We start from the raw sequence: 56461 nt of genomic DNA on the forward strand, positions 1-56461 counted from the left end.
CGCGTGCAGCAGCGTGTGTCCGGCTAAATCGTTCGGTGTGTCGAGCGTTTCAGCCAAGGCTTGTGAGCAAACAGGCAACAGATGCTCTTCGCCTAGGGGCTGCATTTCAACGCCGGTCCACTCCCCTTTGCCATAACGAATTTCGATATCCGCCCCTTCTGGGCCAAAATCATCGGGCCAGATAGCGCTTACCAAGCGAATGGCCACCTGAGGATGTGCACGGTGGAACGTAATTAACCGTGGCGCCAGCCACGACTGTTGAATCGCGGGTGTGGCTCGCAGTGTCACTGGTTGTTCAGTGGTACTGCCAAACACCTCCAAAGTGCCTTCACTAATACGCGTAAAAGCATCATGGATGCTCGGCAACCACGCTTGCCCAGCAGGCGTCAGCGTCAAGCTGCGGGCATGGCGCACAAACAGTTTCTGTCCAACACGGTCTTCCAGCAGTCTGACGCGCTGGCTGATAGCAGCTTGGGTGACGCCCAGCTCATTGCCAGCCGCGGTAAAGCTCAGGGTACGAGCAGCCGACTCAAAGGCCTGCAACCATAACAACGGCGGTAGTCGGCTCATGAAAAAGGTACCTATAAATTAAATGATGTCTCAGGGGCCAGATTAATCGTTTGTCATTGCCGCTGCCACTATTCACCATACTTAAGAGTAGTTACGTCTAAGAGCCATTATGTCGAAGAGTAGTTACGTCTCCCATCCAAGCACTGTAGCTCGGGGAGTGATTCGGAGTATCCATGAACAGCGCCATTCAACCGACCCTAACCGCCAGTCAGCCTGCCGTTCCAGACATGGGTGAGCTAACCCCTTACCACACAGGTCCACTCCTTACCCACGCAGCTTACACATCGCCAGGTGTCGCACTTGAGTGGCAAGATGGCCAGGAAACCGTGCTGCCCTTACGCTGGTTACGCGATCACTGCGCCTGCCAGGCCTGCCGACACCCCCAAACCCGTGAGCGGCTTTATATCCCCCTGGAGTCAATTACCGAGCCGCCCAGCGTTTCGCTACAGGATGGGCATCTGCACTTGCTCTGGCAGGATGGCCATGCCAGCGCCTTTCATAGCGGCTGGCTGTTCCAGCGTCGCCCTGACAGTCGTCCGGTTTCGCCCATTCCAACCATGGCGGCGTGGCGGGACAACTTCACTCCCGACGAAATTCGCCATGCTGATTTTTTGACCCCACCGGGAGAAAAAACCTGGCTCAGCGCCATGCTGCGCGATGGCTTGGCGCTGATGACCGACGGCCCCTTGGTAGAGGAAGAAGTAAGTCGTCTAGCGGAGCGTATCGGCCCTCAGCGAGCGACCAATTTTGGCGCCCGTTTTGATGTACGTTCCAAACCCAATCCCAATAATGCCGCCTACACCGCCGTTGGGTTACCACTACATATAGACTTACCCAACTGGCGCCAGCCGCCCGACATTCAACTGCTTTACTGCTTGCAAAACGATGCCAGCGGCGGCGAGTCCCTGTTTGCCGACGGCGCTCGTGTCGTCGAGGCCCTGCGCCAGCAAGATCCGACGGCGCTAGCCATTCTCAGCGAGACGCCTATCGACTTTCGCTTTCAGGATGAAACACACGATATTGCCACCCGTGCTCCGGTGATTTCGCTGGATAGCGACGGTAACCTGGTGGAAATGCGGTTGAACAACTGGATTCGCGATGCGCTTCACCTGCCCGTCGCGCAAATGGATGCCTGGTATAACGCTTACGCCTTACTGTGGACTCTATTCCACAGTGACGAGCACCAGTTAGAGTTTACCCTTCGCCCAGGCCAGATGATCGCCTTTGATAACCGTCGCGTACTGCACGGACGACGTGAGTTCGACCCTAATAGTGGCTCACGCCATTTGCAGGGCACCTATTTAGACCACGATATGCTGGCCTCTCGTTTGCGCGTGTTAGCCCGGAGCGATTAACGTGAGTCGGCTTTCGTTTACCTGACAACACCCCTGTCGGACAATAAAACCTAGCAAGGAGATCGTATGACTTACTTCAAACCGCTTGCCTCAGGCATTGCTCTCGCCACCACCGCGCTATTCGCCTCGATGGCCCATGCCGACGATCAAACCCTCGACTTCGGAGTGCCCGCCTGGCCCGGCATTACCGTCAAAACCGCGATTGCCGAACAACTTCTTAATCCGCTGGGCTATGAAACCAGTACTCACGATATCGGCCTGCAGGTGATTTACCAGGGTATTGAAAGTGGTGATATCGATGCGTTTCTGGGCGCTTGGCTGCCCGCCCAGCGCGAAATGTTCAACCCACGTAAAGAATCCGGCGTTTTGATCGATGTCGCCAATAATGTCGATGGCGCGCAAATGACCCTGGCGGTGCCGGAGTACCTGTATGAGAGCGGCATTCAAAGCTTTGCCGATCTGGATGAGCATCGCGACCAGTTTGAAGGTAAAATTTATGGCTTTGGCGCTGGCTCTGCCGCCAGCGAAATTCTTCACAATGCCATCGATGACGACACGTGGGGACTAGGCGACTGGCAGGTGGTCGATACCAGTGAAGTGGGCATGCTCTCCGCTGCCCGGGATGCCATTTCGCGCCAGGAGCCAATCGTTTGGGTAGGCTGGACGCCTCACTGGATGAACCTTGATCTGCCAATGCGCTATCTGGCCGATTCCGAAAATCTATTCGGTGAAAATAACGGCGAAAGCGACGTACTGACGCTGCTGCGCGGCGACTATGCCGATGCTAACCCCAATGTGGTCACGTTTTTTGAACAATTTACGTTCTCTGCAGAAGAGCAAAGCTGGATGATTCAAGCATTCGGTCAGGAAGAGCGTGACTTGGCTGGCGTGGCCGAACAGTGGATCAACGACCATCCTGAGCGCATTGAAGCGATGCTGGCAGACGTTACCACTACCGAGGGCGAGCCCGCCTGGCCGGTCATCGAAGCGCAGCTCAGCAATTAAAATCTAACCTGATAAGCGCCTTCATCCCATCGGACAGCTAGCGTATGCTAGCGCTTTTTAGCCGATGGGAGTGGGCATGTCGCGGACATTGATCAAGGGCGTAGGCCTGCTGGTAGCCCTCGTGCTACTGGGCGTCATGTGGCAGGTATTGCAGCACTATGACCTGTTGACCCAAGCACGCCTTAGCGAGTTGATCGATTATATTCGCCAATGGCGCACCGCGCCCTGGATGTTTGCTGCCGTCATGGTCACTTACGCCAGCACCTTGCTGGTGATGTTTCCGCTCAGTCTGCTGGTCGTCGTAACGGGCTTACTGTTTGGCCCGGTATGGGGACTGATGTATGCCACGCTTGGTACCCTGACATCATCGGTAGTGTCGTATTGGGTAGGCCACTGGCTAGGCCGTGACGCGCTGATGCGCTATGGCGGACGCCACCTGCGCGGCCTATCGGGCTACTTATCCCAACGCGGCATTCGTACCATGACGGTAATCAACCTACTGCCCCTCGCTCCATTCACGCTCACCAATATGCTGGCGGGCGCTTTTCATCTAACCTTTCGCGACTATATGATCGGCTCTACGCTGGGCATTGTTCCTGGGCTGGCGGCGGTGATTTTGCTGGGCAGCCAACTAGGCGCTCTTTTTACGGCGGCCTCAGCCAAGGAGCTGGTATTGGCAGGCGTTGGCCTTGCCGTCGGGGTGGGCCTGTTAATAGGCCTTAAACGGTATGCCAATCAGCGCCAGCTGGCGAAAAGGCCACCTCACCGCGAAGAAGAGTGATACTTGGCCAACACCTCGGCGTAAAAGGTCGCTACCGACGAGGCAAAATGGGCAATATCAAACTCTTTGGCAAAATGACTGGCCTGTTTGGCCAACTGTTGGCGCAGCTCAGGGTTATCTTTAAGCTCCACCACTTTTTGCCCCCATGCCTGGCGATTCTGCGGCGTCTTGAACCCATTGACCCCTTGGCGCACCACGTCATCAATGCCGCTGGAGCGCACCGCCACTACCGGCAACCCAGCCGACATCGCTTCAAGGATGACCATGCCCTGGGTTTCAGAAGTAGACGCAAACACAAATATATCGCCAAGATGATAATACAGCGCCATCTCGTCAGGCGGCACCGCCCCCACCAGGGTTACCTGAGCAGTTAAATCCAAGGCGTCAATTTGCGCCTGGATGGCCTCACGGTCAGGCCCATCCCCGATCAATAGCAGATGCAGGTCATCGTGCCCCTGGGCCTGAATCTCAGCCAGAGCTTCTAACATAAAACCGATGTTTTTCTCTTTGCTAATCCGCGAAACGCTGATCAATATTTTGCGTGAGGAATTGATATTCAACTGCTCGCGCAGCGCTTCCAATTGAGTTTCATCCGCGTGCGCAAAACGCGCCACATCAATACCTGTGGGCTGGACAAGGGTCGGCGTTTTGACACCGATCATGCGCAGATACTCTTCTGCCGAGTACGTCGGCACGATGACGCCTTGGCAGCGATTAGAAAAACGCTTGATCAGATAGTGCGAAATTAAGTTACGGAATAAAGCGCCAGGCAACGGCACAAAATGAGCGTAGTGTTCAAGGCGGGTATGGTAGGTGTAGATGACCGGCACTTTTAGCCGCCGCCCCATCAATAGCCCCATGGAACCAAGCCAAAAGGGGTGATGAACATGAATCAGGTCCGGCTTAAAGGCATGCAGACAGTGTCGAAAGCGGCTGCTAAACGGATTAGTAAGACGAAACTCACTTTTGTCGCCAAACGCCATTAAGGTGGGGATGCGTTTTATTGAACGGTCGTCCTGCCAAGTGTCCCGGTAGCGTGGCACCAACAGTTGGAGGCTATGGCCAAGATCGCATAAACCGTTGCGCAAACGATCCACCGATACCGAGACCCCTGACACAAATGGAAAGTAGTTATTGGATACCATCGCCACACGCAGTGGCTTACCCAGAAAAGGGGTTGGATCAAGATCAAAATCGGGATAATAATCGCGGTCTTCAAAAATCAGTCGATATAGCCGCAACGCCAGTAGCGTCAACACCCCCACGATCAGTAAAAACCGGGTATAGCTGACGTAAAAAAACGCGTACACCGTGGACGCCACGCTACTCAGCATTCGCCACCAACCGGGGCTATCCACGTTTAATCGGACAGGGGCGATAGCCACATTATCGCCCTCCACCTCAACAATGACGTAGTGATGAAAGCTGCTGTCAGCGTCGATTAAAATGCCGCCAGCACCACCGGTCGTGACGTAATCAACGCCATTGATAGTTTGTTGCGAGAAGAGCGTCAAATTGGCAGAAAACACTGTATCAACGCCGTACTCTTCCGCCAGCGCCATAATGCCATCAGCCAGGCGTGGATCATTAAGGTAATTATCCGCCTCAAACAGCGGTGCATCGTTGACTACATTGTGTAGCGGCAAACCAACAAACAGAAACCGGTGCTGCGCCTCTGAAGCAGCAAGCTCCCGTGACAGCCAATCAAGCTGCCAGGAAGTAGATGACTTGCCTGTGCCATCAAGAAAAATAAAGTGGCTATTACCCGCCACAAAAGAGTAAAAGTGGGGGCCAAAATATTCATAAAATAGATAGCTACCAAAATCGCTGTCTTCCTTTTCACCATAGGTGAGTAGGTAAGGTACCTTGAGTTGCTCAAGGCTATGGTAGATGGCCTGGTAACTCTCTTGCTGCCCCCCGTTGACGGCATTCCCCGCCGAGACCAAAAAGTCGATACTGCCCTGGTTAATCAGCGGTACGATTTCATCTTGAAACACGCTCACGGAATTATTGATATTACCCACCACCGCAAAGCGATAATCGCTTCGCCCCGCCAATGCGTCGCGAATATCGGCTACCTGAAGGGTGTGTACCGACTCAAACTCTGGCTCTGCCACGTACAGCCAAATTTGATGCGCAATGAGTCCCACCACCAGCGTCAGGTTGAGAAAGAAAAATAGCCGCAACCAGCGCTGGCGCGAGAGGTGGAGAAAGGAACATCGTGGCATTTTTTAGCGCTTTTTAAGTAATATAGAGTGACGCCAACCGGCGTCGATGATTCAAATATAAAAAAAACTGCCACTATACAGCAACGCTGCGCCGAGGTGCGCCGCGACGAGTATCCTGGGTTAGCGTGCCTCACATCCGTTCAGGGTCGCCAATAACCGCCGTGTACCGCCCTGTTGACGGTGTTCACCCAGCCAGATTCCCTGCCACGTTCCTAAGGCAATGCGGCCATCACGCACCGCCAAGCTAAGCTGTGTGCCTAGCAGGCTGGCGACCACGTGGGCAGGCATATCGTCAGGTCCTTCCAGGGTATGGCGGAAATAATCAAGTTCCTCAGGCACCAGCCGACGCAGAAAGGCGTCTAAATCATGGCGTACATCTGGGTCACTGTTCTCATTAAGCGTTAACGAAGCAGAGGTATGCATCAGTTGAAGATGCAGCATACCGATATGGCAGTCAGTTAAACATGGCAGCGCCATGGCAACGTCATCGGTAATAAGATGAAAGCCGCGCACCATCTCGGGCAAATGAATCTCTTGTTGGAACCACATAGCTGCTCCTTTATTTATTATGTAATGAAGGCACATCATTAACGTGCCGGTCGTCTCTGGCAACACCACACTTAACAGTATTCACCATAGTCGAACATCAATGAACGACTGCCAAGGCGCGCGTTATTGATGTGTTTCCTGTGGATACCCTCACGCACTGATGTTAGTCAACATGAGGCGTGTCCAGGGCGTTAGGGAACCTTCCTTGAGCAGTGCTGATTGGCAAGGCGGATACTCGCCCTGGCAGCTCGCGCTGAATAAACTCAATAAAAGCGCGCAACCGGGCCGACACATGCCGCCGCGGTTCAAACACCGCATAAAAATCTGCGCGGACTCCCTGCCACTCAGGCAGCAGGCCTACCAGTGCGCCGCTGGCAAGATGCTCATTGACGTCCCACCATGAACGAAGCATCACTCCGTGGCCGTCCAGAGCTAACCGGGTAATGACCTCACCATCGTTGCTGGCCAATCGCCCGCTGACTTTAATTGACGCCGTCTCTATTGGCGGCGCATGGGCACTTTGGGTGCTGCGCTCAAAGCGCCATACCGGAAAGTCACTATCGTTCTCACGAATGACTAAACAGGCATGATGCTGCAAGTCTGCTGGTGTTTGGATTGGCAATGCGTGGTCAATATAGGCAGGTGACGCGCAGAGCACCCGCCGATTCATCAAAATAGGCCTGGCGACTAGCCGCGATTCGGGAGGCTCCCCCACCCGAATACCAATATCAAACCCATGGTCGCTTAAATTGAGCGGAAAATTGGTTAGCTCCAACCACCCTTCTACCGCCGGGTGTTCCGCGCAAAAGCGCGACAACAAAGGGGCTATGTGGCGACGGCCAAAACCGAAGGTGGCATTAACGCGCAGCCGACCACTAAGTGCCTGGTTAGTGTGCTCACCCAATGAGGTTTCCAGCTCATCTAGCTCCTCCAGGATCAGCGCACCGCGGGCCAGATAGCGCTCTCCCTCTGCAGTCAGCGTCAAACGTCGCGTCGTTCGAGCGGCCAGCGCCACACCCAGGCGAGTCTCTAACTGCTTGAGTCGTTTGCTAACTGCGGACAGCGATAGCCCCAACTCGCGAGCGGTCGATGTCAAATTTCCAGCCCGCGCTAAATGCTGAAAAAAGGCTAAATCATCCAGCTGCGCCATCCCACCTCCCGCCATTCTTCACTTTTTCGCAACAATAGCTTGAATAGTAGCCTGATTATCTTCGCCACAATAGCCGCTACACTCAATTCAGTACTGGCAAGCATTCCGCTACTTGGACGTTTACTCGCTGAGTCGTTATCACTTATTCACAGGAGTCACCATGGCCCATCGTATTGCTATTATTGCTGGCGACGGTATCGGCACTGAAGTTATGCCCGAAGGTATCCGCGTTCTTGAGGCTGCCGCTAAATGCTTCGATATTGACCTTGAGTTCACCACCTTTGAGTTTGGTAGCTGCGACTACTATCTAGAGCACGGCCAAATGCTGCCGGACGACTGGTTTGAGCAGCTAAAGGGATTTGATGCGCTGTTCTACGGTGCCGTTGGCTGGCCCGACAAAGTGCCTGACCATATTTCGCTATGGGGCTCACTCCTGCAGTTCCGTCGACGCTTCGATCAGTACATCAATCTACGCCCTTGCAAGCTGATGCCCGGCATCAAAAGCCCGCTGGCCGGGCGCGAACCGGGCGATATCGACTTTTACGTCGTGCGTGAAAATACCGAGGGTGAGTACTCAAGTATTGGCGGCAAGATGTTTGAAGGCACCGAGCGCGAAGTGGTCATTCAGGAAACCGTGATGACGCGCACTGGCGTTGATCGCGTTCTAAAGTACGCGTTCGACCTTGCCCAGACCCGCCCACGTAAGAAGCTGACGTCGGCCACTAAGTCCAACGGCATCTCCATCACCATGCCCTACTGGGACGAGCGCGTGCAGGAAATGGCCAAACAGTACCCGGATATTAATGTCGACAAGTTCCATATCGATATTCTTACCGCCAACTTCGTGCTCCACCCTGACTGGTTCGATGTGGTGGTCGGCAGCAACCTCTTCGGCGATATCCTATCTGACCTGGGCCCCGCCTGTACCGGCACCATCGGCATTGCGCCGTCTGCCAATATCAACCCGGAAGGCACGTTCCCCAGCCTGTTCGAGCCGGTCCACGGCAGCGCTCCGGATATCGCGGGCAAGGGCATCGCCAACCCCATCGGCCAAGTTTGGTCTGGGGCCATGATGCTGGAACATTTGGGCTATAAAGAAGCTGGCGATGCTATTGTGAACGCCATTGAACAGGTACTGAGTGAAGGCGATAGCCAAGTACTCACCGCCGATGTCGGTGGACAAGGCACCACTGTCAGCCTGGGCAAAGCGATTACCGATAAGCTTGTCGGATAAGTCCATGACGTAGTTAACAAAAAAGCCCCGCTGATCCATTCGCCAGCGGGGCTTTTACGCTTTAAATACGTCGTATCAGCTAGCCAATTTAGCCGCCGTTTTAGCCACCAGCTCGCCCTGAAAACGAGCTATCTTCAATTCTCGCTCGTCAGGCTGGCGTGACCCATCGCCACCGGCCAGCGTGGCCGCACCGTAAGGCGTACCGCCACTCACTTTGGAAATATCAAACTGTTCTTCAAGACCGTAACCAATCGGCACGATGATCATGCCGTGGTGGGCAAGCGTGGTCCAGGTCGACGTAATGGTCATTTCATCGCCACCGCCGGTACCGGTAGACGTAAACACGCTGGTGACCTTGCCACGCAGTGAGCCGTTAGCCCACAGGCCGCCCGTTTGATCCAGGAAGGTGCGCATTTGACCCGCCATATTACCAAAGCGTGTGGGGGTGCCGAAAATGATTGCATCGTAGTCAGCAAGCTCCTGAGGAGTCGCTTCGGGCGTGTCATAGTCCTGCTTGCCACCCGCGTTTTTAAACGCATCTTCAGGCATGGTTTCAGGCACCCGCTTGACCGTGACTTCGACGCCATCCACTCCCTTAGCGCCTTCTGCCACGGCATGCGCCAGCGTGTCGATATGACCGTACATGGAATAATAAAGTACAAGTACCTTCGTCATTGCTAACTCCTTTGGAATGCCTAGGTTGCTGGAAAGCTGGTGTTTAAAAAAATAGAGCTATGAAGAATAGGGTTATGGTTATGAAAAATTGAGTTATGAAAAAACAGGGTTATGAAAAACAGGGCTAAGCCCCATGAGCACCTTCTCAACATAGCGCACTTAACGACAGAAAAAAGCGAAAGTTTTCGTCTGGGAGCGTCAATTTCATCAACGCACACTGCCTTGCACTTTATGTTATTCACCACTAGTTTTATGTTGCCTATTAACCGTATCCAAGGAGTCTGGAATGACGATTTTTGAAGCGTTGCGTAAGGATCATGATGTCCAGCGGGATTTGCTGGCACGGTTAGTTGAAACACATGGTGATAGCGAAGAGCGTGATAGCCTCTACAAGCAGGTACGCGCAGAGCTGCAGTATCACGCCAATGCCGAAGAGCGGGCGCTTTATACGCCGATGATGGCGATTGATTTAACGCAGGAAAAAGCTCGCCACAGTGTGGCTGAACACCATGAAATCGATGAGCTTTTAGAGCTACTTGATGAGACCGAGTACAGCGCCACTAACTGGCTAACCCATGCCAAGCAGCTTCAGGATTTAGTCACTCATCACCTGGATGAGGAAGAACAAGAGGTTTTCCAACTGGCTGGCCGCGGCCTTAAAGACAAGCAGAAAACAACCCTCGCGAGCGAGTATCAAGAAGAGATGCACCGCCAACGCTCGGCATAATGCATAACTGACCCCAACATACCTGCCACGAACCAACAAAGCGCTCATGTAATTAATGAGCGTTTTTTATTTCGCGCTCTGCCAGGCAGCGGCGCGTGCTTCACCCTATTAACCTATTAACCTATTAACTTGGTGCCGAGGTGAGCTTTCCCAGCTTACACTTTGCCCTAGTCGACTTTACATTATTAAACTCTGCTTTTTCACGCGTACGACCTGCGGGCTTGTGACTCATTCCCAGCATGGTAAACCTAGGCCATCCTAAACCGACAACAACATGCAAAGGAGCCAATAATGCTAGACCAATGGCTCGACTGGTCCCTTGAAGGACGACACCCCGATGTCAGCCATGGCGTCTTTGCTAGCGGCACTTACCAGTTACACGCACCTGGCATTGTGGAATTAATCCCTAACCACTATCACCCAGCCGCCCATGCGTGCATTTTTTCAGCCGCCATTCATGGCAATGAAACGGCGCCTGTTGAACTCTTGGGTCATTGGCTCAGCGCACTAGAAGCGGGCCTTGCCACGCTTGGTGCACCGGTTCTGGTGATACTGGGGAACCTGCCCGCGCTTAAAGCTCAACAGCGGTTTATGACCACCAACCTGAACCGACTTTTTAACCGTGAGCTGGCGGCTAGCGGTGATGAGCCTGATCGCGCCCGTGCCTTGATGGACGCCGTCGATTATTTTTATGCGCGCCATTCCTCGCTGCCCAAAGTGCACTACGACTTACATACCGCCATTCGGGGTAGCCGGTATACCCGTTTTGTTGTGGAACCCTTTGCCGACGCCGTCACTGACCCAACGCAATGGGGCTGGCTTGCGGCCGCCGATATGCAGGCCGTCTTGCACCAACATCAGCATAGCTGGACATTCTCCCATTACAGTAAGCACTACCATGGGGCTCAGTCATTTACCTTTGAGCTGGGGCGTGTAGCGCCATTTGGTGAAAACGACCTGGCCTCGCTAGAACCGATGCAGGCATTGCTCACGGCACTCGGTGAAGGCCGCTCTCCGGCCAGTCAGCCTGCCTCGCATATGCAGTTTTTCCAGGTTCAGCACGAGTTAATGCGCCAATCAATTGAATTTCAGCTCTGCTTTGCCGAGAACATCGCCAATTTTCATCGCTTTGAACCAGGCACCCTGCTCGCACAGGACAGCGAAGCGGGAGATTTTCGAGTGGAAGACACTCCTCTTTACGTAGTGTTTCCCAACGCGGCGGTAGAAGTAGGTGCGCGTGCGGCGTTACTGGTGGCGCCGATTGCACCTCCAACCACAGGACCCGTTTCATCACCACCCTACGAATAATGTCCTAATAATAGAGAATATCGACAAACCAACTCGGCAATCATCTAGATAACTATTTTGACAACAATAATGGTGAGGCGATAACAGGCTGTTCAGCACCGACTCGACGATCGTCGTGTACTGAATATAATAATGAGGGCGCGCATAATGCGTCCAGCCTGATAGAATCGCCCCTTTTTCGCGCCAGCCGCATCACAGCCTGTTCTTGATAACCCGTTGCTGCGGCAACTCTGTACTGGAGCCAATGTTATGGCGGCTACGCCTACTCCCCTTGAAGTGCGTAATATCAAAAAAAGCTTTGGCGATACGGAAGTTCTGAAAGGTCTGTCATTACAAGCCCACAAAGGCGATGTAATTACCCTGATCGGTGCCTCCGGCTCAGGTAAAAGTACCTTCTTGCGCTGTATGAACTTACTTGAACAGCCCGACGATGGTGACCTTATCGTCCACGGCGAACCGATTCGCTTTAAAAAGACCAAGCACGGACGTGAACCCGAAGACTGGAAGCAAGTCGTTCAAATGCGTGCCAAGCTCTCCATGGTGTTCCAAAGCTTTAACCTGTGGGCACACATGACGCTGTTGGAAAACATCATCGAAGCGCCCATCCATGTGCTTAAAAAACCCAAAAAAGAAGCGTTGGAGCATGCCCACGCCTTGCTCGACCGTGTGGGATTAACCGCTCGTGCGCATGCCTACCCGGCTCAGATGTCCGGTGGCCAGCAACAGCGCGGTGCAATCGCTCGTGCCCTCGCCATGGACCCCGAAGTGATGCTGTTCGATGAACCCACCTCAGCGCTTGACCCAGAGTTAGTGGGCGACGTACTGAAAGTCATGCATGGCCTGGCCGAGGAAGGCCGTACGATGGTGGTGGTGACCCACGAGATGGGGTTTGCGCGAGATGTCTCAAGTCAGGTGATCTATCTTCACCAGGGGGTGGTGGAAGAAGCCGGCCCGCCCGAGCAAGTGCTAGCCAATCCGCAATCATCACGCCTGAAGCAATTCCTGGCTCCTAAATACTGATCTGCGAGGCTCACCATGATTGATTTGCAAGGTTATGGTCCCCGGCTGATCGAAGGGGCTGGTGTCACCGTTCAACTAGCGGTGCTATCGCTAATATTAGCGATTATTCTAGGATTGCTCACCGCCAGTGCAAAAATGTCGCGTAATTGGATGTTAAGGCGTACCGCCACGGTTTACACCACGCTTATTCGCGGCGTACCGGACCTGGTGCTGATGATGCTGCTTTTTTTCGGCGGTCAGATCGGCGTCAACGCCATTAGCGATATGCTTTATTACAATTACGACATTGATATCTACATTAACTTCAATGCCTTTGCCGCCGGTGTTCTTACGATCGGCTTTATCTTTGGAGCCTACATGGGCGAGACGTTTCGTGGTGCCTTTATGGCAGTCGATAACGGTCAGATCGAAGCAGGTAAAGCCTACGGAATGAGTAGTAGCCTGGTGTTCCGCCGCATTCGCTTTCCGCAAATGATGCGCCATGCACTCCCCGGGCTATCCAACAACTGGATGGTACTACTGAAAACCACCGCCCTGGTGTCCGTTATCGGCCTAACCGACATGGTACGCGTCGCCGCCGAAGCCTCACGTGCCACCCACGAGCCCTTTGCCTTTTTGCTGCCTGTCGCTGCGGCTTACCTATTGATCGCTAGCGTCTCCGAATGGATTTTTGCGCGCCTGCAAAAACGCTACGACATCGGCTTTGGAGGTCAGTGATATGCTCGATATTTCCACGTGGTTCAACGAGCTGTTAGCCGGTAATCTCATTTTTACCGCCGATACGCTCGGCTATTACTGGCAAGGGCTTGTGACGACCACGCAACTGGTCTTTCTTTCGCTGATTGCAGGGTTAATCCTCGCCGTACCGTTAGCCATTATGCGCAGCTCCAAGCATAAGTGGATTAGTTTACCGGTGTATCTCTTCACGTATGTGTTTCGCGGTACGCCGCTGCTAATTCAGCTTTATATCATCTACTACGGGGTGGTGTTTATTGATGGCATTCAAGAGTCCTTCTTATGGCCAATCATGCGCGAAGCCTTCTATCCTGCCCTGATCGCCTTCACGCTTAATACCGCGGCGTACACCACAGAAATATTTCGTGGTGCCATTAAAGCTACCTCACAGGGCGAAATTGAAGCTGCCCGCGCCTATGGTATGTCCCAGAACTTGATGATGCGTCGAATAATACTGCCGAGTGCTTTTCGTCGTGCTTTGCCCGCCTACGGCAACGAAGTGATCTTTATGCTCCATGCCAGCGCTATCGCCAGCGTGGTTACCCTGATGGACCTGACCGGCGCTGCTCGCTTTGTCTATGCACGCTACTATGCGCCCTTCGATGCGTTTCTCTTTGTCGCCGCGATTTATCTATGCTTAACGTTCGCTATTCTCTTCTTCTTCCGCTATTTAGAGAAAAAGCTGCTCGCCCACCTTCGGCCACTGGACGCTTAGCCACACTATACATTCACCACAGACAACATTAGCGACGATAAGGATTAGCGGTAGTAAACAGGATCACCGTCAAACAAACGTTGGTTTCCAGATTGGCACCCCCTTTTCGTGGGGGCTAACCTGGAGTAGTTTAGTAAAGGTGTATTAATAAAATGGCTCACCCTCAGGTGAACCCACTTTCAACGGAGCTTATAAGATGAAAAAACTAGTATCCTTGTCACTGCTGGGTCTGGCAGTCGCGGTCGCATCTTCAGCACAGGCACGCGACTACGACAACGTACGTATTGGTGTCGATGTTCCGTACGAGCCGATGGAATTCCGCACGGCATCAGGCGAGCTGACCGGCTTTGATATCGATCTGGGTAACGAGCTGTGTGATCGCATGGGCGTGACTTGCGAGTGGGTTGAGCAAGAGTGGGACGGCATTATCCCCGGCCTTATGTCGCGTAACTACGATGCCATCATGTCATCGATGACGATCAACGACGAGCGACGCGAGCAAGTACTGTTCTCTGACGCTTACATCACGATGCCTTCAGCCTGGTTCGCAGCAAGCGATCTGGGTATCAGCGAAGCCACTGAAGAAACCCTGGAAGGCATGACGATCGGCGTTCAGCGCGGTACCCTCCAGGACAACTACGTGACTGATAACTTCAGCAGCGTTGCCGATATCAGCCGCTACTCTACGGCCGACGATATGGTGCTGGACATGGAAGCCGAGCGTCTGGATATCGTTTTCCTCGACTTTCCGATTGGCCAATCCACCCTGCTGGAAAGCGAAGACGGTGACTACGTAGTGGTCGGTGAGCGCATCAGCGAGCCTAAAGAGTACTTTGGTGACGGCTTTGGTATCGCCTTCCGTCAACGCGACGAAGCACTGGCCGAAAAATTCAACGAAGCGCTGGCTGAGGTTAAAGAAGACGGCACTTACGACGAAATCTATACTCGTTACTTCGGTGAAGACGACAAGTAAACTGCACGCTCTCAAATAAGCTTTCTGAGACGCTATCAGGCACTCTCCCCGACGTTCTCGTCGGGGAGATATCATCACTCTCCCCCTATCACTCTCCCCCTATCTAAGTAACCTGCCTGCCAATGGTGCGGTTAAACCTAACGCTGCATCATCGCCCTCTTTCGCCTTACCCTCGGCCACTCATTAAATGTTAATTACGCCCAGCATGGCCCAAAGCGGGTAAACTGCACCTTGATGCAGTGGACAACTATTCACGAACCCCTGCCTATAAAACGGGTCTTTACTCCACAACGGACTTTGACAAGGAAGTAGCATGGCGGAAAATTCACTCGCCCATTCAGTGGCAAAAGAGACAGCGGCGACATTACGGCCTTCTTCTCACTGGACTGGCTGGGGCCAATGGCTAGCATTGATCACCATGACCGTTGATCATCTCACCCGGTATGTGCTGCCAGGCGACTGGGATTTGAGTTGGGCAGGCTCTTCCATTGGCCGTATTGCCTTTCCGCTGTTTGCGGCCATGGTAGCGTGGCATGGGCTATTTAATACGCGCAATCCGCTACGTTACTCACGGCGGATACTCATCATTGGTTTAGTGGCCCAACTGCCCTACATGATGATGCCGCGATCGTCAGACGCCTTTATCTTGAACGTCTGTTTTACGCTTGCCAGCGGTTTAGCCTTGGGCACATTGGTGCGCCAGGGCTGGCAGCACTATCAGCAACAAACGTTAGGCTTGCCCTGGCTGCTAGCCGGTGCCGCGGTAGGCGTAACCGTATGGTATCTGCTGGGGTTCTGGGTAGAGTACGGGCATAACGGGCTGTTGCTGATTCCGCTGTTGATGTTCGCCATGTATGCGTTAAACCAGGCGGAACCCCATTTTCAATCACGCCTGTGGGCTGGATTGGCCGCTTTTCCGGTTCTCTGGATTGCTGGGCAAATGAATGCTTCCGACATGGCTAAATCGTTTACGGTAGGGACGTGCGTGGTTGTGCTGTTGCTGGCCGCTGGTGCCGCCCATCGGATACCCCCCGTATCATTGGCAATGCCACGCCGCCTATGGCTTGCCTGGTATCCGGGTCACTTTGCGTTAATCGCGTTATGGGTGCTGTTCAGCGCCCAGCTGTGAAGCCAGGCGCTTGTTGAGCAATACGTTTCTCTACCTCTTCACTCATCCAAGGCTGATAACGATGCAAGCGAGCCCTGCCCTCTATTTTCGCTTGATACATCGCTATATCAGCCTGTTTGAGCACCTCCGTATAATCACACGCCTTCGCATCGAAACAGGTATATCCCATGCTGGGCGTGACCTCGACACAGTGGCTGTCGAGATGATACTGACCAGACAGCGCCTTCTGTATCGTTTGCATATAGGTTTCGGCCATCGCGTCTAGCGAATCACGGTCAGGTACATTAACGTCCGCCAATAGGACAAATTCATCCCCGCTTAAACGTGCAGCCATATCGCCCTTCTGCAGGCAACGCTCTAATCGGCGCGATATCTGGACCAGCAAATCATCGCCCGCAGCGTGACCAAGAGTATCGTTAATTAACTTAAAACGGTCCAAGTCCATAAACATGACCAGACCGTGCTGCTCATTATCCTTCGCTTGGCAGGTCGCTTCCAGGCGTTCCATAAAGAGGCGACGGTTGGGCAAATCGGTCAACGCATCGTAATAAGCCTGCCTAAAAATAATTTCCTCGCTACGCTTGCGCTCAGTAAAGTCTTCAATGATCGCTACTCCGCCGACGATTTCATTATCGACGCTGCGCACGCCATTAAAAAATGCGCGCACCGGTACACCCTTCGTAGGCTGTGAGAGCCAAGGCGTGGCAAAATTTCCTTCGTAGTATCCTGATCCCTTTGCTAATGCCTCCCGCGCAGCAGTTGCCATGGCAATGTCAGCGCCTTGTGGCAAGCAGAGGTCGATTAACGTCGAGCGATCCAGTGCCAATATCTCCAACAACTTTTCATTGCAGTCAGTAATGCATCCTTGCTTGTCAAAGTGTATTACTCCCAACGGAGAGTGCTGAAAAATAGACAAATAGCGGTTTTCACTTTCTAGAAGTTGAGCTTCCCGGGCCGCCATTAAGATCCGTAACTCAAGGTTATCGTGAATGACGCGACCCAACCGATGGCTGGTAGCTATCAGCAGCAATACGAACAGACCGACTAGAACCCCGATCATCGTGTGCGCTGGAGTATCGGAAAAAATGAATAGTAGCTGTAAAGGAATCGCTATCGGCAGAATAAAGAACAGTACCATCCACCAAAGAGAGGAAAGCATCGTTACGCAACCCGCCGCAACACCGGCCAGCACAATTGCCAATGCCGCTGACTGAGCAGGGTTATCACTGTCAAACATGAGAAAACCGCCCATGCCCCACACGCATCCTGTTAGGAAGACAGCGAGAGTAAACAAGCGTAGCCAGCGGGGATGACGTTTCTCAAGCGCCGAGACACGTAAAAAATGTCGGGCCAATAGTAATCGAAGCGCGGATACAAGCAGCATGGCGATCAGCCAGCCAACCAGCACCACCGAATCGACCATGCCCCACATGATGATCGCTAATAAAAAAGCACCTAATATACCGGCGACCACCGGCTGCCAAACGTTGTAAAACAAAAAATGTAACTTTTCATCGCATAGGTGCTTAGCATGAGCTGGCTTATTCTGTGGCTCACCCGCTCGTGAGCTTTGCTGAGTCACGCAAAGCTCCGATAAAAATATTTATTTTTCATAGAGATAGGATGCCGGGTGATAAGTGGTTTCAAAAGCGCATTAAAAATAAATCATCAATAAGCTAAGAATAAATAAAAATAACTTTGTTTTCACTTAAACAATTGTTAAAAATCATGAACCAAGAAAAGCTAATTCATCATTCTACCGACACTAAAATGCACCTCAGTCCCTGAAAATTAATCCAGAGAAGGAGATGCATCTCAGCATTAGGCGAATTTAGCCACTACTGCTTGGTAGAAAAGCTCAAGGCAGGAGGTGGCGCGTCTGGCAATAACATACTGCAGGCGCCCACTTTTACTAATAGTTCGGCATGATTAGCGGCGAGGATATTAACGTGAGCCAGCTTACGGCCGGTGCGCTCGTCTTTGTCGTAGCGATGTAGATGGGTATTGGCCAGTGCCAGTATTGCGGCATTATCCCCTTCACGGCCAATCACGTTAATCATACAAGTCGGCGCTATTGCCTGGGTATCGCCCAGTGGCAGCCCCTGTATCGCCCGCAAATGGTTTTCAAACTGGCTGGTCACGGCGCCATCCATGGTCCAATGACCTGAGTTATGCACCCGGGGTGCCATTTCGTTGGCCAACAAGCTCCCATCGCGAGTTTGAAACAGCTCAAGTGCCAGCACACCTACATAATCCAACTCATCCAGCAGCGCTCGAATATAGCTATCCGCCGTATGCTGAACGCTTGCATCGAGGTCGGGCAGTGGCGCTACGGAGTAGCGTAGAATGCCGTCTACGTGCTGGTTCTCGGCCATGGGATAGAACACGACCTTGCCATCTCGACCACGCACAGCAATCATCGAGACTTCGCGCACAAAATCGACAAAGGCCTCAACCACCAGCTGTGAATGGCCGATGGCGCTCCACGCCTCTTGGGCCTGCTCAGGCTGTTTCAATACCGCCTGACCTTTGCCGTCGTATCCTTCAGTGACCGATTTGGCAACCACCGGGCAGCCCAGTTCGCGGGCGGCAGCTTCCAACTGTGCGGCACTCTCGACTACCCGATAAGCGGGAGTGGGAATGCCCAGGCGATCAAACAGGGTCTTCTCTTCGACTCGGTTCTGGCACACCTCTATGGCGCGGCTGCTGGGATAAACCGGCTTGTGCTGCTCAATTTCACGCACCAGCTCTACAGGCAAATGCTCAAATTCGTAGGTCACTACATCGACGTCAGCCAAAAACTCGGCCAAGTGCTGATTATCCGGATCGACAATGACCTTACCGATCCCCGCACTAGGGTTACCGGTGGTATCCAGAAAAGTGAAGCGATTGCCCAACGGGTAGCCCGCCAGCGCCAACATACGGCCTAACTGGCCTGCGCCTAAAACACCGATACGTGTGGTAATGGATGGGGTCATCACCCGCCCTCCTTATTCGGCGTCCGGCTCGGGGCGCGGATCTGGGTTATCGAGCACTTTCTGAGTCTGCTCAGCGCGAAATGCTTCTACGGCGCTGCGCACGGTGGCGTCCTGCAGGCCGACGATCTGCGCCGCCAGTAATCCGGCATTGGTCGCCCCGGCTTTACCAATGGCCAGCGTGCCGACGGCAATACCGCCTGGCATCTGTGCAATCGACAGCAGTGAGTCCAACCCTTTAAGCGCTTTGGACTCCACTGGCACGCCCAGCACCGGCAACGGCGTTTGTGAAGCTACCATGCCGGGCAAATGCGCTGCACCACCCGCACCTGCCACAATTACTTGCAGGCCACGCTCTGCAGCGCTCTTAGCATAGTCGAACAGCAGGTCGGGCGTGCGATGCGCCGACACCACACGGGTTTCATAGGCCACGCCCAAACGCTCCAGCATGGAAACGGCGTGTTCCATTACCGGCCAATCAGACTTAGATCCCATGATCACGCCCACCTTCGGTGCGCTGTTCAATGCCATGCATAACTCCTCGGCCCACCGGCCTATAAAACGACAATAGAGGCGTGCGCCCACCTAGGCACATCGCAAATTTGAATGGCACATAGTTTACCAGAGCCAGCTCGTTTGCGGGCTTTACAGAGGTCGCGAAATTTTCATCAAAATAGGCATTGAAAAGCGGCCGCGTTGGCGGCATTGTGTGCTTGTCATTTCAGACTTATGGAGTCACATGAGTACGGCATACTCAACTGCTCACGCAGAAACGCTGGATCCTCCGCGAAGCAGCCCTGACCTTGATGTCAGGGAACTTGAAAAACGTACGCGCTTAATGCGTATTATTACTCGTCTGATAGCGATATCAGATCTGGGAAGCCGAGAAATAGCACGCCGTGCAGGGCTTCCAGTGCAAAAGATCAGCGATCTGCTCGCCGGAAGGCTAGAGCATCTGAACATTGATGAACTCAATGTTCTACGTCGCACTTTAGAGCTGGAGACGCCATAGCAATAAAAAAAGTGATAAATACAGCCATCACCACTAAAAACGCCTCGCTTATAGCGAGGCGTTTGCGTAAACATCTTACTGTTAACTAGTCTTCACGTTTAACTAGTCTTCACGTTGCTCAAAAGCTTCAGCCGCTTGAATGGCCTCTTTATTCGTCGTGTGCTCGGAAACAACAACCTCATTATCAGGCTGCGATACGTCAACCACTGACCATCCAACGATCTTTTCCTTTAGATCGCTAACTTCGTAGATAGGATCAATGCGAGCTTGTTTAGACATAATAATCTCCTTGTCAGATAAAACGGTAAAGATGGTGCCGGTGAATTAAAACTGGGCGTTACTGAATTTTTCCATTATCTCGTCACCCGCCGACTCTTCGTCCTCAGCAGGACCATTAAGTTCAGTACAGGGACATCCCGCATGGATACACTCGCTTCCCTCGGAATGACCAGTGGCACATGGCGTGCAACAGAAGGCAAGCCCTTCGCTAACAATGGCCTGATCGTTGCTCACCTGATGCTCACACCCTGGACAGGCACACATGCCCATGTCAGTCATGACTGTTTCTCCTTAGCTAGCCATGGATGGGTACCTAACTAGCGTAGAAGACAATTACGCTCTAGGGAAAGTCGCGTGATTAACTCGCCAATAACCTCAACTGAAAGACGCACCGCTCAGGGTTGTATAAAAACGCCTCCCAGCGCGACGATCACCACCACCATCCAAGCAGGCAGCTTCCAGAGGGTAAGCAGTAAAAAGCCGGTGAGTGCCATCGCAAACGCTTGCGGGCTAATGATCGCATTCGTCCATACCGGCTGATAGAGCGCCGCACCCAGAATTCCCACGACCGCAGCGTTGGCCCCGCGCATCAAGGCTTGAGCACTGCCCCACTGCCGGCATTGATTCCAAAAAGGCAACACGCCCACCAATAGCAGGAAGCCGGGAATAAAGATCGCCACCAGCGCTAGCACAGCGCCCACGATACTTGGCAAGCCTGGCAACAACGCACCCAAGTAGGCTGCAAAGGTAAACAACGGTCCCGGCACCGCTTGGGCCGCACCATAGCCTGTTAAAAATTCATCCGACGTCACCCAGCCTGACTGCACCACTTCGGCTTCCAGTAACGGCAATACGACGTGACCTCCGCCAAATACCAGCGCACCAGCGCGGTAGAAAGCATCCATGACCGTTAACCAGACAGCGCTCCCCGCCAGTAACGGCAATAGTCCCAACAGCAGCGCAAACAGCCCTAAAGAGATAACACCGGCTCGGCGCGACACAGGAAAATGCAGCGTTTCGCTTGTCGGCGCGGTAGCGTTATCCCGACACAGCACCAGCCCTGCGACACCGCCCAGCACAATGGCGGCGACCTGTCCTAGCGGGCCGCTGACCAGTATCACCGCAAATACCGCGGCCAGCGCGATCCCCGCGCGGGTTTTATCCGGACACAAATTGCGCGCCATGCCCCACACCGCATGGGCAACAATCGCCACTGCGACCACTTTTAAGCCGTAAATAATACCGCTGGCAATGGGCCCCTCCAGCACCGCAGCCCCCAACGCGAACAGTACCAGGATAATGGCCGAGGGCAGCGTGAATGCCAGCCATGCCATCGCCGCACCCCAGGGGCCTGCGCGCAGCAAGCCGAGTGCAAACCCCACCTGACTACTCGCTGGCCCCGGTAAGAACTGGCAGAGCGCGACTAAATCGGCGTAGGCCTGCTCGGTTAGCCACTGCCGACGTTCGACAAAGGCGGTTCGAAAATAGCCAAGGTGTGCCACCGGACCACCAAACGAGGTCAGTCCCAGCGCTAAAAATATCCAAAACACTTCACCTATTCGTCCACCCACCTTCGTCTGTTCCACCATTGTAATCACCGTTAGCCACTGACTCTTAACCACAAAAAAGCGCAAGGCGTTGATATTACGCCTTGCGCTTGACGATGTTATTACACCGAAGAGTCTACTTGCGGCTTACTCCTGGTCGGTCACGGCACCAGTGCTGGCAGAGCTGACCAAGCGAGCATATTTGGCCAGCACGCCACGTTCATAGCGCGGTGCAGGCCGCTGCCACGCCGCCTTCCGGCGCAGAAGCTCGTCTTCAGGCACTCGCATGTCAATCGTATCGGCCTCGGCGTCAATGGTAATAATGTCACCATCTTCTACCAGCGCCAGCGGGCCACCATCAAAGGCTTCCGGTGACACATGGCCAACCACGAAACCGTGGCTGCCACCTGAAAAGCGACCATCGGTAATCAGCGCGACATCGTTACCCAGGCCACGCCCCATAATCGCAGACGTCGGCGTGAGCATTTCACGCATGCCGGGGCCGCCTTTGGGCCCTTCATAGCGAATCACCACCACATCACCGGCGACCACGGTGCCATCGTTAATGCGCGCCTGGGCTTCTTCCTCAGAGCCAAACACCCGCGCCGAGCCAGAAAAGCGTGTACCTTCCTTGCCGGTAATTTTCGCCACCGCGCCTTCCGGCGCCAAGTTGCCGTAGAGCATACGCAGGTGGCTTTCCGCTTTGATCGGATTGCCAAGCGGCGCGATGATTTGTTGATCCATGGGGTACGGCTCTACCTCAGCGAGGTTTTCCGCCAGAGTCTTGCCGGTCACGGTTAAGCAGTTGCCGTTAAGCAGACCCGCATCCAGCAGGATTTTCATTAGCGGCTGAATGCCACCAATCGCCACCAGTTCGCTCATCATGTAATGACCGCTGGGGCGCAGGTCAGCCAGTACCGGCACGCGCTTACCAATCTCGGTAAAGTCAGCCAGGGTGAGTTCCACGCCGATGGTGCGCGCCATCCCAATCAAGTGCAGCACCGCGTTGGTGGAACCGCCCAGCGCAATCACCACGGTAATCGCGTTCTCGAACGCTTCGCGGGTCATGATATCCGACGGCTTGATGTCGTCGGCCAGCAGCGCCAGCACTGCTTCGCCCGCCGCCTTGCAGTCGTCGCGTTTTTCCTGGGAAATGGCATTCTGCGCCGAGCTCCCCGGTAGGCTCATGCCCAGCGCCTCGATCGCAGAGGCCATGGTATTAGCGGTATACATGCCGCCACAGGAGCCAGGGCCGGGAATAGCGGTCTCTTCGATATTTTTCAGTTCGATCAGATCAATATCGCCGCGCGAATGCGCCCCCATGGCCTCAAACACCGACACAATATCAGTGTGGCCCTTGCCAGGCATGATGGTGCCGCCGTAAACGAACACACTAGGACGATTAAGACGCGCCAAGCCCATGACGCAGCCCGGCATGTTTTTATCGCAGCCACCAATCGCGACCAAGCCATCGAAGCCTTCACAGCCCGCCACGGTTTCAATGGAGTCAGCAATCACTTCGCGCGATACCAGCGAGTACTTCATGCCTTCGGTGCCGTTGGCGATACCATCGGAAATAGTGATGGTATTGAAAATCACCCCTTTACCGCCGCCTGCATCAGCGCCATCGCGGGCAAACTCGGCCAGCTCATTAATATGGCTATTGCAGGGCGTCACCATGCTCCAGGTGGAAGCAATGCCCACTTGAGGCTTTTGGAAATCGGCATCATTAAAGCCCACGGCACGCAGCATGGCGCGGCTGGCGGCTTTGCCTGGTCCATCGACCACTTGGGCGGAATGACGGCGGGAATTGTTGGTCGGGTCAGTCATTGATATTTTCTCTTCGCTTGGCTCACGGAATCTGCATAGCTTGGCGATGCCACGGCGTTCGCGCAAGGGAACAGGACGCATAAGTAAGTTTATTAAACGTAATTATTGCCAGGAGCGCCCATCACGCGGCAAATCGCCTTGGGGATCATAGACCTCTAGTCTATCGTTTTCTGTTAGCGTTTCGGTATAGAGAACGAGGTTAGTGCCTGAAGCGAAAGGTATAACGCATCGACGCCCACACGGTTTAACCGCCCGCCGTGCTCTCTCGCCCCGGCTCCACTGGTAGGAGAAAATGCCCAGCGTGGAACGTGGACACGGTATGCCTGAGCCTTCAGCTCTGGCAACAATATCATCCCACCACACCTGCTTGCAGCGATTGAACATAGCGCAGAAGGTCATTTGAGCGCCCTTCACTGACTAGTTGTTCGGGTGTTTTATAGTCAAACGCGCCAAGAGGTTCATTGCGAAACCAGAACAGAGCGTCATGAAAGTCACCATTAATATCCGCCGCTGCGCCGAGTACACGAAGTGCATCACGCAGGTAACGTTGGAGTTTTTCCGCCCCTTGGGCACGCGAGATCGTTGTACGATGAACTTGCGCTTGGCTGGCCAGGGTTTGGATATCGATGCTCAATGCACTGGCAAACAACTTCGGGTTAATTAAGGGGTGGCGCTCTTCTCGAGCAACGCCCTTCAAGTCAGCCAAAAACCGCTCGAACGAATCAGGCACCCGATACCCAGAAGGCTCATTAAGTGATTTTTTTACAGTGCCCATGGTCATCAGCAACCTCCTGCTACGCTTACACAGCCAATATGCAACTTATATGCATCACATATCCATCATAGCAGTTATTGAACAGGACGCTAGAGGTTCAAGCTTCAGAACTAAACTTATGGCACCATAGACACCGCCATCCCGCCACCGCTGTTAAGGAACATCGTGCATGCCTGGAACATCGTTGCTCTCGCAAACGCCGCTTAAACCGGGTTTTATGGTGGTGCATGCCAACCGGCTGGAAGATTTACGCGGTTTGGCGGTGGAGTGGATGCGCCTTCACCCGCTGGGCCCACTTGAGAACGAAACCATTCTGGTGCAGAGCAACGGTATTGGGCAGTGGTTAAAACTGGCCCTGGCGGAAGACCCGGCCCAAGGCGGCGCGGGGATCGCCGCAGCGCTGAACGTCACACTGCCTGCGCGTTTTCTGTGGCAAGCCTACCGTACGGTGCTGACACACCTGACCCAGGATGGCCTATCACCCGGTGAACAGGCGGTGCCGGAAACCTCGCCGTTTGATAAGTCGCGGTTGATATGGCGCTTATTACGCCTGCTGCCCAGCCTAGCCGAGCAGGAAGCCTTTGCACCGCTCGCGCGTTTCCTGGAGATTGACCGCGACCAGCGCAAACACTACCAACTGGCCGAGCGGCTGGCGGATCTGTTCGATCAATATCAGGTGTATCGCGCCGACTGGCTCGACGCCTGGGCGAAAGGTAACGACGTATTGATCACCGCCCGGGGCGAAGCCCGCCCGTTGGAAGCCCACCAACTCTGGCAACCAGCGCTATGGCGCGCCCTACGAGACGATGTTGCCAACACCCAGGGTGAGGCAGGTCTCAACAGCAGCCGCGCCCAGGTGCACAGCCGCTTTTTGGACGCCGCCGTTGAGCTTGAAAACCAGGCATGCCCGCCCGGCCTGCCCCGGCGGATGATAATTTTCGGCATTTCATCGCTGCCGCAACAAACGCTGGAAGCGTTGGCGGCGCTATCGCGCTGTTGCCAAATCGTGTTGTGTGTTCACAACCCCTGCCAGTACTACTGGGCGGATATCATCGAGCACAAGGACTTGTTGCGCGCCAGCCGATATCGTCAGCGCCGCAAGGCAGGCATGCCCGACGCCCTGGATGTACTGGGCACCGGCGATGCCGACGACGCCCTGCACCTGCATGCCCAGCCACTGTTGGCGGCCTGGGGCAAGCAGGGGCGCGACTACCTGCGCCTACTCGACGAGCACGATGATTCAGGTAATTACCAAACCCTGTTTGAGCAGCAGGCGCTGCGCATTGACATGTTCGAGCCGTTCAGCGACGAACACCCCTGCCTGCTCAGCCAGTTGCAGGATGACATTCGTGAGCTGCGCCCTGTGGCGGAAACCCAAACCCACTGGCCCGCGCTCGACCCGGCCAGCGACGACTCCATCGTGTTTCATGTCGCCCACGGCCCCCAGCGTGAAGTGGAAATACTGCACGACCAGCTGCTTGCCGCGTTCAGCGCCGACCCCGAACTGCGCCCACGGGATATCATTGTGATGGTGCCGGATATCGACCGCTACGCGCCGCACATTGACGCCGTGTTCGGCCAGTACCGCACCACTCATGGCGGGAACGCTTTTACACCCCGGCCCGACGACCCGCGCTACATCCCTTACACGCTCTCGGATCAGGCCAGCCGCCATCGTCTGCCGTTGATGATTGCGCTGGAAAAGCTGCTGCGCCTGCCGGAGCTGCGCCTCTCGGTGAGCGACCTGCTGGATTTACTCGAAGTGCCCGCGCTGCGCGCACGCTTTGGTATTGAAGAGCGCGACCTGCCCACGCTGAGCCGCTGGATTGAAGGCGCGGGGATTCGCTGGGGGCTTAACGCCGAACAGCGCACCCGACTGGACCTTCCCCAAGGGCTTACCCAGAACACCTGGGCGTTTGGGCTGCGCCGCCTGCTGCTGGGTTACACCGTGGGCAGCGCCGAGGCATGGCAAGGGATTGAGCCGTTTGACGACATTGGTGGGCTGGAAGCCTCATTGGCCGGGCCGCTGGCTAATCTTTTGGAGAAGCTGGAAAACACCTGGGAAACCTTCTGCCAGCCCACCGATGCGGCGACCTGGGTAGCGCGGCTGCGCGAGCTGCTGGAGAGCTACTTTCTCACCGACGATGCTCAAGAGAGCGTCATGCTCACCAAGCTTGAAACCGCACTACAGCAACTGCTGGACAGCACCGATGAAGCCAGGCTAAGCGACGCCTTGCCGATCTCAATGGTGCGCGAACACTGGCTGGGGCAAATCGACGAGCACAGCCTTTCCCAGCGCTTCCTGGCGGGTGCTGTCAACTTCGCCACGCTGATGCCGATGCGCGCGATTCCGTTCAAGCACGTGTGTTTATTGGGCATGAACGACGGCGAGTACCCGCGCTCGCAACCGCCGCTGGATTTCGATTTAATGGGCAGCGACTACCGCCCCGGCGACCGCTCACGCCGCGAAGATGATCGCTACCTGTTTCTGGAAGCGTTGCTCTCCGCCCGCCAGCAGCTTTACATCAGTTGGGTCGGCCGCAGCCAGATCGACAACAACCCGATGCCGCCATCGGTACTGGTCGGCCAGTTGCGCGATCACCTTGAGGCGGGCTGGCATACACAGAATGGCGAGCCGCTGCTGGAAGCGCTGACGACCGAACACCCGCTGCAACCGTTCAGCCGCCGCTACTTTACGCCCCACACCAGCGACTCCCCTTCCCAAGCGCGGCTATTTACCTATTCTCATGAATGGCGCGAGGCCCACGAGTGGCAAGCTTCCAGCGGTGGAGGCAGCTCAGATAGCTTAGTCAGCTCTGGCAAAAAGCCGCTGGCCTTTAGCCCGGATACCGAGCAGCAGAGCGCGTTAACCCTGGCCCAACTGGGCAGTTTTCTACGCGAACCAGCCAAGGCCTTTTTCAATACCCGCCTGGGGGTTTACTTCGAGCAGGAAGAACTTACCCAACTGGACGTGGAACCGTTTACTCTGGACGGCCTACAGAACTGGCAGTTACAGGATCAGTTAATCGCCGCCCAGCGCCACGCGGTGGATAACGGCCTGCCGCGTATGGAAGCGCTGCACGCCGCGCTTGAGCGCTTTAAAGGTCAAGGGGTACTGGCCGTAGGCGCCTTTGGCGAGCGGATGCGCGAAGCGCTGGCGGAACCCATGGAAGCACTGTTTGCGGCTTACGAAGAGGCACTGCAAGAGTGGCCGCAGGTAATCGCCACGCCCCAGGCGGTGCATGTGGTTGAAAGCGCTGAAGGACGGGTAACGCTGGAAGATTGGCTGGGCGAGCTGCGCCAGGACGACGCTGGCAACCGCTGCCGCCTGTTACTGCTCAGCAGCAGCCTGGTTAGCCAGGGGCGCGGGCGTGGCCAGTACCGCTGGCAGCACTTGCTACGCCCCTGGGTCGCGCATCTGGCAGGCAATGTTGACCACCCGATGACCACCCAACTACTTTCCAAAGCAGGCCATGTGCGCCTGGAACCGATAGACGCCGAGAATGCCCGCACCCAGCTGGAAGCCATACTCAGCACTTGGTGCGATGGTATGCAGGCACCGCTACCACTGGCCCCACAAGCCGCCTTCGCCTGGCTTGCCAAGCTGGGCACACCAGCGTTAGAAAATGACAACCCAAGGGAAAGCGACGCCTACGCCGCCGCTGAAGCCGCCTATGAAGGAGGCCGCTATCAAACCGGCGAAGTTGCCCAAAGCGCCTACCTTTCCCACCAATGGCCGAGCTTTGAACAACTCTTCAGCGAGCGCGCACTAGGCCACCGCTTCACCACGCTGAGCGAAGCCCTCTACGCACCGCTGCATCGTGCAGTGAAGGGCTAACGCTGACGACGATCGGTTAAAGGCTCTTCTGGCTAAGCGATAATATCCGTTTCGCCAGAGCGATCATTTCGGGGTCACCGGTGTTCTTTTCCGGCACATCGGAAAGCTTGATCACCGGCAGCCAGCCCTGCCCTTCCGGACGCGCCTCGACCATCTTCACCACCATGTTCATCGGCTCGACGCCCACATCGTTGGTGAAGTTGGTGCCAATCCCGAACGCCATGCCAATCCGATCCTGACAAAAGGCCTGGATTCGTTCGACCCGATCCGGCGTCAGCCCATCGGAGAAGATAATCGTCTTGCTCAGTGGGTTGATGCCCAGGCGCTCATAGTGCGCGATGGTCTGCGAGGCAAACTCAAATGGGTCGCCGCTATCGTGGCGCACGCCGTCAAACAGCTTGGCGAATTTCTTATCGAAGCTGTCGTAAAAGGCTTTAGAGGTAAACGTGTCGGTTAACGCAATCCCCAGGTCACCGCGATAGACATCCACCCAATTCTCGAGGGCAATACTGTTGGCCATCTTGAAGCCAAAACGGGCACCGTGGAACATGAACCACTCATGGGCGTGGGTACCAATCGGCTTGACGCCGTGGCGCATGGCCAGCAGCACATTACTGGTGCCGGTAAACGATTCGCCGCCGTGGTGGTGAAGCGCACCGACCACGCGGTCATGCACATCAAACGAGAAGCGCCGGCGCGTACCAAACTCGGCAATCTTCAGGCCCAGGCGGCGGTAAAGTTCGATCTTCTCTTGAGCGCGCTGCTCGATCATTGCATCCGCCTCTGGGGTAATCGTTACCCCGCGCAGCCGATACCAAAGCTCACTGATCAGCGCCATCAGCGGCACTTCCCACAGAATGGTCCGATACCAGGGCCCCTCCATGATCACCGAAAGATCACTCCCCTGCTGGTCGATAACCACCTCGGCGGGGTCATAGTGAAACCCAGCCAGGAAGTCGAGATAGGTAGGGTCGAGATAGGGGCAGGTTATTTCAAGGTAGCGCTTTTCCTCATCGCTCAAACGTAAGGATGCCATCTGGTCGACTTCGCGACGCAGTGCCGCACCGAACCCTTCGGGGAACTCGTGTTCGCCACGATTGATAAAGGCATAGCGCGCATGGGCATAAGGAAAGCGTTTAATCACGGCGTTTTGCATCGTGATCTTGTAAAAGTCATTATCCAGCAGCGATGTCAGCATGAGATCCCATCGTTAGAGTGAACCGAAGCCGCCGGTAGCGTAAACTAATTGCACCATAAGTGGCTCAGCGACAAGATTATCAGGTGGCGGGCTTCCCATACAGTTTAGGAGCTGTCTTCATGCGTATTACCCAAACACAACGCGCGATCATTCTTTCTGGCGTCAGCGAGTATATTGGCGATTCTGTAGAAACTCATGTGTTTGGGGCGCGGCTCGATGATACCCAGCGGGGCGGCGGCGTTGACCTGTTATTAACGTCTACAAGCGCCATAGAACCCAATGCTTGTGAGGAACTCAAAGAGGTACTTGAAGAGTATCTCAAACTGCCGGTGAACCTTGTCACTTACGTACCCACTGACAAGCCATCCCCCACGCAAGCGAGCGCCTTGGCCGAAGCGTGCTCTATCGATTAGGTCGCGTAACAGCGTGCCAATCATTCTTTTCGGCGCGCACTCATAATACCAAGCGAGGCGGCGATGTTGACCTATTCAATCAATAGCGAGGAAGCAGCATGAGTCAGTTGTTCCCCGCCAGCCCTGATTTTTCCGCTGAGTTTGACAGCATCTTCTTATGAGCCAGCCTGCCCCCCTCAATTCACTGAGTCTTCCGCTTCACGGCAGCCGACTGATAGAAGCCAGCGCAGGCACCGGTAAAACCTTCACTATCGCGCTGCTTTACGTGCGGTTGGTGCTCGGTGGCCACAGTGTTGACGATGACACGGCGTTTGTACGCCCGCTCACTCCGCCGGAAATCCTGGTCGTTACCTTTACCAATGCCGCCACTCAAGAGCTGCGCGAACGTATCCGCAACCGGCTGGTAGAAGCCGCCGAAGTCTTTCGCGCTGACGGCCAGGAAAGCGATGAGCTGCTACTCAAGCTCCGCGACCAATACGACCCCGCCACCTGGCCCGCCTGCTCGCGACGCCTGGCGCTGGCCGCTGAATGGATGGACGAAGCCGCCGTTTCCACCATCCACAGCTGGTGCTACCGCATGCTGCGCGAACACGCCTTCGACAGCGGCAGCCTGTTCTCGCTCAACCTGGAGAACGACCAGAGCGAGCTGGAACAGGAAGTGGTGCGCGACTACTGGCGCAGCTTCTACTACCCGCTGGACAGCGACGCGCTGGGCATTGTCACCCGCTACTGGAAATCGCCGGACGATTTGCACGCCCTGCTACAACGGCTACTGCCGGAAAGCGAAGCGCTGGGCGATGCCAAGCCCGAACCCTGCGATACGCTGGCCACCACCCAGGCCGAACGCGCCGTAAAGCTCAGCGAACTCAAAGCGCCCTGGCCCGATTGGCTGGATGAACTGGTGCCCGCTCTGGAAGACGCCGCCACGCGCAAAGCCTTCAAGGGCCAAAGCTTCAATGCCAAAAGCCGCGCCAATTGGCTAGGCGCGCTGCGCGAGTGGTGCAAAACGGAGGCCGACCGCCCCGCGCTCACCGACGCTGCCTGGAAACGCCTGACGCCCGACGGCATGGCCGAAATCTGGAAAGACGGCGCACCGCCCTGCCCGCAGGCATGGCAAGCGCTGGCGCAGCTACCCAAAGCGTTAGATGACCTGCCCGAGCCACGCAACGACCTGCTGATTCACGCCGTGCAGTGGTGCCGTGCCCGCCTGGAGCGCGAGCAGGAGCGACGCGCCGAGATGGGCCCCAACGACCTGCTCACTCAACTGGACCGCGCCCTGCAAGGCCCCAATAGAGAAGCCCTGGTAGCGCAGATTCAACGTCAGTTCCCGGTAGCGCTGATCGACGAATTCCAGGATACCGACCCGGTCCAGTACCGCATATTCAATGCCGTGTATGAGGTCGCCAATCCTCGCCGCGACAGCGCCATTTTACTGATTGGCGACCCCAAGCAGGCGATCTACGCCTTTCGCGGCGCGGATATTTTCACCTACCTGCAGGCCCGCCAGGACACCGACGGCCGCCATGTCACGCTGGGCACCAACTTCCGTTCCAGCGCCGCCATGGTGGCCGCGGTCAATCACTGTTTTCACTATGCCGACCAGCATAGCGCCGGGGCCTTTCTGTTCCGTGATGAAGGCGGCGACAACCCGCTGCCGTTTAATCCGGTTAACGCCAAAGGCACCGACGACACATTGGTACTCAACGGTAAGCCTTTAGCAGCGATGACCCTATGGCCACTGGAAAGTGATGATCCACTTTCCAAAACCGCCTACCAAACTGAGATGGCCGAGCGCTGCGCCTCGCACATGGCCGCACTACTGGAAGCAGGCCGCCAGCGAAAGGCGGGCTTTGCGAAAGCAGTTGATAAACGTGTAGCGGTCAATAGCAGTGTGGTGGTCGAGAGCAGTGAGAGAGACGCAGAGCAAACACTCACTCCGCTGGCCCCCTCAGACATGGCCGTGCTGGTCAACGGCCTGCAGGAAGCGCGGGCGATTCGACTGGCGCTGGCCAGCCGGGGCATCAAGAGCGTTTACCTGTCCGATCACGACAAGGTGTTCAGCTCACCCATTGCCCCGCAGCTAGCCATTTGGCTGCGCGCCTGCGCCGAGCCCCAGGCCAACTCGCGCCAGGCAGAAGCCAAGCTGCGCGCCGCCCTGGCAACGCCGGTGCTCGGGCTAAGCCTTGAGGCGCTTGATTACCTCAACCAAAGCGAGCTTGCCTGGGAAGCGCGAGTCGAACAGTTCAGCGACTACCACCGCCTATGGCAGCGCCAGGGCGTGCTGCCGCTGGTGCGCCGGTTGATGGTCGATTTTGAGATCGCCGCCCGGCTGCTGGCTGAGTTTGCCGAAGGTGAGCGTTTACTAACCGACCTGCTCCACCTGGGCGAAATGCTCCAGCATGCAAGCCAGGAGCTGGATGGCGAACACGCGCTGATTCGCTTTCTGGCGGAAGCCATTGCCGACCCGGATAGCCACGGCGACAGCCACAAGCTGCGCCTGGAAAGCGACGCCGACCTGGTCAAGGTCGTGACCATTCACAAATCCAAGGGGCTTGAGTATCCGTTGGTGTTCCTGCCGTTTATCGCCAACCATCGCCCGGTCAGCGACACCGACCTGCCGCTGCGCTGGCACGATGGCGACGGCAGGCTGCAACTCAGCCTCAGCGCCGATGAAGCGACACTGGCCACCGCCGACCGTGAACGCCTCGGTGAAGACTTGCGCAAGCTTTACGTCGCGCTTACCCGTGCCCGCCACGCCACCTGGCTGGGGCTGGCACCGCTAAAAGGCGGCGAGAGCAGCGCCATCGGCCACCTGATCAACGGCGGCAAGGCCATCGCCCCCAGTGGGTTTACCCAAGCGCTGGGCGAGCTGGTGGAGGGGAGCGATATCGATTTGTGCCCCGCGCCGGAAGCCACCGCGCTGCGCTTCACTCCCGCCCCGGAACAGCAAGCACTGGGGCTGGCGCGAACCCCACTGCGCCCCGCCCGTGAACAGTGGTGGATCGCCAGCTACTCGGCGCTGCGTACCTCGGCGGCTGTCTCAGGGGCTACCCCCACCGCGCGTTTAACGCCTACGCCTGAACCCACCACGCCCCAGGAAGCCACCACGCTGGAAGTGCTGGACGAGCCCCACGACAACGCCATCAACACCGAGGCGTTTCACCTGCACCGCTTTCCCCGTGGCCCAGGGCCAGGCACGTTTTTACACGGCCTCTTGGAGTGGGCAGGCCAGCTAGGCTTTAATAAGGCGTTAAAAGACCCCGCCGCGCGGGAAGACATGCTGCGCCGCCGCGTACAGCTGCGTGGCTGGCAGGCATGGCATGACACTCTGTCGGGCTGGTTTGAAGAGCTGCTCGCTACCTCCCTGCCCCTGCCCACTGATGGCGACCAGGTGGCGCTTAATGAACTTGAAAGCTATCAGGTAGAGCTGGAGTTCTGGTTTGCCGCACACCAGGTGCAAACGCGCCAACTGGACGAGCTGGTTAGTAATCACTTACTGCCTGGCGTATCACGTCCCGCGCTGGATGCCGATACTCTCAACGGCATGCTCAAGGGCTTTATCGACTTGGCGTTTGAACATGACGGGCGCTTCTATGTGCTCGACTGGAAATCCAACTACCTGGGCAGTGACGACAGCGCCTACACTGGTGACGCCTTGCGTGACGCAATGCTCGAAAAACGCTACGACCTGCAAGCGGCGCTTTACCTACTCGCGCTGCACCGGCTGCTGAAAGCACGCCTGCCCGACTACGACCCGCACCAGCATTTAGGCGGCTCGATGACGGTATTTCTACGCGGCAGCCGCACCACTGCCCGCGGCGTATACGCCGTGCCCGCCCCGGTCGCGCTGATTGAAGCGCTGGATGCACTCTTTGCTGGCATAACGGCAGACGCAGCAGCACCCCATCAGGAGTCGGTCGTATGAGTAAGCGTGACGTAGCCTCCAAGAACGGCGGCTCCATGAACCTTGACCTGTTTGCCGACGATGCGGCCCCCGCTGCACCTGATTCAGCCGCATCGGCAACACCACCGGCAGCATCAGCCACAAGTGCCGCCCAACCACACCCCGCGCTAAGCGACACCGCTGAACTATTCCTGCTGTGTGAACGCTGGGTTGCGCGTGGCTGGCTGCGGGATCTGGACCTTGCCCTGGTGCGCTTTCTGGCACGTGAAACCCAAAACGCCCCGCCGCTGCTACTGCTGGCCGCAGCGCTGGCCAGCCACCAGTTAGGCCGTGGCCATGTGTGCCTGGAGTTAGCCGACACCCTGGCAGCGCCGGATTTTGCGCTATCGCTACCGCCGGAAGGCGATGATCTTAACGACCCGCCGCCGCTACCCAGCCACGTGCTGGCCACGCTGACGCTGCCCGAGTGGCAGGCAGCGCTTGTTCACCCCATGCTGATCAGTAACGGCCCCGGCAATACACCATTAGTGGTGAGCACTGGCCTCAACTCCACCCGGCTCTACCTACGCCGCTACTGGCAGTTTGAGCAAACCCTGCACCAAGAAATCGCCAACCGCCTTTCCGACGAAGAGGGTTTTTGTAGGAGCCCAATTCATTGGTGGTCCGACATTTCGGCGATGGGTGACGATAGTCACCCCCAAATACTCAAAGATGCCCTAAACACCCTATTCCCCGCCACCAACACCCTGGATTGGCAAAAAACCGCCTGTGCGCTTGCTGCTCGTAGCCCGTTTGCGATCATCACCGGCGGCCCCGGTACTGGCAAAACCACCACCGTGGTGCGCCTGCTGGCCCTGCTGCAAACCCTGCAACTGGCCCAGCCCAACGCCCACCCGCTGCGCATTCGCCTGGCTGCTCCCACCGGCAAGGCCGCCGCACGCCTTAATGAATCCATCGCCGGGCAGGTGAATAACCTGCCCATGAGCGACCTGGAAGCGCTGCTTGATGAACGCTCTGACGCTGGCGCCTCAAGCGCTATCATGATCCCGACGGAGGTCACTACGCTGCACCGTTTACTTGGCGCGCGCGCTGACACTCGCCACTTCCGCCATAACGCTGCCAACCCGCTGGCGTTGGATGTTCTGGTGGTGGATGAGGCCTCGATGGTGGATATCGAAATGATGACAGCGCTACTCAGCGCCCTACCCGCCACCGCCAAACTGGTGCTGCTGGGGGATAAAGACCAGCTGGCATCCGTGGAAGCAGGCGCCGTGCTGGGCGACCTGTGCCGCCGCGCCGACGCCGCCCACTACACCCCCGCCACGGCGCAGTGGCTGGCCGAACTCACTAACCACCCGCTACCAGAGGCATTAATCGACCCGGACGGTCAGCCGCTGGACCAAGCCATTACCATGCTGCGAGTAAGCCACCGCTTTACTGAAACAAGCGGTATTGGCCAGCTCGCCCAGGCGATCAACCAGCCGCTAAGTGAGGTATTGCGGGAGCGAGATAAACACCAAGCCGTGCATGGCGTGCTGAATAAAGGCTATGCCGACCTGCACCACTTGGTATTGAAGCCTGATGCACAAAACGAAGATAGCGCCCTGGAACGCCTGGTGACCACCGGCAGTCCGGAGCGTTTTCCCAACGCCGGCGAAGGCCGCACCACGTTCAAAGGCGAGCCAATAGCACCGCCCACCGGCTACCAGTTCTACCTGAAGACCCTGACGAGTGAACGGCCCGACACCACCTTGGCATTTGAAGAGTACCGTGAGGCTTATGATGACTGGGCGAAAGAAGTACTGAGCGCCTACAGCCGCTTTCAGTTGCTATGCGCCCTACGTAAAGGGCCGTGGGGAGTTGAAGGATTAAACCTGCGCATCGCCAAAACATTGCGTCGCGAAAAGCTGTTGTTCGGCACCGACCACACGTTAGAGAAAGGCTGGTTCGAAGGCCGCCCGGTGCTGGTGACCCAAAACGACTACGGCCTGAAACTGATGAACGGCGATATCGGCATCACTCTCGCCGTGCCAGATCCACGCACGCCGGGTAAATCATTACTGCGCGTCGCCTTTCCGACCAGCGACCCGGAAAAGCCAATCCACTGGGTATTACCTTCCCGCCTGCACGCAGTAGAAACCGTGTTCGCGATGACGGTACACAAATCCCAAGGCTCTGAGTTTCAGCACACCGCCCTGCTGCTACCGCAAACACCCAACCCCATCCTCACCCGCGAGCTGGTGTATACCGGCATCACCCGCGCGCGTGACTGGCTCACGCTGATCGAAGCCAAACGCGGGATATTAAATGATGCGGTGACGAGGGAGGTGATGCGGGTGAGTGGGATGGAGAGGTTATAATTAAAGCCGACATTATCGTTGGTGCTGTCGATTTTCGGCCAGCAGCCGCTCACGCAGCGTTGGCCAGTGTTGTTTCAAGTGATCCGCCAACGGCTGCACCGTCATGCCGTCGGCTAGCACTTCCCCTTGCTTGTCGCACAACCAAGACGCCCCCGGAGTTCCGGGGGCGTAGGTGTTGCCAGGTTCTCAATTTACCGAGAGTTATTAGCTCTCATTGAGGACCGCTTCCGGGAAGTGGCGACGCAACATCCGGTTCTGAAAGTCGTCCACGAAACGGCTGTTGATGATAATGATGAACCGCTCGAAGGGTGCTTCGCTCTCGAGCTGTTCGATCCCGTCGACACTGTGGAATAGCCTGTCATCGCGCAGATGAAGGATATCACCCGGATCCAGGGTGATATCGACCAAGGGTTGCGTGCCAGCCTTGTCGCTGTAGAGGTGGTTTTCAGCACCCGCCACGTTTTCTCGATTGAGGACCAGAATGCTCAGGGCCTTGCAGCCATCGGCATGAATCCCCTGTCCCTGAAGGGGGTCGATGCTGCCTTCCCCGCGAACCCCGGTGATCTGCATCAGAATGGGTTCGTGCGCACCGATACTCCACAGCTTTGCCCAGGCGCGAACGAAGGCCTTCACATCCGGGCGTGCCATGAATTCACTTGTCAGCGGATCATAGTAGCGTAGGCGGTCGGCCATGCTCTCCGCGTCATTGAAGGCTCCCCCCTGGGCCATGGGACATTGGCCCATATCCCCGACATCGCCCTGATCATTCAGGGAGAGCCATGACATCCGCTTCCACCGTTGGTTGACATAGGGATCGCGCGGCAGGTCAGCGGTAAAGCCCTGCCAGGCGGTCAAATCGATTCGCTCCCGAATATCGGTTTTCGCCCACTCCTGATTCCTCAGCGCCTCGGCCACTCCCGCATTCCAATAATCGGAAGGCATGAAGGTGGGATCGAAACCGTGCTTGAGGGTATCGAGTTTCATGGTGGTATTCTCCTGTTAACTGGGCGGAATTGCCCTGTGTTGCCGGTGTAAGAACGCGGTCAACAGGAGAGAAATGAAAAGATCTGCAAAGATATGTCAAGAAATGTAATAAGAAAAATTAATTTTATTGAAAAAAGGATCAGACCGCTGATGACGTATATATGTAGGTTACCAACTACACATAGGTGTAAGATAACCACAACAAAATGACTATTTTTGCCATCATAATGGCTTTTGACAGTGCTTTTTCTTTAAGTGGATTCCATGACTGCCAGCCATTCCCGACATCACAGAGATCCGGAACGCCTGAAAAAGAACCGCAGGGAGTTTTCCGGTGCGCTCGCGTTGGAGGTGTCAACGACACCTTCCACTGATGGCATCGATTCGCATGATGCAGGCAAGGAAGACCTCGAGTTAGTACGCCGCCAGTATCTCGAGAGTGAGCAGCGATTCCGCGCCCTGCTGGAGAGTCTGCCGAAAGTGGCGGTTCAGGGGTATGATCGCGATCGGCGAGTAATTTACTGGAATGAAGGTAGCACTCGTCTTTATGGCTATACCGCCGAGGAAGCCCAGGGACAGTTACTGGAAGATCTGATCATTCCTGCCTTCATACGTGACAGGGTGATCCAGGCGCATGGTGTCTGGATCAAAGAAAAGATCGATATACCCGCCGAAGAACTCGAGCTTAAGCACAAAACCGGTGAACTGGTATCGGTCTTTTCGCAGCACCTGATGCTCAATAAGCATACCGACTCACCCTTGATGTTCTGCGTGGATGTCGATCTTTCCGACCAAAAGCGCGCCCACCGTGAGCTGGAATTCGCCACCCGTTTCGACAGGCTCACCCATCTGCCTAACCGTCAGACTTTCGAGGTCGATCTGGACAGTCTGTTGGATTCCTGTCGACGCCAGGGCAATGGCCTGACAACCATCTACCTGGACATCGATCACTTCGCCGAGATCAATGATGCCCTTGGCTATGATCAGGGCGATCGCCTGCTCATTGAGCTGACTCGGCGACTGAAAAAGTGCCAGCAAGTCACTGACCTGGTGTCCCGTGTCTCTAGCGATGAATTCGTGCTGGCTTTTCCCGGCGTCTACTTGGACCCCGATGTCAGACGGGTCGTTCGTCATGTCCAGAATATCTTTCGGGAACCTTTCGTCCTGAATGGTCGGGAGCGTCAGGTCACGGCCTGCCTGGGTGTGGCGCTCTTTCCCGGGAATGGTGAATCGACACGCGAATTGATCCGTAATGCCGATGTTGCCAAGAATCGTGCCAAACTGGATGGTCGGGGTACTGTACGTTTCTTCCAACAGAAGCTCCATGATGAGCTGGTTCGCCAGCACTGTCTCTCGACGCGACTCGAGGAAGCCTTGGATAACGGTGAATTCTCCCTCCACTACCAGCCCCAGGTTTCGGCGGCCAGCGGGCGAATAGAAAATCTCGAGGCCTTGTTACGCTGGCAACCTGCCGAGGGCCCGCCGATCTCGCCTGCCGAGTTTATCCCGCTGGCCGAGCGTTCCGGTGTGATCCATCGTCTGGGCGACTGGGTCATTGAGGAGGCTTGCCGCCAGCAGGTGGAATGGCGTGCCAAGGGATTTCATGAGCACCGCATCGACATTAATGTCTCGGGTCGTCAACTGGTGCGTCCCGATGCCCTCAAGCGCTTCGAGGACTCGCTGCAGCGTCACGGCTTAGGTCCGCGGGATATCGGCATCGAATTGACCGAGCATGTCCTGATCGAAGCCGACGAGACCGTCCTGGAGGACCTACGGCGCCTCTATGATCGCGGTTTTCGCATTGCTATCGACGACTTCGGGACCGGTTATTCCTCCCTGAGCTATCTCAAGCACTTTCCCGTCACCGCCCTGAAGATCGATCGCTCCTTCATCCACGACGCTCCCACACAGCCGAAGGATAGAGCCATCATGGAGGGTACCATCTTCATCGGTCATCGGTTGGGTTTGGAAGTGGTGGCCGAGGGTGTCGAGAACGCCGAACAGTTGTCATTGCTTCGCGACATGCATTGCGACCTCGTCCAGGGGTTCTTCTTCTACCGTCCGATGCCTGCCAAGGATATCGACCGCCTGCTGGGCGGTTTCGTGCCCGGTCACGAAGGGCTATCGAGCTGAGCCTCGCTCTTCATCAGGGGCGCCAGGAAGATCACTATTAAGCGTCGCCTTTCCGATCAGTGACGCAGCCAACCCCATTCACAGAGTGCTGCCTTCCCGCCTGCACGCGGTAGAAACCGTGTTCGCGATGGCGGTAAACAAGTCACAAGGCTCAGAGTTTCAGCACACCGCCCTGCTGCTACCGCAAACGCCCAACCCCATCCTCACCCGCAAGCTGGTTTACACCGGCATTACCCGATCCCGCAACTGGCTAACGCTAATCGAAGCCAAACGCGGGATATTGAATGATGCGGTGACTAGGGAGGTGATGAGGGTTAGTGGATTGCGTAAAATTAATACCGACTAGTGCATTTACAAAGGAAAAGCCGTGGTAAAAATCCACGACAGTACTTAAACTCAATGTTCATAACAAAATTAGCCGATATAAAATACAGCTTAAAATTACAACTTATGGATTATATCTGAATCGAAATGTTGAATATTAATATCCAAATCTTCTATTGTTTTTTGGAGCTCAGAATAATTTTCACTAGTACCGATAATAATTTGTTTACCCATATTTTTCACACCAGCTGATTTTGTTATAAATTCTCCAAAACTTTCATTTTTAGCTTCTTGCTGCCTTGGTTCATCCATTATTAGCAAACCCAAGTGATTGGTACTACCAATATCATTTTGATCAAGAGTTAAAATGGAATATAAATAAGCCCAAATAACCCGTATATTGTCACTTGCAGAAGCCTCAGAGTTTATGTCAACCTCATTTAACGTTGGCTTGTAACTACGCTCTGAAATCTCAAAATCACTCAAGTCATTACTGCTGTAACCAAAAACTTCCAGATTAGATACAAAATTTCTTTTTAAAACCTTTAGCTTTTTCCAATCACTTGCACTCAAACCGCTTTTCGGAAGAGCATCTAAAGCAGAGTCACTTAGCCTCCAGCTTTTCAAGGCATTTTCAAATCTTGCTTTTAATTCCTCCTCCTGCCTTAAAGCAGTTTCTATCGACTCAATATCATTTTCGATAATTATCTCTTTTTTGATATCACTTCTAGAAGGAGTATTTTTTTCATCTACTAGACTAGTTTTAATCTCACGTATAATGGCGCGAGTTTCACTGATTTTATTTTTAGCAATACCTAATCTAACTTCTTTTTTCTTAGTGCTTTCAATCTCACCTTTTAACAATGCACTAAATGCTTCTTTTTGCTTCTCAAGGTACTTAATATTATCTTCCAATCCTAGAATCTTTGTGCTTTCACTTTGTATATGGGAAAGCAAAGAGTCTTCTATTTCCATATGGCAAGTCGGGCACCTATTCTTTACCAACTGAAAATTTTCTTTTGAACCTATTGATTCTAATCTCTGTAAATCTTTATATTTTCGCAAACTATCATTTACATCATATACTCTTAGCTTAATAGAATCAGTATATTGTTGGGACGTATCTAAATCAGAAGCAAGTAAATTAATAGCTCTTTCCTGCTCAGATAATAAATAATTATTTTGCACTAACTCTTTTTCTAGTCTGAATATTTTTTTATCATTAGCTTTATAATTAGAATTAATAAATTTTAGCTTATCAAGATCTAATCTAAGATTTTCTAATCGCTCTCTGTACGATACACTCTCACTACCAAGCAAATAATAAAGGTAAGTAGACTGAGATAATTCAGTGTGCTTATTAATGTTTTCATCAAGTTCGCTTGAAACAAAACCAACTGTATTTTTTGCTACCAAGTTAAGATTTTCAGTACAAATATTCCATATTTTCTCTGAATCCTTCTTTTTTTGTTGAAGCTCTTGTTTTTTCTTATATACGGATTGCACATCTAAATCAAGAGTATATTCGATGATTCGCTCAGGTAGTTCTTTGATGCCCAGGTAAGACGGTAAAATATTTAAAATCCCTCCCCAACCTCGAGTCTGCTCAACATAGTTAATACAGAAAATTGATTCAAGATACAAAGGCGATTCCGCACCATTATACTTCAAAACAGTTGGCTGACTTACTCCCATAAATTCTGATAAAAAATAATGGAATCCTCGCTCACGAATAGCGGAGCCTTCGAAGCGTAAAAAATAGTCATGTGGGCTAGAGTCACCTTTAATTGCTTGTTCCACATTAGTATTAAAAAACACTGAAACAAGATCTTTTTTATCCACACTACTGCTTCGCATTAAAGTGACCAACTCACTACCGTTACTTATTGTAAGGTATATTTTAGATTCTATAATGGTTGCTTTAGAACCGTCAGCTTTTCTGAGTTGTGATGTAAGTGCAGTTTTTAAAGGTACCTTTCTAGACGGGCCTAGACAACCCTCAAGCCCTAGAGCAAATATAATTGACTGAATAATTGTTGACTTACCATGAGTGTTTTCTGCATGGATAATATTCAATCCTGAAAAAAAGGGAATATCTACCCCATAAAGGCCATCGCTTGTTACAGTTCTAATTGATAAATTTTCTATTCGTAAGCAACTCATGATAACCCACCAGTTATTAGAGAATCGATTACCTTCTCGCTAAAATGACTTTTGCTAAAAAGTTTTAAAAAGTCTTTTTCAAGAGTAAAAATACTGCTATCACTATCAATCTTTTTAACAAAACCTAACCCTTTCTCAGTCAGTTTAATACTTTTTGAAGCATCAAGTATAAAAATCTCTTCTCCTAGAGCTATATCAACAGCTCTATCAACTAAAGGATCAAATCTTACATTTACAGACAAGTTAAGCTCCTCTTTTTCAATAATTAACCTGTAAGAACGCCTTTTCTTTTCAGACGCTACCAGAGAGTAAAGAACTTGAATCTTTTTGGAGTTAGCTTTATTTCCTGAGCATATTTTAAAAAGTATTAAAGCGATTAAAGATATTCTCCAGAGAGGCCTTAACTCTGGATCAATAGGCGTTCCGCGATGATTAAATGTCATGGCATTCTTAGGAGAAGAATTGAATATATCCATTATTCAAATCCTAATGTACAATTCATCAACCAATCTGCGACAGTGCCTTTCGCTATTATTTCTAAATTATCACTATGCAATGCACAATAACTTTGAAGTTGACTTTTGAGAAATTCTGTTTGATAACCTATTTTTTGTTTTTCTGGGTCTGAGTCAATTGCTTCAATATCTAATTGCTCAGCTCTTTTAGCTGTAGCACTAGTAATTTTTTCATAATATTCCCCATAGTCCTGCTTTAACTCACTTACCATATTTTGGCTAATTATTGCATGTTTCGTTAAAGTATCAGCACCTTTTTTAATCACATTAGGATTACTATTTATCGCTCCTAGCTTTCGCATCATATTTTGCGAAAACTCTGGCGATTGCGTTTGATAATCTTCGATTTCATTTTCAGGAACACTAATAGGATCTAACTTTAATACAGCAACTCCTGCAGCCAATAAACTTGACTCTTCTTTTTTAAACTCATCACGTCCCCAAATTAAAACTCTAAAATCCTCATTGTCCACATAATCTAATTTCGCCTCAATAACTTCTTGCGTCTTTTTAGTAGCATGAGTTACAATTTCTTTTGATTTATGTTCAGGCACAACTAAAACCCAACGTTTAATTTTTGTATCTCCGAAAAAACCCTTCATTTTTGTGGTATTTGTGATAAATTTTCCTATATCCCGAGTCATCTTATCCCTTTGACTTTCATATAACTTACTTAATAAAACTACATTCTCAGCACAGTACATCTGATAAGCATTACCATCGAGCGAAAATCCTTCAATTCCGCCATCACCATTATGTTGGTCTGGTATAGGAATATAGTTCGCAGATGTATACCTTTCTCTTAAAAGGCAGTTAGCATGAGATTCCCATTCCTTTGGAGACCAAATTTTATTAGGGCTCAAATCCATAACTTAAACCTCTTATAATTTTACATTTAATTGTGTTGCGCACATTATTGTATTCACAATTTTGTTAAAAAAATTTAATTATGCACCAAAGCGCTGACATGGATACTGCATTTTTATCACCGATGAAAAATAGAAAAAATTTGACAGGCCACTAAAACGTATAAAAAAATCAGCTTTTAATTATCGATAGCATATTTAACCTTTCATTCTCTAACAATCTATATTTTTAATCACTAATTTTCAACTTTAGGTCTATAAGGGTTGATAAAAAATCGGTGATATTTTTATTATTCATCACATCTGCATTTTTCAAACAAAAGTAATAACCAGCTTACTTTAAAAATTTAGGTTATACCAAATTTTAAATTAATAGAATTGACGGTTAAAACCTTGCCAGCATAACTTTATGCACATGAAAAAACTTAATGAAAAATAATATGCATTGGCCATATTCATCTATTTTTTCCCTACAGTACTTTTTAATTTTAATGATTTAAGATTACCACTTATCTAATATCATGCCTAGGATTGATTAGCTTATTAAAGACACAATAAAATACTTTCAAAGTGAGTTAGCACTCACTTACTTTAAATCACTCTGCAATCCTTGATTGATAATGGTCAATATTGTGCTATCAGATAGCCAAAATAACCGATGAACCAAGCATGCTCCTGCGTATGTTTGATCCTTTATGGCATTAACCATTGCCCTGACCAATTATCGATGCGCAAGAACATGGCACGTCAGTGTCTCTGCTAAACGAATGCAGTCTCCTGAAAACTAGCACGTCCGGTCACACCAGAATGCCATGCCAGAAGCTGCGGGTACTCCTCTTTCCAGTTCACTTCTGGCAGCCTGAAGGCTAGGTAATCCAGCGCGACCGCAATAGCGATTTCACCCAGATAGATAGTTGAGGCTTGTTGTTTTTGGCTAAGCTCACTGTTCAGTTGATTCAACAGCCGCTGAATGGCTCGCGAACGCCGTTGGCCAAGCTTGCTCTCATCAATCTCATTGCCAACATGCTTTCTGGCAATCACGGTGGTGAACGCGGCATCCATCAGGTTTTGACCTAGCCCTGCCAGGTGCAGCACATCCCCCAGGTTGGCTGCTGGCAGCATTGGCGGGTTGGGGCTTACGCTATCCAGGTAAACGGCAATCAGCATTGATTCGCTAAGCGTGGTGCCCTCCTCCGTTACCAGCGCGGGAATGCGCCCGGCGGGGTTAGCCTTCAAGAGTTCGGCATCGTCTGCCCAGGGGTCGCACCACTTCAGCGTCACGGCGTCCGCCAAGCCTTTTTCCAGTAACACGATGCGCACCAGGCGCGCATAGGGCGAAGTGGCATTCAGGTAGAGTTCCATTATTGCCTCCCTTGGTATGGGGGTTACTAAGAGAAAGATGCATCAGGCACTGTAAACCACCACTAAGTAACAATTGCCGAAATTGCCGTTATTTAGACCTTTTTCACAAAGTGGGCGGTCACCTTCATGTCGCCCACGCCGTCGACCTTGCAGTCCAGTTGGTGATCCTTGCTCGCGCCGCTTGATCAAGACTTTGGTGCCCACCTTTAGTACCAGTGAACTGCCTTTGACCTTGAGGTCTTTGATCACGTGACTTTATCGCCTTCTGCTAACAGGGCGCCATGGGCATCTTTCACTGTTACGGCATCATCCCAATGGGGACAAGGTGGGCACGACATGTATGATGACTTCTGTGAGCTGGATTGAAGCGCCAGTGTATAATGCTTACGCCAGCTTCAACGTTAACCGTTCGACCAATCCCCTTGATAACGGAATATAGCTAAATCTCTGATCGGCACGCCCACTATTGATTGATCCAGAGTTTATTGACGGTTTCATTGTTTGAAAAATTATCGAGTGCGATTTTCTGACTACCGGCTCTCGCTTGGTGGTCATTAACTTATCACCTGAACGATTCAGCTTTGTCACGTCGGCGGTTTAACACTACATTGTAGGCCACACTTAAGTGAGCTTATACATTGCATAAGGCGATCCAATGGAGCCCGTTCAACCCTCTGGCTTAATGCTCCGCATCGAGAAAATGGGGGTGACCTATCCTGGAAATGTCCTCGCACTCCGGCCCACCACCGTTGATTTCCACAAAGGCGAGTTTACGGTTCTACTGGGCCTTTCCGGTGCGGGTAAATCGACGTTGCTGCGCTCCCTCAACCACTTGGTGCTACCCACCACCGGTAAAGTGATTTCGGCCGAGCTAGGTGTGCTCGAAACCCGTACGACGGTACGCCGTCATCGGCGCAAGACTGCCATGGTTTTCCAGCACCATCAGCTCATTGAACGCCATACTGCGCTCCAGAATGTGCTGACGGGTCGACTTGCTTATCACAGCACCTGGCGCAGCTTGTTTCCGCTACCCAGACAGGAACAGGCGCTTGCCCTGCACTGCCTGGATCGCGTCGGCCTGGCTGAGAAAGCGCTTACCAGGGTCGATCAACTGTCCGGAGGACAGCAGCAGCGCGTGGGTATTGCTCGTGCCTTGGCGCAGCAGCCCACCATGATCCTGGCGGACGAACCAGTGGCCAGCCTTGACCCAGCCACGTCTGAACGAGTGCTAACGTTACTGCGAGACATATGCCGTGAAGATGGTATTACCGCCATCATTTCACTGCACCAGCTGGAATATGCCCAGCGGTTTGCTGACCGCATTATTGGTTTAGCGAATGCGCAAATCGTTTTCGATGCAGCCCCGGCACAGTTACAGCAATGCCACCTGAACGAGATCTACCACGATGCGACAGGGGTTTTGTCCGACGCCGATGAAACCACCGAACCCACCCCTCAATCCGCGAATCCCCCTTTTATAAAACTGGAAATTGACCAATGAAACCGCTATTCCGCTTTTTCTTCGCCATCTGTGTTATGACGGGATTGACCCTACCCGCCTTAGCTGCGGAGCCTGATCCCAATCCGGATCGGTTAAAAGTTGCGCTGCTCCCTGATGAAAATGCCTCTGAGCTGATCAAACGCAACCAGCCATTGAAAGACTACCTTGAAAGCACGCTTGGAAAAGAAGTGGAGCTGATCGTCACCACGGATTATTCATCCATGATCGAAGCCATGCGCTTTGGTCGCATCGATCTCGCCTACTTCGGCCCACTCTCCTACGTGATGGCAAAAAGCAAAAGTGAGATTGAGCCCTTTGCGGCCATGGTGGTAGATGGCAAGCCCACCTATCGCTCCATCATCATTGCCAATGTCGATTCCGGCGTTGAGTCCTATGCCGATATCGAAGGCATGAAGATGGCCTATGGCGACCATACCTCCACTTCAAGTCACCTGATTCCCAAAACCGTGTTGCTTGAATCGGCGGGGCTGGAAGCAGGCGAGGACTATGAAGCTCATTTCGTTGGCTCCCATGATGCCGTGGCGGTGAACGTTGCCAATGGCAATGCAGATGCAGGCGGACTATCGGAAGTGATCTTTGAACACGTGATGGACCGCGGCTTGATAGATCGCAGCCAGGTTAGGGTGTTGGGTTACAGCGGGGAGTACCCTCAGTACCCCTGGGCAATGCGTTCCAACTTGGACCCGGCGCTCAAGCAGCAGATACAAGGCGCTTTTATTAGCATCGATGATGAAGAAATTCTGAGCAACCTAAAAGCCGAAGGTTTCGCCGCTATCACTGATTCCGATTACGATGTGATTCGGGAAATGGGGAGTCTGCTCGGCCTTGACTTCGCCGAGATGTAAGGGAGCATTATGAACCAGCCCAAAACGGATTCGCCGCCCCGTTCATCGGTTTCTCCTGACGCCGTGCTGGCAGAACACGCTCGCAGCTGGCGGAGCAAGCTCTTCCAAGCGGGTTCGTTACTGGCAGTGGTTCTCTTGGCTAGTTGGTACGTGGACTTGCTGAATTTTCGAATTCTCGCCAACGGGGTTCCTGCTATCGCTACCCTGGTGGGGGAATCACTGCCTCCCGATTTCACCCATGCCATGGATTGGATAGCGCCGCTGGTCGATACACTCGCCATGAGCATTGCCGGTACGGCGATAGCGATAACCGCCTCAATACCCTTGGCATTCTTGGCCGCTCGCAATACCTCGCCCCACCCCGTGGTCTTCCACATAACCCGCACGATGCTGAACGCTCTGCGCTCTGTGCCCGAGTTGGTGATGGGCATTATCTTCGTTGCTGCAGTGGGTTTTGGCGCCTTGCCGGGGGTGCTCGCTCTCGGCCTTCATTCCATCGGCATGGTGGGTAAATTCTTTGCCGAAGCGATTGAACATGTCGACCCAGACCCAGTGGAAGCCGCCAATGCCGCTGGCGCGACTCGATTACAGGTGCACTGGCACGCGGTACTCCCGCAGGTTCTGCCGCAGTTTGCCGATGTCTCCATCTATCGCTGGGAACACAACTTCCGCGCCTCTACGGTCTTGGGCATGGTGGGGGCCGGCGGGATCGGCTTCGAGCTAATAGGCTCTTTACGTATCATGCAATATCAGGAAGTCAGCGCCATCCTGATTGTCATACTCGTTATGGTGACGATGGTGGATAGCTTGGGCAGCCAGCTTCGTAAGAAATTCAAGTAAGGAAACCAAATGAAACCAAGGGGTTTCATTCCCTCCAGGTACACGACAGTGGGCTGGCAAGGTGGGCTGTATCTTTGTAGCTGGGCGACTCGAACATAGCCACTACCACCTGCTCAAAGCGTGTAGCGAGCAGTTTGTCTTAGTAGACTCAACGTCTATGGCGAAGATGCCCTCTTTACAATGTCGATATCTATTTTGCTGCCCTCGAACCAGAAACCTGGACACCCGTTGCCCTATTCGCTTTTCAGTCGGTTCATAGATGCGTGTAAAACGGCGAGAACGTCAATTTGATCTGGTTTGATGTAATAAATAATGCGGTAAGCGCCACACAAGACTTCCCTTATTTGAGCGATATCGTACTCTGGCACCTTGCGTCCTGAAGCGGGGAAATCACCAATCTGTTGTGACCTTCGGGTGATTTTATCAACGGAGCTCAACGCATAAGCTTCTGAGTCCTGCGCGATATAGGCATAAATTGCGTCCAAATGGGCTTCTGCTGTTGCGGTCCAGAACACATTCATTCAGGCAAGCCGTATTTCTTGCGTATATCCGCCACGTTCGTAATGTTACCCGCTTGGCTATCTGCCATGCCCTTTTCGATGGTCTCCCGTACGTAGATCTCATGCATTAGGTCTTCCCAGGTAGCATTCGCAGGAAGTTGCTCAATTAGCTTGTGTGCGTCGTCTTTGCTCATCGTAGCTGACATGGTGACTACCTTTTTTAGTTACGTAGAAAATACTTTTCGAGGATACCTTGGGTTACCGAGAGTGTTGCGGTTTATGCCATTTTCTGCAAATTCATCGCTAAGTTTAATACCTATTTTGTCGCCCCTGAACCAGAAACCTGGACACTCGCCCTGGCAAGCTTTGCTGACACGTTGCGTGATGCGGTGGTGGTGGATAAGCCTTAGTGGACTGCACTGGCAAGTTGATCAAGGTGGCTGCCCTGGATGGCGTTGAAACCTGGGTATTGATCCATGTTGAAGTACAGGGCGAACCAGAAGATAGCTTTGCCGAGCGTATGTTTACCTACCAGTACCGATTGCGTGACCGCTATAATATTGATGTGGTCAGCCTTGCCGTACTGGCAGATACTCGCGAGAGCTTCCGGCCCACGACCTTTCACTATCAACGCTGGGGATGTGCGCTGTCCTTTACCTTCCCCATGGCTAAACTGATTGATTGGGAAGCGCACTGGGCAGAACTGGAAGCCAGCGATAATGTCTTTGCTTTAGTGGTGATGGCTCAGATACAGGCCAAGCGAGTGAAGAAGAACGCATCGCGAAAGGATACCAAAGTGGCTCTGATCCGGCTGCTCTACGAGCGAGGCTACACCCGCGATCAAGTTTTACGGCTGTTCAATATCATCGATTGGATGATCCAACTGCCTAGAAGTTTAGATCCTGAGTTTGCACAGGCGGTTTACGCCATACAGGAGGAGAAGCACATGCCTTACGTCAACACGATTGAGAGACTGGGTATTGAGAAAGGACGTCAAGAAGCAGAGCAGCGCGCATTGGAAAGCAAACGTAATGCAGCCCGTAAGCTAATCGCTCGCACCGAAATGGATGACCAGATGATCGCCGACATCGAAGAGCTGAGCGTCGAAGAAGTAGAAAGGTTGCGGGCCGAGACCCAGCACTAAGCTCGCCTTCTATCTCTTATTAGCTGTTCGCTTAGCCCGACGAGATCATCAGCCACAAAATCCCACGCTTCTTCTGCTTCTAAATCTTTGCTCTGGCTGGGTCCGTACTCCGTGGGCCGAGGTATAAACGCCGTTTTCATGCCGAGTGCTCGCGCAGCATGCAGGTCAGCATTATGCGCCGCACACAGCATTACCTCTTCGGGCGGCAGGCGTAGCAGGCGGCAGGCCCCTAAATAAACCTCAGTATCAGGCTTGTAGTGTTCGAATAACTCAGCGCAGAAAATCATGTCCCACGGTAGCTGGGCGTGACGGGCAACATCGACCATCAGCGAAACGTTGCCGTTGGTCAGCGTCCCGATAATGGTCTGCTCTTTCAAGCGTTGAAGGCCACGTTGCACATCCGGCCATGGTGTTAACCGATGCCAGAAGAGGTTAATGCGATCAATGGTCGCTTCGTCCAACGCAATCCCATGTTGATCGAGGAGTTGGACCAGGCTTTCGCGGTGCAGATCATCGAGTATTGTCCAGGGGATTTCCCCTTTGCGTACCCTATCCATTGAAGGTGCATAACGCTGCCGCCATTGATCAGCCAGCGCTTCACTGGGTAGATCAATTCCCAGCTCTTTCTCAAGCTCCCCGAACTGATGAATCAAGCTGGAACGCCAATCAACAATAGTGCCAAATACGTCAAACACGATGGCTTTCATTAGTGTCTCCTTTCCGCTGGATAGTGATTAACAGCCCCACTAACGTCATGGCGATCAGCAGACTCCAGCCAAGCATAAAACTGCCACTTATATCTAACAGCCACCCAAGGAGTGGTGGTATCGATACAATCGCCAGTTGGTTAATCGCCATGGCCAGGCCTAGCACAAAGCCGGTTTTATCAGCAGGTGCAGACTCAGCCACATAAGCTACCCAAGGGCCGTACCAACCAAAACCAAAAAAGCCCAGCCAGGCCATCAAACCACCCAGCATGAACATTGAATGTAGCGGCAGCCAAACCAATATCAGCAGCCCTACTATTACCGCCACCATGCACACCATTACCGGAAAGTAGCGTGAGCGACAGCGGTCGCTCCAGGCCGCCAGCAAAATACGCCCAGCAACCCCGGCCCCTTGGGCTACGAATAGCAACGTCGCCGCCTGCAGTACCTCCATCTGCAAACGGCTATGCAGATAGAGCACGGTAAAAATCAAAATGCCGTACTGAACCGAGATCAAGCTAATACCGGAGGCCATGATCTGCTTCATGGCCGGTTCGCGAATCATCGCCATTCGCGACAAAACGACGGTTGTCACGCTGCCTTCAGAGGCTCTTGCGACCCGCACGACGCCAGTAGGCGCACGGTACAAGAGCATAAAGACCAATGCCCCGAAGATCGCAATCAGCCCACCGACTAGAAAAGAGGCGCGCCACCCCCAGGTAATAGCAACGGTTGGCAGTATGATCGCCGCCAGCGCCCCACCCAGCGGCAAGCCAGCCTGACGAATGCCCATGGCAAAACCACGCTGGGATTTATCAAACCAAGCGGCTACTGACTTGCTACCGCCAGGCTGGGCGGTACTGTAGCCCGCTCCCACTATGACCAAAAACAGCAGCATGGCCCAGTAACTCTCAGCCAGCACGGCGGCGCTAAGCGCGATACCCACCACGAGGGTGCCTACTCCTACTACCAAACGCTCACTGAATCTGTCAAGCAACTCCCCGGCAACCAACAACCCAACCAAAGGAACCAATTGAGCAGCCGAGACCAATGCCCCAATTTGCAGCGCAGAGAGCCCCATATCTGCCTGGATATAAACGCTGATGGCCCCGATACCTTGAACAAAAAAACATGCCGCTGCTTGAGCCAGGGTGGCTATCAGCAGAATGACCCAGCGGTAGTTTTGAGCAGATGTCATCGGCAGCATCGTCGTCATAGGGAGTCTCAGAACATTGAGCTTTTCCTTAGCATTACCCATTTCTTAGCGTTAAACCATAACGATATCGCAACGCCTGTTGCCAAATCAGCAAGCACCGCGGCTTTTCGGGCTAAGTTGCGTTACTGGATAAAAGAGACGAAACAATTGCCAAGAGTTAGACTCAGCTGACTGCGTCGTAACGCGGCTAGAAGTATCCCGGTTTATTAGGCTTTTTTCACAAAGTGGGCGGTCACCATCATGTCGCCGACGCCGTCGACCTTGCAATCTAATTGGTGATCCTTGCTGTCCATTAATCGCTTGATCACCGCTTTGGTGCCCACCTTGAGTACCAGTGAGCTGCCTTTGACCTTGAGGTCTTTGATCATCGTTACCTTGTCGCCTTCCGCTAACAGCGTGCCGTGGGCATCTTTTACCGTCGCGGAGTCTTCCGCCTCGGCCTCAGTGGGGTTCCATTCGTGGGCGCACTCGGGGCAGATGAACAAGCGTTGATCTTGATAGACGAATTCGGATTGGCAGTTTGGGCAAGGTGGGCACGACATGAATGATGACTTCTGTGGGTTGGTTTAGGCTGCTTATGATACTGAGCCAGCAGCACCGTGGCGAATGCCTACACGCCAGCCCAAGAAAGGAGAAGCCAGGATGAACAAGTTTGATTGAAGCGCCAGTATATGGTGTTTAGCCTGCTTGGTTAAACGTTCTGGTTATCCCCATTAACATACGAATAGAGCAAAATATCGGATCGGTAGGCCCAGCCCTGATTGGCCCAAAACGTTTGGGCGGCTTCGTTCTCGGGCAGAATCATCAGGTGTGATTTCAGGATGCCTTCACTCTCCAGCGCTTCCAGGCAGAGGCTTACCAGCCGTGTAGCAATGCCTAAACGGCGGTGAGAATCCGCCACCGAGAGGTGCTGCACATAGCCGCGCTTGCCATCGTGGCCCGCCATGATCGTTCCCACCAGCTCTCCTTCTACTTCTGCTACAAAGCTCAGGCCGGGGTTGCGCAGCAGGTACTTCTCAATGCCTTCCCGTGAGTCGGCGTCGCGAATTCGCACGCCTGCACTTTCGCTCCATAAGGCAATGGCGGCTTCGTAATCGTTGATGGTCATGGTGCGGTAGTGCATCAGGCGGCTCTCATTGGGTGGTGGCATCGTCTTGTTCGTTCTGCTGGGCGGGGTGGTTGAAGTGATCCTTCTGCTCTGCCCATTTCAGCAAGGCGTCCAGCGCGGGGCAAGGGGAAATTGCCCAACTCTACGGTGCTATACACGATGCCATGGGAGCCTTATCCGTCGCCATGCAATAGGAAGGGCTAGAGAAAGTAGCCGCTCTAAAGGCGGCGGCCTTAGTAGCATAACGAAGGATGCAGAAGCGTACGCTTACGTATGCGACCTAATAACAAATGACCGACAGCGGGTGTGGTTGATTTCCTTTTCGCCTTCATCCTTCATGCCTATCTTCATGGCGACCTTAATTGACCCAAGGTTTGCCTGGTCAATGTCGGCGACCACTTTGGAAAGCGCCAGCGTTTCAAATGCATGTTTTAGCACAGGCCTGGCGGCCTCTGTTGCAAAGCCCTTTCCCCAAGCAGATCGACTGAACCGCCAACCAATTTCAATTTCAGAGCCGACTCCATCATAAGGAATCAGAAGTATCCACCCAAGGAATTGATTTGGATGCTTGCGCAGGAATACGGACCAGTAGCCGAGTCCTTCGCCGAAGTAGGTTTCTATCCGCTCTCGTACGAATGCTTCGTGACGGACAGGATCATCCCAGGGGCCTGCTACAAACTTCGTCACCTCTGGGTCGCGGTCCATCGCCAGGCAGGCCGGTAGGTCTGCGAGTGTTCGGGGCTTAATCGTCAGACGTTCGGTATCAAACGTAGGTAAAGTCTTCATTTGGGTTCCACTTAAAGCGTCAGGCCGAGGTAGAACGCTGGTGTAATTTTTATGTCTGCCACCACACCACTATCCCCGGTTCGACCCGGCCTTTGGAAGGTAGTTGCTCGTTACGTGCAAAATCCGCCCATAGCTTACGCAGGCGCTGGCCGTGTTCGAGCAGGGTCGGTTCATCTACGTCTTTTACCAGGTCGGCATACTGCCAACTGGCAGGCTCGCCCAGCAGTAGCGCCAGTTCAATCGTGTGCGCGGCACCAAACGGGTAGCGGCCCTTGCCCCAGTCCAGCCGGTAAACGTAGGCGTTGCCTCTCGCACTTGCGTGGCGGCGGGCAAAAGAGCGCGCATCGCGCTTGTATACCTTGTTCGTCGTGGCAGCCACCATCGCCCTAGAGGCCCGCTCACCCACGAAAGGAAGCTGTCGGATGCGCATCAGCTTTGGTGACATCACCAAAAACAGCGCGGTCTCCTCTGCGGTGGTGCCAATGAATACATCATATTTAGGCGCAAAGCGGCGCCAGGCAGCATCAATATCGGATTCAGCAGGCAGTGGGTAGTGGCCGTACTGGGTGCCAAACGGCATCGCCGATTTGAGTCCAAAACCGCTGGCGGCTTCGACCACTTGGCTCTGCACGCGCAACACTTCCTCCAGCGGTGCATCGTCTTCCAAGGTGGCAGCTACTTCGCCCATCTTGGTATTCATTTTCGCCCGACCACGGCTAATGCCCAGCGGCGCACTCTGGATGATGGCACGCTGAAAAAGCCCCTCGGTGCCGTCGGCAATCATCAAATGAGCGGCAGCATCGCCCCCGGCGGAGTGGCCGAACAGCGTGACGTTACCAGGGTCGCCACCCATAGCCGCGATATTGGTATTGACCCAGCGCAGCGCCGAAATAAGATCGAGCAGCCCCAGGTTGGCAGGGCGGTTGGCGTAGCCGCCCAAAAAGCCCAGCAGGCCGAGCCGATAGTTTACGGCCACCACGATGACGTCCTGTTCAAGCGCGAGCGGGCGCACATCGAATACCGATAGATCGCCAGCGCCAAACACATAAGATCCGCCGTGAATCCATACCATCACCGGGCGCGGCGCCGTGGCGGGGCTATCCGGCACGGTCACCGACAAATGCAGCTCACCCTCAACAGAGTGGAACTCCTGTTCGGTAACGCCTAATGCCTCATTGAGCTCCGGGATGGTGTTTTGCGGCGACGCTGGCGACCACTCGGTGGCCTGGATGGGCATTGTCGATATCGGTTCATCAACTGGAGCGCAGAAGCGCTGGGTACGCGCATAGCGAATACCCGTGGCGCGAATAACGCCACGGTCGCGCCAGCCGACAACTTCACCTGCGGGGGTATTAAAACGCGGGGCGTCCTGGTCGTTTGGCTCGGTGGCGGGCATACATTTCCTTGGAATTTGAAATAAGCGCAGCATGGCACTCCCGCTACATGCGGGTGAGGCGTTTGCTTTATTGTTTATACTAAAGCACCTCAGCCGCTAATCGGAGGCTGAAATGGTCGCAGGCTAAAACAGGCTCATATTGAGCAAATAGATATCTAGTAGCTAATCCCCAACCCTTAAAAATCTTGCTAATAGGTTAAAACCTATATAGCATAAATCCTATAAAACGATGAGGTACTCATGTGGTTAATAGAGCAGACAGATACCTTTGAAACGTGGTTTTTCTCGCTTGAGGAAGCTGACCGGGAGAATGTCCTGGCTTCTCTTCTTCTTTTACGTGAACGAGGCCCGATGCTCTCACGGCCGCATGCTGATACGGTAAATGGTTCGCAGTTTCCCAATATGAAAGAGCTGCGCGTTCAGAGCTTTGGTCGCCCTATCAGGGCATTCTTTGCGTTTGACCCAACGCGTACCGGCATCATTTTATGCGCTGGCGATAAAGGTGGGAATGACAAGCGTTTTTACGATGAAATGATTCCAGTCGCCGACAGAGAGTATGCGGCTCACCTGGAAAATTTAAAGTGAGGTGATCACCATGGCACGCACACTGGAAGACTTACTGGCAAAAGAGAAACCAGAAATCGTCGCAGCAGCAGAAGCGAAGGCGAGCGATATGCTTTTTGAAATTAGGCTCGCTGAAATTCGTCTATTGGCAGAAAAAACGCAAACCGAAATTGCAGATGCAATGGGCGTTAGACAGCCAACCGTAGCGGGGCTTGAAAAGGTTGGTCAGGATATGCGCCTTAGCTCCCTTAAACGCTACGTTGAGGCCCTAGGCGGTCGCGTTCGTGTAGATATTGAGCTTCCCGATGGTAGCCATCACGGCTTCCCCGTTTAATTACCCTCTTTTCATCCTGACCTATCAATATAGACGACAAGTAACGTTGGCCTTAAAGGCAGCCTACGCTGTCACGAGCTGAAGCCTTATGGAGCGCGCGGGGCACGTTACGTGTATCTGGAGGCAGGAGCGGCAGCACAAAACCTTCAATTACAAGCGGTGGCACAAGGCTTGGGAAGCGTTTGGGTCGGCGGTTTTGATGATGAGGCGACTGGCCATATTCTCGGTTTAAAGGTCCCGCTAACCCCCATTATTTTGCTATGTGTTGGGCATCCAGCATGACTGTTGGCCTTCAGGTTATAAGCTCAAGGCCACAGTTCAAGTCCTATAAAGCTCTCCGGCTCATCGGAGCATTAAGAGACCCGTTTTATAAGAATCATGGCGAAGATAAAGCGCGGCTACTCACCAAGCGAACGGCTCAAATAGCGTGCAAACTGCTCGTATAACTCATGAGAGTTGGTAACGCTGAGCACCAATTGAATAGAGGGCAAATTCGGGACTCCATTCCCTTCTGCCAGTACACACAAATCCTCTGACAACGCGCTTTTAGGAAGGATGCCCACTCCTAGCCCGCTAATGACTGCCTTTTTAATGTTATCAAACGAGCCACTGACATAAGCAAAGTAATGCGGCCTACCGACACTTTTCAACGCCATCACGGCACTGCTTCGGATAACGCACCCTTCCAGAAACGTTACCAGTGGAATATCGACCATATCATCGAAATGTATTGCGCCTGAGCTTACCCAGTATAGTGGTTCCACCTGTATGACTTGCTCAGCTTTTGATACCACCGGCTGGCCCGCTATTCCTTTGAGGATCACTACATCAAGCAGATGCTTTTCAGCCATCTTGGAAAGAACCACC

General features: G+C 53.5%; 54 protein-coding genes and 2 pseudogenes (2 of these 56 only partly in view). 25 read left to right on the forward strand and 31 right to left on the reverse strand.

Annotated elements, in window-relative coordinates; all coding sequences use genetic code 11:
• Positions 1 to 570, reverse strand: the 5' portion of a protein-coding gene (locus ACFFLD_RS18170; RefSeq protein WP_386042926.1) for a LysR substrate-binding domain-containing protein. Its footprint begins 300 nt before the window's first position; 570 of the gene's 870 nt are visible here — the first part of the coding sequence; its start codon is at positions 568 to 570; the stop codon falls past the left edge of the window.
• A gap of 173 nt (positions 571 to 743) precedes the next feature.
• Between ACFFLD_RS18170 and ACFFLD_RS18175 the strand changes: the two genes are divergently transcribed.
• The 3 genes from ACFFLD_RS18175 to ACFFLD_RS18185 all read left to right on the forward strand — a co-directional run bounded on the left by ACFFLD_RS18175 (position 744) and on the right by ACFFLD_RS18185 (position 3711).
• Positions 744 to 1925: a TauD/TfdA family dioxygenase gene (locus tag ACFFLD_RS18175; RefSeq protein ID WP_386042927.1), complete on the forward strand. Its 1182-nt coding sequence runs from the start codon at positions 744 to 746 to the stop codon at positions 1923 to 1925.
• Between the two features lie 66 nt (positions 1926 to 1991).
• Complete coding sequence (locus ACFFLD_RS18180) at positions 1992 to 2930, forward strand: ABC transporter substrate-binding protein (protein ID WP_386042928.1); 939 nt, start codon at positions 1992 to 1994, stop codon at positions 2928 to 2930.
• Between the two features lie 76 nt (positions 2931 to 3006).
• Positions 3007 to 3711 carry a TVP38/TMEM64 family protein gene (locus ACFFLD_RS18185; protein WP_386042929.1) on the forward strand — a complete coding sequence of 235 codons (705 nt, stop codon included), beginning with the start codon at positions 3007 to 3009 and terminating at the stop codon, positions 3709 to 3711.
• Here the strand turns inward: ACFFLD_RS18185 and ACFFLD_RS18190 are convergent.
• The 3 genes from ACFFLD_RS18190 to ACFFLD_RS18200 all read right to left on the reverse strand — a co-directional run bounded on the left by ACFFLD_RS18190 (position 3693) and on the right by ACFFLD_RS18200 (position 7638).
• On the reverse strand, positions 3693 to 5939 hold the full coding sequence (locus ACFFLD_RS18190) for a glycosyltransferase (RefSeq protein WP_386042930.1): 2247 nt from the start codon (positions 5937 to 5939) through the stop codon (positions 3693 to 3695). The two genes, ACFFLD_RS18185 and ACFFLD_RS18190, sit on opposite strands and share 19 nt — an antisense overlap.
• A gap of 120 nt (positions 5940 to 6059) precedes the next feature.
• Positions 6060 to 6488: a secondary thiamine-phosphate synthase enzyme YjbQ gene (locus tag ACFFLD_RS18195; RefSeq protein ID WP_386042931.1), complete on the reverse strand. Its 429-nt coding sequence runs from the start codon at positions 6486 to 6488 to the stop codon at positions 6060 to 6062.
• Positions 6489 to 6651: 163 nt separating this feature from the next.
• Entirely contained in the window at positions 6652 to 7638 is a 987-nt protein-coding gene (locus ACFFLD_RS18200; protein WP_386042932.1) for a LysR family transcriptional regulator, read from the reverse strand.
• A gap of 160 nt (positions 7639 to 7798) precedes the next feature.
• Between ACFFLD_RS18200 and ACFFLD_RS18205 the strand changes: the two genes are divergently transcribed.
• Positions 7799 to 8872, forward strand: a complete 1074-nt coding sequence (locus ACFFLD_RS18205) for a tartrate dehydrogenase (protein WP_386042933.1) — start codon at positions 7799 to 7801, stop codon at positions 8870 to 8872.
• Positions 8873 to 8947: 75 nt separating this feature from the next.
• Here the strand turns inward: ACFFLD_RS18205 and wrbA are convergent, their stop codons facing one another.
• Entirely contained in the window at positions 8948 to 9547 is a 600-nt protein-coding gene (wrbA, locus tag ACFFLD_RS18210) for an NAD(P)H:quinone oxidoreductase (RefSeq protein ID WP_386042934.1), read from the reverse strand.
• A gap of 286 nt (positions 9548 to 9833) precedes the next feature.
• Here wrbA and ACFFLD_RS18215 point away from each other — a divergent pair, with 286 nt between their 5' ends.
• From ACFFLD_RS18215 to ACFFLD_RS18245, 7 genes are all read left to right on the forward strand, one after another.
• On the forward strand, positions 9834 to 10274 hold the full coding sequence (locus tag ACFFLD_RS18215) for a hemerythrin domain-containing protein (RefSeq protein WP_386042935.1): 441 nt from the start codon (positions 9834 to 9836) through the stop codon (positions 10272 to 10274).
• Positions 10275 to 10565: 291 nt separating this feature from the next.
• Positions 10566 to 11582, forward strand: a complete 1017-nt coding sequence (locus ACFFLD_RS18220; RefSeq protein ID WP_386042936.1) for a succinylglutamate desuccinylase — start codon at positions 10566 to 10568, stop codon at positions 11580 to 11582.
• A gap of 249 nt (positions 11583 to 11831) precedes the next feature.
• A complete protein-coding gene (locus ACFFLD_RS18225; protein ID WP_386042937.1) occupies positions 11832 to 12602 on the forward strand; it encodes an ABC transporter ATP-binding protein in 771 nt (256 codons plus the stop codon).
• Between the two features lie 15 nt (positions 12603 to 12617).
• Positions 12618 to 13319 (forward strand): ABC transporter permease, encoded by a 702-nt coding sequence (locus ACFFLD_RS18230; protein ID WP_386042938.1) that lies wholly within the window; start codon positions 12618 to 12620, stop codon positions 13317 to 13319.
• A 1-nt stretch (position 13320) separates the two neighbouring features.
• Positions 13321 to 14052 carry an ABC transporter permease gene (locus tag ACFFLD_RS18235; RefSeq protein ID WP_386042939.1) on the forward strand — a complete coding sequence of 244 codons (732 nt, stop codon included), beginning with the start codon at positions 13321 to 13323 and terminating at the stop codon, positions 14050 to 14052.
• Positions 14053 to 14248: 196 nt separating this feature from the next.
• Positions 14249 to 15025, forward strand: a complete 777-nt coding sequence (locus ACFFLD_RS18240) for a transporter substrate-binding domain-containing protein (protein ID WP_386042940.1) — start codon at positions 14249 to 14251, stop codon at positions 15023 to 15025.
• A 313-nt stretch (positions 15026 to 15338) separates the two neighbouring features.
• A complete protein-coding gene (locus ACFFLD_RS18245) occupies positions 15339 to 16154 on the forward strand; it encodes a TraX family protein (RefSeq protein ID WP_386042941.1) in 816 nt (271 codons plus the stop codon).
• Here the strand turns inward: ACFFLD_RS18245 and ACFFLD_RS18250 are convergent.
• From ACFFLD_RS18250 to purE, 3 genes are all read right to left on the reverse strand, one after another.
• On the reverse strand, positions 16138 to 17736 hold the full coding sequence (locus tag ACFFLD_RS18250) for a diguanylate cyclase domain-containing protein (protein WP_386042942.1): 1599 nt from the start codon (positions 17734 to 17736) through the stop codon (positions 16138 to 16140). The two genes, ACFFLD_RS18245 and ACFFLD_RS18250, sit on opposite strands and share 17 nt — an antisense overlap.
• Before the next feature lie 256 nt (positions 17737 to 17992).
• On the reverse strand, positions 17993 to 19132 hold the full coding sequence (locus ACFFLD_RS18255) for a 5-(carboxyamino)imidazole ribonucleotide synthase (RefSeq protein WP_386042943.1): 1140 nt from the start codon (positions 19130 to 19132) through the stop codon (positions 17993 to 17995).
• 12 nt (positions 19133 to 19144) lie between these two features.
• Positions 19145 to 19660, reverse strand: a complete 516-nt coding sequence (purE, locus tag ACFFLD_RS18260; RefSeq protein WP_386042944.1) for a 5-(carboxyamino)imidazole ribonucleotide mutase — start codon at positions 19658 to 19660, stop codon at positions 19145 to 19147.
• A gap of 208 nt (positions 19661 to 19868) precedes the next feature.
• Between purE and ACFFLD_RS18265 the strand changes: the two genes are divergently transcribed.
• A complete protein-coding gene (locus tag ACFFLD_RS18265; RefSeq protein ID WP_386042945.1) occupies positions 19869 to 20141 on the forward strand; it encodes an XRE family transcriptional regulator in 273 nt (90 codons plus the stop codon).
• 102 nt (positions 20142 to 20243) lie between these two features.
• Here the strand turns inward: ACFFLD_RS18265 and ACFFLD_RS18270 are convergent, their stop codons facing one another.
• The 6 genes from ACFFLD_RS18270 to ACFFLD_RS18295 all read right to left on the reverse strand — a co-directional run bounded on the left by ACFFLD_RS18270 (position 20244) and on the right by ACFFLD_RS18295 (position 24578).
• Entirely contained in the window at positions 20244 to 20420 is a 177-nt protein-coding gene (locus tag ACFFLD_RS18270; RefSeq protein ID WP_386042946.1) for a hypothetical protein, read from the reverse strand.
• 45 nt (positions 20421 to 20465) lie between these two features.
• Positions 20466 to 20699 carry a hypothetical protein gene (locus ACFFLD_RS18275; RefSeq protein ID WP_386042947.1) on the reverse strand — a complete coding sequence of 78 codons (234 nt, stop codon included), beginning with the start codon at positions 20697 to 20699 and terminating at the stop codon, positions 20466 to 20468.
• 116 nt (positions 20700 to 20815) lie between these two features.
• Positions 20816 to 22009: a chromate efflux transporter gene (gene chrA / locus ACFFLD_RS18280; RefSeq protein WP_386042948.1), complete on the reverse strand. Its 1194-nt coding sequence runs from the start codon at positions 22007 to 22009 to the stop codon at positions 20816 to 20818.
• Positions 22010 to 22114: 105 nt separating this feature from the next.
• Positions 22115 to 23797: a dihydroxy-acid dehydratase gene (gene ilvD / locus ACFFLD_RS18285; protein ID WP_386042949.1), complete on the reverse strand. Its 1683-nt coding sequence runs from the start codon at positions 23795 to 23797 to the stop codon at positions 22115 to 22117.
• 173 nt (positions 23798 to 23970) lie between these two features.
• Positions 23971 to 24150: an RES domain-containing protein gene (locus tag ACFFLD_RS18290; protein ID WP_386042950.1), complete on the reverse strand. Its 180-nt coding sequence runs from the start codon at positions 24148 to 24150 to the stop codon at positions 23971 to 23973.
• Entirely contained in the window at positions 24147 to 24578 is a 432-nt protein-coding gene (locus tag ACFFLD_RS18295) for a DUF2384 domain-containing protein (RefSeq protein ID WP_386042951.1), read from the reverse strand. The genes ACFFLD_RS18290 and ACFFLD_RS18295 overlap by 4 nt, the downstream gene beginning before the upstream one ends.
• Before the next feature lie 163 nt (positions 24579 to 24741).
• On the opposite strand from ACFFLD_RS18295, the gene recC reads away from it, so the two are divergent.
• Positions 24742 to 28410, forward strand: a complete 3669-nt coding sequence (gene recC / locus ACFFLD_RS18300) for an exodeoxyribonuclease V subunit gamma (protein WP_386042952.1) — start codon at positions 24742 to 24744, stop codon at positions 28408 to 28410.
• Between the two features lie 16 nt (positions 28411 to 28426).
• On the opposite strand, the gene pncB is transcribed toward recC, so the two are convergent.
• Positions 28427 to 29608 (reverse strand): nicotinate phosphoribosyltransferase, encoded by a 1182-nt coding sequence (gene pncB, locus ACFFLD_RS18305; protein WP_386042953.1) that lies wholly within the window; start codon positions 29606 to 29608, stop codon positions 28427 to 28429.
• A gap of 119 nt (positions 29609 to 29727) precedes the next feature.
• On the opposite strand from pncB, the gene ACFFLD_RS18310 reads away from it, so the two are divergent.
• The 3 genes from ACFFLD_RS18310 to recD all read left to right on the forward strand — a co-directional run bounded on the left by ACFFLD_RS18310 (position 29728) and on the right by recD (position 36285).
• Positions 29728 to 30021, forward strand: coding sequence for a nucleotidyltransferase domain-containing protein (locus tag ACFFLD_RS18310; RefSeq protein ID WP_386042954.1), 294 nt, complete (start codon positions 29728 to 29730; stop codon positions 30019 to 30021).
• A 157-nt stretch (positions 30022 to 30178) separates the two neighbouring features.
• The gene (recB, locus tag ACFFLD_RS18315) at positions 30179 to 33946 is read left to right on the forward strand and encodes an exodeoxyribonuclease V subunit beta (RefSeq protein WP_386042955.1); all 3768 of its coding nucleotides are present in this window, start codon (positions 30179 to 30181) and stop codon (positions 33944 to 33946) included.
• A gap of 35 nt (positions 33947 to 33981) precedes the next feature.
• Positions 33982 to 36285 (forward strand): exodeoxyribonuclease V subunit alpha, encoded by a 2304-nt coding sequence (recD, locus tag ACFFLD_RS18320; RefSeq protein WP_386042995.1) that lies wholly within the window; start codon positions 33982 to 33984, stop codon positions 36283 to 36285.
• Between the two features lie 12 nt (positions 36286 to 36297).
• Here the strand turns inward: recD and ACFFLD_RS18325 are convergent, their stop codons facing one another.
• Complete coding sequence (locus tag ACFFLD_RS18325; protein ID WP_386042956.1) at positions 36298 to 36426, reverse strand: hypothetical protein; 129 nt, start codon at positions 36424 to 36426, stop codon at positions 36298 to 36300.
• Between the two features lie 63 nt (positions 36427 to 36489).
• Positions 36490 to 37269, reverse strand: a complete 780-nt coding sequence (locus tag ACFFLD_RS18330; RefSeq protein WP_386042957.1) for a 2OG-Fe dioxygenase family protein — start codon at positions 37267 to 37269, stop codon at positions 36490 to 36492.
• Between the two features lie 264 nt (positions 37270 to 37533).
• Between ACFFLD_RS18330 and ACFFLD_RS18335 the strand changes: the two genes are divergently transcribed.
• Together ACFFLD_RS18335 and ACFFLD_RS18340 are read left to right on the forward strand one after the other, a co-directional pair.
• Positions 37534 to 39402: a putative bifunctional diguanylate cyclase/phosphodiesterase gene (locus ACFFLD_RS18335; protein ID WP_386042958.1), complete on the forward strand. Its 1869-nt coding sequence runs from the start codon at positions 37534 to 37536 to the stop codon at positions 39400 to 39402.
• A 22-nt stretch (positions 39403 to 39424) separates the two neighbouring features.
• Positions 39425 to 39748 (forward strand): annotated as a pseudogene (locus ACFFLD_RS18340) (ATP-binding domain-containing protein); the annotation flags it as partial.
• A 95-nt stretch (positions 39749 to 39843) separates the two neighbouring features.
• Here the strand turns inward: ACFFLD_RS18340 and ACFFLD_RS18345 are convergent.
• The 5 genes and pseudogenes from ACFFLD_RS18345 to ACFFLD_RS18365 all read right to left on the reverse strand — a co-directional run bounded on the left by ACFFLD_RS18345 (position 39844) and on the right by ACFFLD_RS18365 (position 44970).
• On the reverse strand, positions 39844 to 41889 hold the full coding sequence (locus ACFFLD_RS18345) for a hypothetical protein (protein ID WP_386042959.1): 2046 nt from the start codon (positions 41887 to 41889) through the stop codon (positions 39844 to 39846).
• Complete coding sequence (locus tag ACFFLD_RS18350) at positions 41886 to 42365, reverse strand: hypothetical protein (RefSeq protein ID WP_386042960.1); 480 nt, start codon at positions 42363 to 42365, stop codon at positions 41886 to 41888. The genes ACFFLD_RS18345 and ACFFLD_RS18350 overlap by 4 nt, the downstream gene beginning before the upstream one ends.
• Positions 42365 to 43273 carry a hypothetical protein gene (locus ACFFLD_RS18355; RefSeq protein WP_386042961.1) on the reverse strand — a complete coding sequence of 303 codons (909 nt, stop codon included), beginning with the start codon at positions 43271 to 43273 and terminating at the stop codon, positions 42365 to 42367. Before ACFFLD_RS18355 ends, ACFFLD_RS18350 begins: the two co-directional genes overlap by 1 nt.
• A 756-nt stretch (positions 43274 to 44029) precedes the next feature.
• Positions 44030 to 44632, reverse strand: a complete 603-nt coding sequence (locus ACFFLD_RS18360; protein ID WP_386042962.1) for a glutathione S-transferase N-terminal domain-containing protein — start codon at positions 44630 to 44632, stop codon at positions 44030 to 44032.
• Between the two features lie 92 nt (positions 44633 to 44724).
• A pseudogene (locus ACFFLD_RS18365) lies at positions 44725 to 44970 on the reverse strand (zinc ribbon domain-containing protein YjdM).
• 317 nt (positions 44971 to 45287) lie between these two features.
• On the opposite strand from ACFFLD_RS18365, the gene phnC reads away from it, so the two are divergent.
• From phnC to phnE, 3 genes are read left to right on the forward strand one after another with little or no spacing between them, the layout of a single operon-like run.
• On the forward strand, positions 45288 to 46133 hold the full coding sequence (gene phnC, locus ACFFLD_RS18370; protein WP_386042963.1) for a phosphonate ABC transporter ATP-binding protein: 846 nt from the start codon (positions 45288 to 45290) through the stop codon (positions 46131 to 46133).
• Positions 46130 to 46999, forward strand: coding sequence for a phosphate/phosphite/phosphonate ABC transporter substrate-binding protein (gene phnD / locus ACFFLD_RS18375; RefSeq protein ID WP_386042964.1), 870 nt, complete (start codon positions 46130 to 46132; stop codon positions 46997 to 46999). The genes phnC and phnD overlap by 4 nt, the downstream gene beginning before the upstream one ends.
• 9 nt (positions 47000 to 47008) lie before the next feature.
• Entirely contained in the window at positions 47009 to 47839 is an 831-nt protein-coding gene (phnE, locus tag ACFFLD_RS18380) for a phosphonate ABC transporter, permease protein PhnE (RefSeq protein WP_386042965.1), read from the forward strand.
• A 233-nt stretch (positions 47840 to 48072) separates the two neighbouring features.
• On the opposite strand, the gene ACFFLD_RS18385 is transcribed toward phnE, so the two are convergent.
• Together ACFFLD_RS18385 and ACFFLD_RS18390 are read right to left on the reverse strand one after the other, a co-directional pair.
• Positions 48073 to 48360, reverse strand: coding sequence for a type II toxin-antitoxin system RelE/ParE family toxin (locus ACFFLD_RS18385; protein ID WP_386042966.1), 288 nt, complete (start codon positions 48358 to 48360; stop codon positions 48073 to 48075).
• Positions 48357 to 48545, reverse strand: coding sequence for a hypothetical protein (locus ACFFLD_RS18390; protein ID WP_386042967.1), 189 nt, complete (start codon positions 48543 to 48545; stop codon positions 48357 to 48359). The genes ACFFLD_RS18385 and ACFFLD_RS18390 overlap by 4 nt, the downstream gene beginning before the upstream one ends.
• Positions 48546 to 48748: 203 nt before the next feature.
• Between ACFFLD_RS18390 and ACFFLD_RS18395 the strand changes: the two genes are divergently transcribed.
• Complete coding sequence (locus ACFFLD_RS18395) at positions 48749 to 49483, forward strand: hypothetical protein (protein ID WP_386042968.1); 735 nt, start codon at positions 48749 to 48751, stop codon at positions 49481 to 49483.
• Here the strand turns inward: ACFFLD_RS18395 and ACFFLD_RS18400 are convergent.
• From ACFFLD_RS18400 to ACFFLD_RS18425, 6 genes are all read right to left on the reverse strand, one after another.
• On the reverse strand, positions 49480 to 50190 hold the full coding sequence (locus ACFFLD_RS18400) for a haloacid dehalogenase type II (protein ID WP_386042969.1): 711 nt from the start codon (positions 50188 to 50190) through the stop codon (positions 49480 to 49482). The two genes, ACFFLD_RS18395 and ACFFLD_RS18400, sit on opposite strands and share 4 nt — an antisense overlap.
• Positions 50171 to 51406, reverse strand: coding sequence for an MFS transporter (locus ACFFLD_RS18405; protein WP_386042970.1), 1236 nt, complete (start codon positions 51404 to 51406; stop codon positions 50171 to 50173). The genes ACFFLD_RS18400 and ACFFLD_RS18405 overlap by 20 nt, the downstream gene beginning before the upstream one ends.
• Before the next feature lie 206 nt (positions 51407 to 51612).
• Positions 51613 to 51948 (reverse strand): zinc ribbon domain-containing protein YjdM, encoded by a 336-nt coding sequence (locus ACFFLD_RS18410; protein ID WP_386042971.1) that lies wholly within the window; start codon positions 51946 to 51948, stop codon positions 51613 to 51615.
• A gap of 149 nt (positions 51949 to 52097) precedes the next feature.
• Entirely contained in the window at positions 52098 to 52556 is a 459-nt protein-coding gene (locus ACFFLD_RS18415; RefSeq protein ID WP_386042972.1) for a GNAT family N-acetyltransferase, read from the reverse strand.
• Positions 52557 to 52781: 225 nt separating this feature from the next.
• A complete protein-coding gene (locus ACFFLD_RS18420) occupies positions 52782 to 53300 on the reverse strand; it encodes a GNAT family N-acetyltransferase (protein ID WP_386042973.1) in 519 nt (172 codons plus the stop codon).
• A gap of 49 nt (positions 53301 to 53349) precedes the next feature.
• Positions 53350 to 54696 (reverse strand): carboxylesterase family protein, encoded by a 1347-nt coding sequence (locus ACFFLD_RS18425; protein WP_386042974.1) that lies wholly within the window; start codon positions 54694 to 54696, stop codon positions 53350 to 53352.
• A gap of 240 nt (positions 54697 to 54936) precedes the next feature.
• Here ACFFLD_RS18425 and ACFFLD_RS18430 point away from each other — a divergent pair, with 240 nt between their 5' ends.
• The 3 genes from ACFFLD_RS18430 to ACFFLD_RS18440 all read left to right on the forward strand — a co-directional run bounded on the left by ACFFLD_RS18430 (position 54937) and on the right by ACFFLD_RS18440 (position 55876).
• A complete protein-coding gene (locus ACFFLD_RS18430) occupies positions 54937 to 55281 on the forward strand; it encodes a type II toxin-antitoxin system RelE/ParE family toxin (protein ID WP_386042975.1) in 345 nt (114 codons plus the stop codon).
• A 10-nt stretch (positions 55282 to 55291) separates the two neighbouring features.
• Positions 55292 to 55594, forward strand: a complete 303-nt coding sequence (locus ACFFLD_RS18435) for a helix-turn-helix domain-containing protein (protein WP_386042976.1) — start codon at positions 55292 to 55294, stop codon at positions 55592 to 55594.
• Positions 55595 to 55672: 78 nt separating this feature from the next.
• A complete protein-coding gene (locus tag ACFFLD_RS18440; RefSeq protein ID WP_386042996.1) occupies positions 55673 to 55876 on the forward strand; it encodes a nitroreductase family protein in 204 nt (67 codons plus the stop codon).
• 116 nt (positions 55877 to 55992) lie between these two features.
• Here the strand turns inward: ACFFLD_RS18440 and ACFFLD_RS18445 are convergent, their stop codons facing one another.
• A protein-coding gene (locus ACFFLD_RS18445; RefSeq protein WP_386042977.1) for a LysR family transcriptional regulator crosses the window boundary here: on the reverse strand, positions 55993 to 56461 show its 3' portion. Its footprint extends 455 nt past the window's final position; only the last 469 of its 924 coding nucleotides appear in the window; its start codon lies beyond the right edge, outside the window; its stop codon occupies positions 55993 to 55995.

This window comes from Vreelandella sulfidaeris (genome assembly GCF_042429665.1).
Taxonomy (GTDB): Bacteria; Pseudomonadota; Gammaproteobacteria; order Pseudomonadales; family Halomonadaceae; genus Vreelandella.

What these genes read in the sequence shown, in the direction of transcription:
- ACFFLD_RS18175 (WP_386042927.1), top strand. Translation starts at nt 744, where the DNA reads ATGAACAGCGCCATTCAACCGACCCTAACCGCCAGTCAGCCTGCCGTT.
- ACFFLD_RS18180 (WP_386042928.1), top strand. Translation starts at nt 1,992, where the DNA reads ATGACTTACTTCAAACCGCTTGCCTCAGGCATTGCTCTCGCCACCACC.
- ACFFLD_RS18185 (WP_386042929.1), top strand. Translation starts at nt 3,007, where the DNA reads ATGTCGCGGACATTGATCAAGGGCGTAGGCCTGCTGGTAGCCCTCGTG.
- ACFFLD_RS18190 (WP_386042930.1), bottom strand. Translation starts at nt 5,939, where the DNA reads ATGCCACGATGTTCCTTTCTCCACCTCTCGCGCCAGCGCTGGTTGCGG.
- ACFFLD_RS18195 (WP_386042931.1), bottom strand. Translation starts at nt 6,488, where the DNA reads ATGTGGTTCCAACAAGAGATTCATTTGCCCGAGATGGTGCGCGGCTTT.
- ACFFLD_RS18200 (WP_386042932.1), bottom strand. Translation starts at nt 7,638, where the DNA reads ATGGCGCAGCTGGATGATTTAGCCTTTTTTCAGCATTTAGCGCGGGCT.
- ACFFLD_RS18205 (WP_386042933.1), top strand. Translation starts at nt 7,799, where the DNA reads ATGGCCCATCGTATTGCTATTATTGCTGGCGACGGTATCGGCACTGAA.
- wrbA (WP_386042934.1), bottom strand. Translation starts at nt 9,547, where the DNA reads ATGACGAAGGTACTTGTACTTTATTATTCCATGTACGGTCATATCGAC.
- ACFFLD_RS18215 (WP_386042935.1), top strand. Translation starts at nt 9,834, where the DNA reads ATGACGATTTTTGAAGCGTTGCGTAAGGATCATGATGTCCAGCGGGAT.
- ACFFLD_RS18220 (WP_386042936.1), top strand. Translation starts at nt 10,566, where the DNA reads ATGCTAGACCAATGGCTCGACTGGTCCCTTGAAGGACGACACCCCGAT.
- ACFFLD_RS18225 (WP_386042937.1), top strand. Translation starts at nt 11,832, where the DNA reads ATGGCGGCTACGCCTACTCCCCTTGAAGTGCGTAATATCAAAAAAAGC.
- ACFFLD_RS18230 (WP_386042938.1), top strand. Translation starts at nt 12,618, where the DNA reads ATGATTGATTTGCAAGGTTATGGTCCCCGGCTGATCGAAGGGGCTGGT.
- ACFFLD_RS18235 (WP_386042939.1), top strand. Translation starts at nt 13,321, where the DNA reads ATGCTCGATATTTCCACGTGGTTCAACGAGCTGTTAGCCGGTAATCTC.
- ACFFLD_RS18240 (WP_386042940.1), top strand. Translation starts at nt 14,249, where the DNA reads ATGAAAAAACTAGTATCCTTGTCACTGCTGGGTCTGGCAGTCGCGGTC.
- ACFFLD_RS18245 (WP_386042941.1), top strand. Translation starts at nt 15,339, where the DNA reads ATGGCGGAAAATTCACTCGCCCATTCAGTGGCAAAAGAGACAGCGGCG.
- ACFFLD_RS18255 (WP_386042943.1), bottom strand. Translation starts at nt 19,132, where the DNA reads ATGACCCCATCCATTACCACACGTATCGGTGTTTTAGGCGCAGGCCAG.
- purE (WP_386042944.1), bottom strand. Translation starts at nt 19,660, where the DNA reads ATGGCATTGAACAGCGCACCGAAGGTGGGCGTGATCATGGGATCTAAG.
- ACFFLD_RS18265 (WP_386042945.1), top strand. Translation starts at nt 19,869, where the DNA reads ATGAGTACGGCATACTCAACTGCTCACGCAGAAACGCTGGATCCTCCG.
- ACFFLD_RS18270 (WP_386042946.1), bottom strand. Translation starts at nt 20,420, where the DNA reads ATGTCTAAACAAGCTCGCATTGATCCTATCTACGAAGTTAGCGATCTA.
- ACFFLD_RS18275 (WP_386042947.1), bottom strand. Translation starts at nt 20,699, where the DNA reads ATGACTGACATGGGCATGTGTGCCTGTCCAGGGTGTGAGCATCAGGTG.
- chrA (WP_386042948.1), bottom strand. Translation starts at nt 22,009, where the DNA reads ATGGTGGAACAGACGAAGGTGGGTGGACGAATAGGTGAAGTGTTTTGG.
- ilvD (WP_386042949.1), bottom strand. Translation starts at nt 23,797, where the DNA reads ATGACTGACCCGACCAACAATTCCCGCCGTCATTCCGCCCAAGTGGTC.
- ACFFLD_RS18290 (WP_386042950.1), bottom strand. Translation starts at nt 24,150, where the DNA reads ATGATATTGTTGCCAGAGCTGAAGGCTCAGGCATACCGTGTCCACGTT.
- ACFFLD_RS18295 (WP_386042951.1), bottom strand. Translation starts at nt 24,578, where the DNA reads ATGACCATGGGCACTGTAAAAAAATCACTTAATGAGCCTTCTGGGTAT.
- recC (WP_386042952.1), top strand. Translation starts at nt 24,742, where the DNA reads ATGCCTGGAACATCGTTGCTCTCGCAAACGCCGCTTAAACCGGGTTTT.
- pncB (WP_386042953.1), bottom strand. Translation starts at nt 29,608, where the DNA reads ATGCTGACATCGCTGCTGGATAATGACTTTTACAAGATCACGATGCAA.
- ACFFLD_RS18310 (WP_386042954.1), top strand. Translation starts at nt 29,728, where the DNA reads ATGCGTATTACCCAAACACAACGCGCGATCATTCTTTCTGGCGTCAGC.
- recB (WP_386042955.1), top strand. Translation starts at nt 30,179, where the DNA reads ATGAGCCAGCCTGCCCCCCTCAATTCACTGAGTCTTCCGCTTCACGGC.
- recD (WP_386042995.1), top strand. Translation starts at nt 33,982, where the DNA reads ATGAACCTTGACCTGTTTGCCGACGATGCGGCCCCCGCTGCACCTGAT.
- ACFFLD_RS18330 (WP_386042957.1), bottom strand. Translation starts at nt 37,269, where the DNA reads ATGAAACTCGATACCCTCAAGCACGGTTTCGATCCCACCTTCATGCCT.
- ACFFLD_RS18335 (WP_386042958.1), top strand. Translation starts at nt 37,534, where the DNA reads ATGACTGCCAGCCATTCCCGACATCACAGAGATCCGGAACGCCTGAAA.
- ACFFLD_RS18345 (WP_386042959.1), bottom strand. Translation starts at nt 41,889, where the DNA reads ATGAGTTGCTTACGAATAGAAAATTTATCAATTAGAACTGTAACAAGC.
- ACFFLD_RS18350 (WP_386042960.1), bottom strand. Translation starts at nt 42,365, where the DNA reads ATGGATATATTCAATTCTTCTCCTAAGAATGCCATGACATTTAATCAT.
- ACFFLD_RS18355 (WP_386042961.1), bottom strand. Translation starts at nt 43,273, where the DNA reads ATGGATTTGAGCCCTAATAAAATTTGGTCTCCAAAGGAATGGGAATCT.
- ACFFLD_RS18360 (WP_386042962.1), bottom strand. Translation starts at nt 44,632, where the DNA reads ATGGAACTCTACCTGAATGCCACTTCGCCCTATGCGCGCCTGGTGCGC.
- phnC (WP_386042963.1), top strand. Translation starts at nt 45,288, where the DNA reads ATGGAGCCCGTTCAACCCTCTGGCTTAATGCTCCGCATCGAGAAAATG.
- phnD (WP_386042964.1), top strand. Translation starts at nt 46,130, where the DNA reads ATGAAACCGCTATTCCGCTTTTTCTTCGCCATCTGTGTTATGACGGGA.
- phnE (WP_386042965.1), top strand. Translation starts at nt 47,009, where the DNA reads ATGAACCAGCCCAAAACGGATTCGCCGCCCCGTTCATCGGTTTCTCCT.
- ACFFLD_RS18385 (WP_386042966.1), bottom strand. Translation starts at nt 48,360, where the DNA reads ATGAATGTGTTCTGGACCGCAACAGCAGAAGCCCATTTGGACGCAATT.
- ACFFLD_RS18390 (WP_386042967.1), bottom strand. Translation starts at nt 48,545, where the DNA reads ATGTCAGCTACGATGAGCAAAGACGACGCACACAAGCTAATTGAGCAA.
- ACFFLD_RS18400 (WP_386042969.1), bottom strand. Translation starts at nt 50,190, where the DNA reads ATGAAAGCCATCGTGTTTGACGTATTTGGCACTATTGTTGATTGGCGT.
- ACFFLD_RS18405 (WP_386042970.1), bottom strand. Translation starts at nt 51,406, where the DNA reads ATGACGACGATGCTGCCGATGACATCTGCTCAAAACTACCGCTGGGTC.
- ACFFLD_RS18410 (WP_386042971.1), bottom strand. Translation starts at nt 51,948, where the DNA reads ATGTCGTGCCCACCTTGCCCAAACTGCCAATCCGAATTCGTCTATCAA.
- ACFFLD_RS18415 (WP_386042972.1), bottom strand. Translation starts at nt 52,556, where the DNA reads ATGCCACCACCCAATGAGAGCCGCCTGATGCACTACCGCACCATGACC.
- ACFFLD_RS18420 (WP_386042973.1), bottom strand. Translation starts at nt 53,300, where the DNA reads ATGAAGACTTTACCTACGTTTGATACCGAACGTCTGACGATTAAGCCC.
- ACFFLD_RS18425 (WP_386042974.1), bottom strand. Translation starts at nt 54,696, where the DNA reads ATGCCCGCCACCGAGCCAAACGACCAGGACGCCCCGCGTTTTAATACC.
- ACFFLD_RS18430 (WP_386042975.1), top strand. Translation starts at nt 54,937, where the DNA reads ATGTGGTTAATAGAGCAGACAGATACCTTTGAAACGTGGTTTTTCTCG.
- ACFFLD_RS18435 (WP_386042976.1), top strand. Translation starts at nt 55,292, where the DNA reads ATGGCACGCACACTGGAAGACTTACTGGCAAAAGAGAAACCAGAAATC.